At 63.8% G+C, this 54,769-nt stretch carries 58 protein-coding genes and 1 tRNA gene (2 of these 59 cut by a window edge); 18 read left to right on the top strand and 41 right to left on the bottom strand.

Features of this window, described 5'->3' with window-relative positions; all coding sequences use genetic code 11:
* A protein-coding gene (hisB, locus tag LQ954_RS07310; protein ID WP_227771028.1) for an imidazoleglycerol-phosphate dehydratase HisB crosses the window boundary here: on the bottom strand, positions 1 to 5 show its 5' end (the start). It extends 583 nt beyond the left edge of the window; the window shows 5 of its 588 coding nt (coding positions 1-5); its start codon is at positions 3 to 5; its stop codon lies off the left edge, out of view.
* Between the two features lie 72 nt (positions 6 to 77).
* Here hisB and LQ954_RS07305 point away from each other — a divergent pair, with 72 nt between their 5' ends.
* The 4 genes from LQ954_RS07305 (at position 78) to gmk (ending at position 3,128) form a co-directional block, all read left to right on the top strand.
* Positions 78 to 566 carry an SspB family protein gene (locus LQ954_RS07305; protein ID WP_227770106.1) on the top strand — a complete coding sequence of 163 codons (489 nt, stop codon included), beginning with the start codon at positions 78 to 80 and terminating at the stop codon, positions 564 to 566.
* A 95-nt stretch (positions 567 to 661) separates the two neighbouring features.
* Complete coding sequence (gene fumC, locus LQ954_RS07300) at positions 662 to 2,068, top strand: class II fumarate hydratase (protein WP_231022504.1); 1,407 nt, start codon at positions 662 to 664, stop codon at positions 2,066 to 2,068.
* Positions 2,069 to 2,094: 26 nt separating this feature from the next.
* The gene (locus LQ954_RS07295) at positions 2,095 to 2,310 is read left to right on the top strand and encodes a hypothetical protein (protein ID WP_227770108.1); all 216 of its coding nucleotides are present in this window, start codon (positions 2,095 to 2,097) and stop codon (positions 2,308 to 2,310) included.
* 143 nt (positions 2,311 to 2,453) lie between these two features.
* On the top strand, positions 2,454 to 3,128 hold the full coding sequence (gmk, locus tag LQ954_RS07290; RefSeq protein WP_227770109.1) for a guanylate kinase: 675 nt from the start codon (positions 2,454 to 2,456) through the stop codon (positions 3,126 to 3,128).
* A 4-nt stretch (positions 3,129 to 3,132) separates the two neighbouring features.
* On the opposite strand, the gene LQ954_RS07285 is transcribed toward gmk, so the two are convergent.
* From LQ954_RS07285 to LQ954_RS07265, 5 genes are all read right to left on the bottom strand, one after another.
* Positions 3,133 to 3,816, bottom strand: a complete 684-nt coding sequence (locus LQ954_RS07285) for an ATP12 family chaperone protein (protein WP_231022503.1) — start codon at positions 3,814 to 3,816, stop codon at positions 3,133 to 3,135.
* Positions 3,813 to 4,025 carry a hypothetical protein gene (locus LQ954_RS07280; RefSeq protein WP_227770111.1) on the bottom strand — a complete coding sequence of 71 codons (213 nt, stop codon included), beginning with the start codon at positions 4,023 to 4,025 and terminating at the stop codon, positions 3,813 to 3,815. The genes LQ954_RS07285 and LQ954_RS07280 overlap by 4 nt, the downstream gene beginning before the upstream one ends.
* 535 nt (positions 4,026 to 4,560) lie before the next feature.
* Entirely contained in the window at positions 4,561 to 5,649 is a 1,089-nt protein-coding gene (locus LQ954_RS07275) for an RluA family pseudouridine synthase (protein WP_227770113.1), read from the bottom strand.
* Positions 5,646 to 6,020, bottom strand: a complete 375-nt coding sequence (gene crcB, locus LQ954_RS07270; RefSeq protein WP_231022502.1) for a fluoride efflux transporter CrcB — start codon at positions 6,018 to 6,020, stop codon at positions 5,646 to 5,648. The genes LQ954_RS07275 and crcB overlap by 4 nt, the downstream gene beginning before the upstream one ends.
* Before the next feature lie 41 nt (positions 6,021 to 6,061).
* On the bottom strand, positions 6,062 to 6,847 hold the full coding sequence (locus tag LQ954_RS07265) for a hypothetical protein (protein WP_231022501.1): 786 nt from the start codon (positions 6,845 to 6,847) through the stop codon (positions 6,062 to 6,064).
* 93 nt (positions 6,848 to 6,940) lie between these two features.
* Here LQ954_RS07265 and LQ954_RS07260 point away from each other — a divergent pair, with 93 nt between their 5' ends.
* Complete coding sequence (locus LQ954_RS07260; RefSeq protein ID WP_227771029.1) at positions 6,941 to 7,162, top strand: hypothetical protein; 222 nt, start codon at positions 6,941 to 6,943, stop codon at positions 7,160 to 7,162.
* Positions 7,163 to 7,176: 14 nt separating this feature from the next.
* Here LQ954_RS07260 and LQ954_RS07255 read toward each other — a convergent pair whose 3' ends face one another.
* Positions 7,177 to 8,187, bottom strand: a complete 1,011-nt coding sequence (locus LQ954_RS07255) for an SPOR domain-containing protein (RefSeq protein ID WP_231022500.1) — start codon at positions 8,185 to 8,187, stop codon at positions 7,177 to 7,179.
* Between the two features lie 228 nt (positions 8,188 to 8,415).
* Here LQ954_RS07255 and LQ954_RS07250 point away from each other — a divergent pair, with 228 nt between their 5' ends.
* Positions 8,416 to 9,714 carry an SPOR domain-containing protein gene (locus tag LQ954_RS07250; protein ID WP_231022499.1) on the top strand — a complete coding sequence of 433 codons (1,299 nt, stop codon included), beginning with the start codon at positions 8,416 to 8,418 and terminating at the stop codon, positions 9,712 to 9,714.
* Between the two features lie 43 nt (positions 9,715 to 9,757).
* On the opposite strand, the gene LQ954_RS07245 is transcribed toward LQ954_RS07250, so the two are convergent.
* The 5 genes from LQ954_RS07245 to gatC form a co-directional block, all read right to left on the bottom strand.
* Entirely contained in the window at positions 9,758 to 10,969 is a 1,212-nt protein-coding gene (locus LQ954_RS07245; RefSeq protein WP_231022498.1) for a dihydroorotase, read from the bottom strand.
* Positions 10,966 to 11,955, bottom strand: coding sequence for an aspartate carbamoyltransferase catalytic subunit (locus tag LQ954_RS07240; RefSeq protein ID WP_227771030.1), 990 nt, complete (start codon positions 11,953 to 11,955; stop codon positions 10,966 to 10,968). The genes LQ954_RS07245 and LQ954_RS07240 overlap by 4 nt, the downstream gene beginning before the upstream one ends.
* A gap of 122 nt (positions 11,956 to 12,077) precedes the next feature.
* Positions 12,078 to 13,529 carry an Asp-tRNA(Asn)/Glu-tRNA(Gln) amidotransferase subunit GatB gene (gene gatB / locus LQ954_RS07235; protein WP_227770119.1) on the bottom strand — a complete coding sequence of 484 codons (1,452 nt, stop codon included), beginning with the start codon at positions 13,527 to 13,529 and terminating at the stop codon, positions 12,078 to 12,080.
* Between the two features lie 79 nt (positions 13,530 to 13,608).
* Entirely contained in the window at positions 13,609 to 15,093 is a 1,485-nt protein-coding gene (gene gatA / locus LQ954_RS07230) for an Asp-tRNA(Asn)/Glu-tRNA(Gln) amidotransferase subunit GatA (protein WP_227770120.1), read from the bottom strand.
* A 91-nt stretch (positions 15,094 to 15,184) separates the two neighbouring features.
* Complete coding sequence (gene gatC / locus LQ954_RS07225) at positions 15,185 to 15,487, bottom strand: Asp-tRNA(Asn)/Glu-tRNA(Gln) amidotransferase subunit GatC (RefSeq protein WP_231022497.1); 303 nt, start codon at positions 15,485 to 15,487, stop codon at positions 15,185 to 15,187.
* Positions 15,488 to 15,634: 147 nt separating this feature from the next.
* On the opposite strand from gatC, the gene LQ954_RS07220 reads away from it, so the two are divergent.
* Both LQ954_RS07220 and ruvX read left to right on the top strand, forming a co-directional pair.
* On the top strand, positions 15,635 to 16,735 hold the full coding sequence (locus tag LQ954_RS07220) for a DUF3089 domain-containing protein (protein ID WP_231022496.1): 1,101 nt from the start codon (positions 15,635 to 15,637) through the stop codon (positions 16,733 to 16,735).
* Positions 16,732 to 17,190, top strand: coding sequence for a Holliday junction resolvase RuvX (ruvX, locus tag LQ954_RS07215; protein ID WP_227770123.1), 459 nt, complete (start codon positions 16,732 to 16,734; stop codon positions 17,188 to 17,190). The genes LQ954_RS07220 and ruvX overlap by 4 nt, the downstream gene beginning before the upstream one ends.
* Here ruvX and LQ954_RS07210 read toward each other — a convergent pair whose 3' ends face one another.
* The 4 genes from LQ954_RS07210 to LQ954_RS07195 form a co-directional block, all read right to left on the bottom strand.
* A complete protein-coding gene (locus LQ954_RS07210) occupies positions 17,191 to 18,351 on the bottom strand; it encodes an epoxide hydrolase family protein (protein WP_231022495.1) in 1,161 nt (386 codons plus the stop codon). It lies immediately after the preceding gene.
* A gap of 9 nt (positions 18,352 to 18,360) precedes the next feature.
* A complete protein-coding gene (locus LQ954_RS07205) occupies positions 18,361 to 19,401 on the bottom strand; it encodes a phosphotransferase family protein (protein WP_231022494.1) in 1,041 nt (346 codons plus the stop codon).
* Between the two features lie 124 nt (positions 19,402 to 19,525).
* Positions 19,526 to 20,428 carry a hydrogen peroxide-inducible genes activator gene (locus LQ954_RS07200; protein WP_227770126.1) on the bottom strand — a complete coding sequence of 301 codons (903 nt, stop codon included), beginning with the start codon at positions 20,426 to 20,428 and terminating at the stop codon, positions 19,526 to 19,528.
* Positions 20,429 to 20,503: 75 nt separating this feature from the next.
* The gene (locus LQ954_RS07195) at positions 20,504 to 21,268 is read right to left on the bottom strand and encodes a sulfite exporter TauE/SafE family protein (RefSeq protein WP_231022493.1); all 765 of its coding nucleotides are present in this window, start codon (positions 21,266 to 21,268) and stop codon (positions 20,504 to 20,506) included.
* 159 nt (positions 21,269 to 21,427) lie between these two features.
* On the opposite strand from LQ954_RS07195, the gene epsC reads away from it, so the two are divergent.
* Together epsC and LQ954_RS07185 are read left to right on the top strand one after the other, a co-directional pair.
* Positions 21,428 to 22,117: a serine O-acetyltransferase EpsC gene (epsC, locus tag LQ954_RS07190; protein WP_227770128.1), complete on the top strand. Its 690-nt coding sequence runs from the start codon at positions 21,428 to 21,430 to the stop codon at positions 22,115 to 22,117.
* Positions 22,117 to 22,458 carry a DUF2794 domain-containing protein gene (locus tag LQ954_RS07185; protein WP_227770129.1) on the top strand — a complete coding sequence of 114 codons (342 nt, stop codon included), beginning with the start codon at positions 22,117 to 22,119 and terminating at the stop codon, positions 22,456 to 22,458. Before epsC ends, LQ954_RS07185 begins: the two co-directional genes overlap by 1 nt.
* 118 nt (positions 22,459 to 22,576) lie before the next feature.
* On the opposite strand, the gene LQ954_RS07180 is transcribed toward LQ954_RS07185, so the two are convergent.
* The 9 genes from LQ954_RS07180 to LQ954_RS07140 all read right to left on the bottom strand — a co-directional run bounded on the left by LQ954_RS07180 (position 22,577) and on the right by LQ954_RS07140 (position 31,304).
* Positions 22,577 to 23,476 (bottom strand): SDR family NAD(P)-dependent oxidoreductase, encoded by a 900-nt coding sequence (locus tag LQ954_RS07180; protein WP_231022492.1) that lies wholly within the window; start codon positions 23,474 to 23,476, stop codon positions 22,577 to 22,579.
* Between the two features lie 85 nt (positions 23,477 to 23,561).
* Positions 23,562 to 24,032, bottom strand: a complete 471-nt coding sequence (locus LQ954_RS07175; RefSeq protein ID WP_231022491.1) for a hypothetical protein — start codon at positions 24,030 to 24,032, stop codon at positions 23,562 to 23,564.
* 180 nt (positions 24,033 to 24,212) lie between these two features.
* Positions 24,213 to 24,905, bottom strand: coding sequence for a phosphate regulon transcriptional regulator PhoB (phoB, locus tag LQ954_RS07170; protein ID WP_227770132.1), 693 nt, complete (start codon positions 24,903 to 24,905; stop codon positions 24,213 to 24,215).
* Complete coding sequence (gene phoU / locus LQ954_RS07165; protein WP_227770133.1) at positions 24,905 to 25,579, bottom strand: phosphate signaling complex protein PhoU; 675 nt, start codon at positions 25,577 to 25,579, stop codon at positions 24,905 to 24,907. The genes phoB and phoU overlap by 1 nt, the downstream gene beginning before the upstream one ends.
* An 11-nt stretch (positions 25,580 to 25,590) precedes the next feature.
* Entirely contained in the window at positions 25,591 to 26,349 is a 759-nt protein-coding gene (gene pstB / locus LQ954_RS07160) for a phosphate ABC transporter ATP-binding protein PstB (protein WP_227770134.1), read from the bottom strand.
* Positions 26,346 to 27,596, bottom strand: coding sequence for a phosphate ABC transporter permease PstA (pstA, locus tag LQ954_RS07155; protein ID WP_231022490.1), 1,251 nt, complete (start codon positions 27,594 to 27,596; stop codon positions 26,346 to 26,348). Before pstA ends, pstB begins: the two co-directional genes overlap by 4 nt.
* Positions 27,589 to 28,965: a phosphate ABC transporter permease subunit PstC gene (pstC, locus tag LQ954_RS07150; protein WP_231022489.1), complete on the bottom strand. Its 1,377-nt coding sequence runs from the start codon at positions 28,963 to 28,965 to the stop codon at positions 27,589 to 27,591. The genes pstA and pstC overlap by 8 nt, the downstream gene beginning before the upstream one ends.
* The gene (locus tag LQ954_RS07145; protein WP_231022488.1) at positions 28,962 to 30,005 is read right to left on the bottom strand and encodes a substrate-binding domain-containing protein; all 1,044 of its coding nucleotides are present in this window, start codon (positions 30,003 to 30,005) and stop codon (positions 28,962 to 28,964) included. Before LQ954_RS07145 ends, pstC begins: the two co-directional genes overlap by 4 nt.
* 60 nt (positions 30,006 to 30,065) lie before the next feature.
* Positions 30,066 to 31,304, bottom strand: a complete 1,239-nt coding sequence (locus LQ954_RS07140) for an ATP-binding protein (RefSeq protein WP_231022487.1) — start codon at positions 31,302 to 31,304, stop codon at positions 30,066 to 30,068.
* Between the two features lie 180 nt (positions 31,305 to 31,484).
* Between LQ954_RS07140 and LQ954_RS07135 the strand changes: the two genes are divergently transcribed.
* Genes LQ954_RS07135 through LQ954_RS07120 form a run of 4 tightly spaced genes read left to right on the top strand, consistent with a single transcriptional unit; the run spans position 31,485 to position 34,047 of the window.
* Entirely contained in the window at positions 31,485 to 31,886 is a 402-nt protein-coding gene (locus LQ954_RS07135; protein WP_231022486.1) for a hypothetical protein, read from the top strand.
* A 3-nt stretch (positions 31,887 to 31,889) separates the two neighbouring features.
* On the top strand, positions 31,890 to 32,156 hold the full coding sequence (locus LQ954_RS07130; protein ID WP_231022485.1) for an HPr-rel-A system PqqD family peptide chaperone: 267 nt from the start codon (positions 31,890 to 31,892) through the stop codon (positions 32,154 to 32,156).
* Positions 32,153 to 33,001, top strand: coding sequence for an HprK-related kinase A (locus LQ954_RS07125; RefSeq protein WP_231022484.1), 849 nt, complete (start codon positions 32,153 to 32,155; stop codon positions 32,999 to 33,001). Before LQ954_RS07130 ends, LQ954_RS07125 begins: the two co-directional genes overlap by 4 nt.
* A gap of 53 nt (positions 33,002 to 33,054) precedes the next feature.
* Positions 33,055 to 34,047 carry a nucleotidyltransferase domain-containing protein gene (locus LQ954_RS07120; RefSeq protein ID WP_231022483.1) on the top strand — a complete coding sequence of 331 codons (993 nt, stop codon included), beginning with the start codon at positions 33,055 to 33,057 and terminating at the stop codon, positions 34,045 to 34,047.
* On the opposite strand, the gene LQ954_RS07115 is transcribed toward LQ954_RS07120, so the two are convergent.
* Together LQ954_RS07115 and LQ954_RS07110 are read right to left on the bottom strand one after the other, a co-directional pair.
* Entirely contained in the window at positions 33,992 to 34,324 is a 333-nt protein-coding gene (locus LQ954_RS07115; protein WP_231022482.1) for a hypothetical protein, read from the bottom strand. The two genes, LQ954_RS07120 and LQ954_RS07115, sit on opposite strands and share 56 nt — an antisense overlap.
* Positions 34,325 to 34,338: 14 nt before the next feature.
* A complete protein-coding gene (locus tag LQ954_RS07110; RefSeq protein ID WP_231022481.1) occupies positions 34,339 to 35,010 on the bottom strand; it encodes an HAD-IA family hydrolase in 672 nt (223 codons plus the stop codon).
* 60 nt (positions 35,011 to 35,070) lie between these two features.
* On the opposite strand from LQ954_RS07110, the gene glmU reads away from it, so the two are divergent.
* Both glmU and glmS read left to right on the top strand, forming a co-directional pair.
* Positions 35,071 to 36,426 carry a bifunctional UDP-N-acetylglucosamine diphosphorylase/glucosamine-1-phosphate N-acetyltransferase GlmU gene (gene glmU, locus LQ954_RS07105; protein WP_231022741.1) on the top strand — a complete coding sequence of 452 codons (1,356 nt, stop codon included), beginning with the start codon at positions 35,071 to 35,073 and terminating at the stop codon, positions 36,424 to 36,426.
* Positions 36,427 to 38,244, top strand: a complete 1,818-nt coding sequence (glmS, locus tag LQ954_RS07100; RefSeq protein ID WP_231022480.1) for a glutamine--fructose-6-phosphate transaminase (isomerizing) — start codon at positions 36,427 to 36,429, stop codon at positions 38,242 to 38,244.
* An 81-nt stretch (positions 38,245 to 38,325) separates the two neighbouring features.
* Here the strand turns inward: glmS and LQ954_RS07095 are convergent, their stop codons facing one another.
* The 14 genes from LQ954_RS07095 to LQ954_RS07030 form a co-directional block, all read right to left on the bottom strand.
* Positions 38,326 to 39,552 carry a M20 metallopeptidase family protein gene (locus LQ954_RS07095; RefSeq protein ID WP_231022479.1) on the bottom strand — a complete coding sequence of 409 codons (1,227 nt, stop codon included), beginning with the start codon at positions 39,550 to 39,552 and terminating at the stop codon, positions 38,326 to 38,328.
* Positions 39,553 to 39,707: 155 nt separating this feature from the next.
* Positions 39,708 to 40,715 carry a zinc-dependent alcohol dehydrogenase family protein gene (locus tag LQ954_RS07090; RefSeq protein ID WP_231022478.1) on the bottom strand — a complete coding sequence of 336 codons (1,008 nt, stop codon included), beginning with the start codon at positions 40,713 to 40,715 and terminating at the stop codon, positions 39,708 to 39,710.
* Positions 40,712 to 41,368 (bottom strand): peptidylprolyl isomerase, encoded by a 657-nt coding sequence (locus LQ954_RS07085; RefSeq protein WP_330999947.1) that lies wholly within the window; start codon positions 41,366 to 41,368, stop codon positions 40,712 to 40,714. The genes LQ954_RS07090 and LQ954_RS07085 overlap by 4 nt, the downstream gene beginning before the upstream one ends.
* Positions 41,368 to 41,871, bottom strand: coding sequence for a homogentisate 1,2-dioxygenase (locus LQ954_RS07080; protein ID WP_231022477.1), 504 nt, complete (start codon positions 41,869 to 41,871; stop codon positions 41,368 to 41,370). Before LQ954_RS07080 ends, LQ954_RS07085 begins: the two co-directional genes overlap by 1 nt.
* Positions 41,872 to 42,103: 232 nt before the next feature.
* On the bottom strand, positions 42,104 to 43,351 hold the full coding sequence (locus LQ954_RS07075) for an acyl-CoA dehydrogenase (RefSeq protein ID WP_231022476.1): 1,248 nt from the start codon (positions 43,349 to 43,351) through the stop codon (positions 42,104 to 42,106).
* 76 nt (positions 43,352 to 43,427) lie between these two features.
* A complete protein-coding gene (locus tag LQ954_RS07070; RefSeq protein WP_231022475.1) occupies positions 43,428 to 44,543 on the bottom strand; it encodes an acyl-CoA dehydrogenase family protein in 1,116 nt (371 codons plus the stop codon).
* Between the two features lie 11 nt (positions 44,544 to 44,554).
* The gene (locus LQ954_RS07065; RefSeq protein ID WP_231022474.1) at positions 44,555 to 44,902 is read right to left on the bottom strand and encodes a YybH family protein; all 348 of its coding nucleotides are present in this window, start codon (positions 44,900 to 44,902) and stop codon (positions 44,555 to 44,557) included.
* Positions 44,903 to 44,905: 3 nt separating this feature from the next.
* Positions 44,906 to 46,165 (bottom strand): FAD-dependent oxidoreductase, encoded by a 1,260-nt coding sequence (locus LQ954_RS07060; RefSeq protein WP_231022473.1) that lies wholly within the window; start codon positions 46,163 to 46,165, stop codon positions 44,906 to 44,908.
* A 343-nt stretch (positions 46,166 to 46,508) separates the two neighbouring features.
* A tRNA-Lys gene (locus LQ954_RS07055) sits at positions 46,509 to 46,584 on the bottom strand.
* A gap of 82 nt (positions 46,585 to 46,666) precedes the next feature.
* On the bottom strand, positions 46,667 to 47,728 hold the full coding sequence (gene rodA / locus LQ954_RS07050) for a rod shape-determining protein RodA (protein ID WP_265334012.1): 1,062 nt from the start codon (positions 47,726 to 47,728) through the stop codon (positions 46,667 to 46,669).
* Positions 47,729 to 47,775: 47 nt separating this feature from the next.
* Complete coding sequence (gene mrdA / locus LQ954_RS07045; RefSeq protein WP_231022472.1) at positions 47,776 to 49,869, bottom strand: penicillin-binding protein 2; 2,094 nt, start codon at positions 49,867 to 49,869, stop codon at positions 47,776 to 47,778.
* Positions 49,866 to 50,300, bottom strand: coding sequence for a rod shape-determining protein MreD (mreD, locus tag LQ954_RS07040; RefSeq protein ID WP_227770170.1), 435 nt, complete (start codon positions 50,298 to 50,300; stop codon positions 49,866 to 49,868). Before mreD ends, mrdA begins: the two co-directional genes overlap by 4 nt.
* 71 nt (positions 50,301 to 50,371) lie before the next feature.
* Complete coding sequence (mreC, locus tag LQ954_RS07035) at positions 50,372 to 51,223, bottom strand: rod shape-determining protein MreC (protein WP_330999946.1); 852 nt, start codon at positions 51,221 to 51,223, stop codon at positions 50,372 to 50,374.
* Positions 51,224 to 51,302: 79 nt separating this feature from the next.
* Positions 51,303 to 52,343, bottom strand: coding sequence for a rod shape-determining protein (locus LQ954_RS07030; RefSeq protein ID WP_066782297.1), 1,041 nt, complete (start codon positions 52,341 to 52,343; stop codon positions 51,303 to 51,305).
* A gap of 141 nt (positions 52,344 to 52,484) precedes the next feature.
* On the opposite strand from LQ954_RS07030, the gene mutL reads away from it, so the two are divergent.
* Together mutL and LQ954_RS07020 are read left to right on the top strand one after the other, a co-directional pair.
* Positions 52,485 to 54,275, top strand: coding sequence for a DNA mismatch repair endonuclease MutL (gene mutL, locus LQ954_RS07025; protein WP_231022739.1), 1,791 nt, complete (start codon positions 52,485 to 52,487; stop codon positions 54,273 to 54,275).
* A gap of 447 nt (positions 54,276 to 54,722) precedes the next feature.
* On the top strand, positions 54,723 to 54,769 hold the 5' end (the start) of the coding sequence (locus tag LQ954_RS07020; protein WP_227770172.1) for an organic hydroperoxide resistance protein. 379 nt of this gene lie beyond the right edge of the window; the window shows 47 of its 426 coding nt (coding positions 1-47); its start codon is at positions 54,723 to 54,725; the stop codon falls past the right edge of the window.

Here is a 54,769-nt window from a genome sequence, read left to right as displayed (position 1 = left end):
CGCATTGCGCGCACATAGCGGCGCCGGTGCGTCATGCAATCTTGACCAGCCGATTGCGACCGTTACCCATGACGAGAATGGACGACCAAGCACCAGATAGCCTGATTCCGTATGACGAGATCGTACAGGAAGCGCTGCGCGCCGTCGTTGCGCGTGTGCTCGGCTCAGTGGCCACGGGCGGCGGATTGCCGGGCGACCACCATTTCTACATCACCTTCAAGACTCAGGCTGCCGGGGTAGACATCCCCAAGCGGCTGATCGAGCGTTTCCCCGATGAAATGACCATCGTGCTTCAGAACCGCTTCTGGGACCTGATGGTGGATGGCGAACGCTTCTCGGTCGGGCTCAGCTTCAATCAGGTGCCGTCCAAGCTTGTGATTCCTTACTCGGCGATCACGGGTTTCCATGATCCGGCGGTCAACTTCGAGCTGCGCTTCCAGGCTCAGGAAGGCCCGGGAGATGGACCGGAGCCGCATGATCCGGCTGAGAACGACGGTCCTTCGTCACCCTCATCAAGCGAGGACGGCTCAAACGTCGTCAGCGTGGACTTCAAGCGCAAGAAGTAAGCCTCTGTCGCTTTAGCCTGAAAAGCACGCGCTTCCCGATGCAACCGAAGCGCGTGCTCGATGCTTGTTTCCCTGCCTTTCGCGGGGACACGCAAATGACCACTCGGACCGAAACCGACTCGATCGGCGCCATTGAGGTGCCGGCGGAAGCGTATTGGGGTGCCCAGACCCAGCGCTCGATGGAGAACTTTCCCTTTCCGTCAACCGAGCGGATGCCGCTTGCGATCGTTCACGCGCTAGCGTTGGTGAAGCAGGCTGCTGCGCGAGTTAACCGCAAGCACGGGCTCGATCCGCAGAAGGCGGACGCGATCGAGGCTGCCGCGGCGGAAGTGATTTCGGGGAAGCTGGACGACCAGTTTCCCCTTGTGATCTGGCAGACCGGCAGTGGTACCCAGAGCAACATGAACGTGAACGAGGTTATTGCCGGCCGAGCGAACGAGATCCTGACCGGTCAACGCGGGGGCAAATCACCCGTTCACCCGAATGATGATGTGAACCGTGGGCAATCGTCGAACGACTCCTTTCCTACAGCGCTCCATGTAGCGGCGGTACTTGCGACGAGCCGTCGGCTGCTCCCTGCGCTTGAGCGTCTCGAAGGGGCGCTCTTCGAGAAAGCTGAAGCCTGGCAGCGAATCGTCAAGATCGGCCGTACCCACATGCAGGATGCGACCCCGCTTACGCTCGGCGACGAATTCTCCGGCTATTCGATGCAGTTAAGGCTCGCGCGGAAAAGACTGCAGCCGCTTATCGAACATGGGCTTTCGCTTCTGGCGCAGGGCGGTACGGCGGTCGGAACCGGCCTGAACGCTCCTGCCGGTTTTGGCGAGGATGTGGCTGCCGAGCTCACTACGCTTACGGGCTTTTCTTTCGAGACGGCGCCAAACAAGTTCGAGGCTCTCGCCAGCAACGACACGCTAGTCGACCTGTCCGGACGGCTGAACTCCCTGGCCGTCGCGCTGACCAAGATCGCCAACGACATCCGATTGCTGGGCTCGGGCCCGCGGTGCGGAATTGGTGAACTTGTATTGCCTGCCAATGAGCCGGGCAGCTCAATCATGCCAGGGAAGGTCAATCCTACGCAGGTCGAGATGCTGACGATGGTGGCTGCGCAGGTAATTGGAAACCACACGGCGATCACGGTGGGCGGGATGCAGGGCCATCTGGAACTCAACGTTTTCAAGCCGTTGATCGGTTCTGCTGTGTTGCGTTCTATCGAGCTGCTGGCCGTGGGCATGGAGAGCTTTGCGGAACGATGTGTCGATGGATTGGAGGCGGATGAGCGCCGGATTGCCGATCTGCTTGACCGTTCGCTGATGCTGGTGACGGCGCTTGCGCCAGAGATCGGCTATGACAATGCAGCGAAGATCGCGAAACACGCCCATTCGGAAGGGCTTACGCTCCGGGAGGCAGGCCTGGACCTGGGCCTGGTAGATGAAGCGACGTTCGACAGGGTGGTGAAGCCGGAGGTAATGCTGGGAACCGGGCGGTCCTCGCAGGGTTGATCAAAGTACGTATCGAAAGGAAAGTCATGCTCCGCACCATCATCGGCGCGCTTGTTGGTAAGGAACTCGATCAGCGGGACGGGCGTGGTGGCCTGAAGGGCGCAGCGATCGGGATGCTCGCCGCGCGGGCGGTTACGCGGACCGGGCCATTGGGCCTGCTGCTGGGTGGCGGGTATGTCGCGAAAAAGATGTACGATCGCCGGAGGGCCGGCAAGGGAATGGCAGGTCGTGGGATGCGGTAACGGGCACGCGAACGCGGCCTTGCCGCGGCCGAAAAAGATGACTGTCCGGGTGTGCACCGGCGACGATCAGCCGCTTGCGGAGTATTTCGGCTGCATATGGCCGCGCCCTTGACGCTCCCGCCCCAGCCGCGGCAGTAGCGCGCATGGCCGCTTCCTCTCCCAACGATCCGCACGGCATGCGCCGGCGCGGTGTGCTGTTCGTTCTTTCTTCGCCGTCGGGCGCCGGCAAATCCACCATCGCGCGAAAGCTGCTCGAGGCCGAGCCCGAACTCTCAATGTCGGTGTCCTACACGACACGTCCGATCCGCCCTGGCGAGGTGGATGGTAAGGACTATAACTTCGTCTCGCTGGAAAAATTTCGCGAGATGGTCGCCAATCACGAATTCCTGGAGTGGGCGCACGTCTTCGACAATCGCTATGGCACGCCCAAGGCCGATGTCTTCCACACGCTGAGCGAAGGACATGACATCCTGTTCGACATCGATTGGCAGGGCGCGCAGCAGCTGCACCAGCTAGCCGGCGGAGACGTGGTCCGGGTCTTCATCCTGCCGCCGTCCATGGCGACGCTTCGCGATCGGTTGCAGAAGCGGGCGACCGACAGCCAGGACGTGATCGATGCGCGCATGTCGCGTGCCGCCAATGAGGTGAGCCACTGGGACGGCTATGACTACGTCCTGGTCAACGACGACCTCGAACATTGTTTCGAGTGCGTGCGCATGATCCTGGCGGCCGAGCGGCTGAAGCGATCGCGTCAGACCGGCATCATTGGCTTCATCCGCAGCCTGCTGAAGCACGGCGGCGTGAACGATCCGGTTTGAGTCGTTAGTCGACCAAGCCCAGGAAGCGGACGGCCGAATCGAAGTCCCGCCGGCGCGCGGCGCGTGCGTTGACCGCTTCGGGATCCTCTCCCCAAAGCTCCGCCTGCCAGACTTCGTCGACGATGGCGGCTGACCAGAGCGTGTCAGCGTCGATCGCTTTTTCCGCAAGGGCAAGAGCACCAACCAGCGTGCCGGTGATCGTGACGACAGGCTGAAGCGCGACCAGCACAAATGGCGGGCGACTCGCCACTGCCTCAGCGAGCCGGGCGATTGTGGCGGCAGGTTGGGGCTGATGCATCACCCCGCTGACCGTTTCGAAGTGGATGTCGTAACGCTTGCGCGCCCAGGCGAGCAGGGGATCCCACGCCGCTTCTTCACGAGCGACGAGTTCTGCCGGCGACTCCGCACGGTAATATAGCAGGTCGCTTTCCGCATAAGCAGCGAGGCCGGCGGCAAAGGCCTGCGGATCGGGTGCAACACGATCGATCGCAGCATTGGCAAGGCCGGTGAGCGGCATTGCGCGCGGATCGATGGTCTCCCCAACGGCACGCCATTCGTCGGCAATGGCAGCGGCAAGGGCAGGGGTCGGAAGCGCGAGCAGTGCGCGGCCAGGCGTGCGCACGGGCCGACCGTCCAGATTGATGCTCGCATCCGCATCGACGGCGACGTTGGTCCAGAAGCGCTTCACTGTGCGGGGCTCCGCCACCGACGGGCGAGCGCCGCCGGTACGACGGCCATGGCCCATAGTGCGACGAGCAGGAGCGCGCCCCCAAGGACTTTACCGGGTGCATCGGCCGCGCGGGCGAGCAGCACGATACCCAGTATCGCGGCCGCAGCGGTGGCGAGGCGAACGAGCACCAAAACGAACCAGCGCGATCGGGCGGGATCAGTTGCCATGCACGGCCTATGACGCAACCGGATCGTAGGCGCCAGTCACGACAGAATGACAGCGCAACGGGTTCAACAGGCCGTCAACCACTTGGTTACGGATGAACTTTATGGTGTATTGCAGGGTGTTACCGAGAGCGGGCCCGGGGGGGCGAGCCTCACAGATCTCTATCAGGAATGGTACGGCGATGGTCGGCGCGGCAGTATTCGTATATGGTTTGTTGGTAAGCTTCATCTTCTCGGGCGCGTCGCGAAACGCGAAGTTGCGTCGGCCGAATCCGCCTGCCGTGACCTATATCGGTTACGTGCTGGTGGGCATCACCACCGGCGCATCGCTGCTGCTGTTCGCTCACGCCATCGGCTTGTCGATCGGCCAGCCGCTGATTGCCCTGACGATCTGACGTCGCGGCAGGATCTCTGCCGCAGGCTGCTTCGAGAAGGAGCATCAGGTTCAACGATCGTGGTAGGATATTGCGGGTCGCCTGATCAGGGCGGCTCGCAAATCGCGTGAACGCACATGGCGCATGGCGCGCCAGCACGCCTGTTATTGAGCGGATCCGCGGCCGCGACGTTCTCCGCGGCGCGCCTTGCGCACCTGCTTGGCATGAGCGCGCGCTTTCGCCTTTCGCACTTCCCGCGTGATCGGCGGAGGCGCGTCCGACGGCATGGCATCGCCCTGCGACTCCTCAAAGCCGAGATTGGCGAGGCTCTCGGCGAAATGGTTGGGCAGTTCGGCCGTGACGTCAATCGCGCCGCCATCCGGATGATCCACGCGGATCCGCCGGGCGTGAAGGTGCATCTTGCGGCTGATCCCGCCGGTCAGAAAGGCTGCCGGGCCGCCATATTTCCCGTCACCGACGATGGGATGGCCGATCGCCGCCATGTGCACGCGTAGCTGATGCGTGCGTCCGGTGAACGGCTGCAATTCCACCCAGCAGGCACGATTGCCGGCACGTTCGATGACGCGGTAGCGGCTACGTGCCGGCTGTCCGTTCTCCTCATCCACGTGCATCTTTTCGCCGCCGGTGCCCGGCTGCTTGGCGATCGGGAGATCAACCGTGCCGTCGTCGATGGACGGAACGCCCACGACAAGCGCCCAATAGACCTTCTTGGCGGAGCGGCCGGAAAACGATTTGGCGAAAAAGGCTGCGGCGCGCGCCGAACGGGCGACGAGCAGGGCGCCGGATGTGTCCTTGTCCAAGCGGTGAACGAGCTTTGGCCGGCCCTCTGCCTCGAACTGCAAGGCGTCGAGGAGACCGTCGACGTGTGACGTCGTCTTGGTCCCCCCCTGAGTGGCAAGCCCTGGTGGCTTGTTCAGCACCAGTGCGGCCTGATCCTTGTGAATCACCATTTCACGCGCGAATGCTGCCTCATCTTCGCTGAGCGGCGGACGCTCGCGCTTGGGCTTGGTATCGACGCGGACCGGCTCGGGTGGCGGAAGGCGCAGAACCTGACCGGCGGCAACGCGATCGCCGGGCCCGACACGGGCTCCGTCCAGCCGAAGCTGGCCAGTGCGGGCCCATTTCGCGACGGTGGTGAAGCTGGTGTCGGGCAAGTGCCGCTTGCACCAGCGATCAACGCGAATGCCGTCGTCATCAGGCGCGACGGTAAATTGGCGAACTGCGTCGCTCATGCTGCGGACCTCGCCACGCCGAAGCCGAACGCCAGTGCTGCGATGGAACCCAGCACGGAGAGGGCGACATAAGCGAACATCTGCGCCCAGGCGCCGCGTTCCATCATCATAACTGTATCAAGCGAAAAGGCCGAAAAGGTGGTGAAGCCGCCGAGCACGCCGACCCCCAGGAACAGGCGCCATGGCTCTCCGTTCGCCAGCCGCGACGAGGCGGCGGTGAGAACACCCATCGCCAAGCCACCGGCGATGTTGACGAAGAGCGTGCCCCAGGGCCAACCAGCCCCGAGCGCAGACAAGGCCGCGCGGCCAACCAGATGGCGCAGGCCCGCGCCCAACGCGCCGCCCGCCATCACCAGAACCAATGCATTCATTTGATCGCCCTAGACCCAAGGAGGGCATGGCGGAAGGGCGGTCAGCGGGCAGCGTCCACCATCAGATCGACATTCGTACCCCCGCCGGCACGTGGACGGAGCCTCAGCATGAACGCGGCCGATTGCCGGGTGCCGGCGAGAACATGCTCGTCGGCGTCAGTGCCGTGACCGGCGCGGTAGCCGGCGTCGGCGGTGCGCGTGTAATACCAGTCCAGCAGCCGCTGCATCGGCGCCGCGCTGACGAAACTCACGACGCGAAGTGCGCAGCCTTGCCCGTCGGCCCCGGCGGCCTCCAGCACGCGGGCGTCCGGATATAGCGGCACCTCTGCCGGAAGGCGGTTCGCCCAGCCGGCCGAATAGGCGATCTGCTGAACGCAATCCGCCGATGTGCCCTGGCTTGCAGCGAGAGCGCCGAGGGTTAGCGCACGCCGCGCCGCCGCGCATTGCGGGCATTGGGGGGAGGCGGCGGGCGCCGAGCGGAGCTGGCCAGCGACTGACTGGTGAGCGGCATCCGCGATGGTTTCGGGGGGCAAAGCGAGCGATTCGGGCTGGGCTGGCGGGCGCAGCGTGTCGGCATTGGCCTGCTGCACCAGCTTTGGATCGACCATGATTTGATCGCGCAAGGCGGCTTCAATCGCGGGATCCCGATCTGCGCTGTTGGCCGTGCCAGTGCCGTTTGCCAGTTCCTGCTGGCTGGCGCTGGCCGCGGCCGACGTTGGCTCATTTGACGCAGGGCCACAGGAGACGGCGAGCAGCGCGATGGCGATCGCCGCGGCCGTATGGCGCTTGGTCCCCGCCCGTGGCTGTCCCCGTTTCAAGGTCGTCATGCGGCTTCCGTCATGAAACGGCGGGGAGGGCGCAGCATGAGCTTCCATGTGTCTCGCCCTTGTAACACACTGAAGGTCCCCCATGTTGATCTCATGCTCAACATCGTTTCGGTCCTGATCGGCCTCGTCACCCTGGTTCTGGGCCTTGTCGCGTTCATGCCCTTGCTCGGCTGGCTGAACTGGTTCGTGATCCCGATCGGCATCGTCGGTGCGGCGGTTGGTGCGCTTTCGTCCAGCAATGGCGGGCGAAACCTCAACATCGTGCTGATCATCATCTTCGCGCTTCGGCTGATGCTGGGCGGCGGGATCATCTGAGCCGCGCTTCGGCGTCAGGGTGCGACCACCACGCAGCTTACCCCGGACTTTGTGCAAGCGGCTTGAGCGGCGGCGCGTGACGCGAAGCCGGTGGCTTGCAACCGGGTGACGCCGCCCGCCTGGACATAGCTGGGGTTGCCGCCGGTGCGGCTGCCGACCTTTGCCCAGAGGTTGCGGGCGTTGTCCCCATCGCGGAAGGCGCCGAGTTGGATGCGCCACCGTCCGTTCGAAGCGGGCGCGGGTGCGGGTGCTGCTGTCGTGGGCGGTGCTACGGCTGCTGCGCGGGCCGATGCCGGGGGGGCGGCCGGGCGGACTGCCGTGGCAGGCGCGGCGGTCGTTCCCGGCGCTGGCGAGGGCGGCGGCGTGCTGGCGATGCGGGCAGGGCTGGTGGTAGCCGGGCGCGGTGTGGCGGTGGAGACCGTTGTACCCGCCGTCACGGGGGGAAGACGGGTCGCCAGCGCCCGGGCATCAGCCTCGTACTTGCGGGCGAGGGTCAGCCCCTCCTGCCGCTGAGCCTCGGGGATATATTGGTCCATCTGGGCCAGCGTCTGGGACGCTTGGGGCAGGCCCTGCTGCGATGAGCGGGTGACCAGGGCGTAAGCGCGTACCCAATCGCGCGCCACGCCGTCCGCGTTGAACAACATGGTACCGAGTACGAGCTGGGTCCGGCGTTCGCCGCGTGCGGCCGACTTCTCCAGCCAGGGCAGTGCTTCCGCCTTCTTGCCGTCCTGGAAAAGCGCCAGGCCGTAATTGTCGATCGCCTGATTATGCCCCTGAGCCGCTGCCTTGCGGAACCATTCGATTGCGGTCGGGAGGCTCGCCGGCAAGCCACGGCCGAGCTTATATGCCTGGCCAAGATTGAACTGGGCGTCGGCATCACCCCCAGCTGCAAGCGGCCGCCACACGTCCACCGCGGCCTTGTAATCACCGCGCGCCCACGCATCCACGCCCTGTTTGACATCGGCCCCCGCGGTCCCCGCAACGAAGGCCGTGGCGATCATCCCAGCAAGATAGGCATTCTTCATCCGACTTTCCCTGACTTACCCGCGAGCATTCTGCCGATGGCGCATGATGTGGACGCGCGAAGTTACTCCATCGCTAACCCCCGATCACGAGGGCGCTGGGGTGTTTACCATTCCTTATGATCGGATTGGCACCAATCGCCGGAGAGGTGGAAGCCCCACGATACCAGCGGATTCCCGCATTGGGACGTGGCGGGGCTTCAACCGAGATGATGGTTCGGGGATCCGACGATGAACAAGCGTGCAGTTGCCGGCTTCGGCCTTTCGGCCCTGATCTTGGGCGGCGCGATGGTGGGCTGCGCACAGGGCGGCATTTCGACGGCAAGCACCCGGAGCGATGCGGTGTTGGCCAAGAACGCCGCGCGCAATGCCGAAAGAGCTGCCGAAGCGCTTCAGAAGGGCGATCCTGCCAAGGCCATTGGCTTCGCAGAGGCGGCGGTCGCGGGGCAGCCGGGCAATGCCGATTACCGCGTGCTGCTGGGTTCGGCTTATCTCAAGGCCGGGCGCTTTACCTCTGCCCATGCCGCTTACGCCGATGTTTTGACCCTCTCGCCCCAGAACGGAAAAGCAGCGCTGAACCTGGCGCTCGCCATGATCGCGGAAGGCCAGTGGGACGAGGCCCGGCAGATGCTGGACGCCAATGCAGCAATCGTACCGGCGAGTGACAGGGGCCTTGCCATCGCGCTTGCCGGCGATCCGGCAGCGGGGGTGGAGGTGCTGACCGCAGCGGCGCGCGAGCCGTCAGCGGACGCCAAGACGCGGCAGAACTTGGCGCTTGCGCTTGCGCTCGCAGGGCGCTGGGCGGAGGCGCGTCAGATCGCAGGGATCGACATGGGACCGGCAGAAGCGGACGCCCGCGTCGTGCAATGGGCCGCCTTCGCTAAGCCGGTTGGTGCTGCGGACCAAGTGTCGGCCCTGTTGGGGGTGACGCCGGTGAAGGATCCGGGACAGCCGGTCGCGCTGGCGCTGAACAAAGTCGTACCGACGAACACTGCGCCGGCGGCAGAGCTGCTGGCGGCGGCGCCAGTCGCACCGATGGCAGCCCCGGTGTCCGCCCCGGAGGCGGCGCAACTCGCGTCGGCCACCCAGGAGGCGCGGGCGGGATCGCGAGTCGTCTTCGCGGAACGCCGAGAGGTGGTGCAGGCGATCCCTGGGAATGATCCTGCTGTTCGTACGGCATCAACGGCGGCGCCCAAGCGCCTCGCTGCGGTGGAGAGCGATGGCGTCGGCAAGCCGAAAGCGCCGGGCAAGTGGTTCGTTCAGCTGGGCGCCTATGATTCGGCAGCGGTGGCCAAGGACGCCTGGGATCGCGCGCAGCGTCGCTATCCTGCCTTTGCCGGGGAGACACCCACCGGCATGGCGTTCAAATCCTTTTACCGCCTGTCCGTCGGCGGCTTCTCACGCGGGGAGGCGAATACGCTTTGTCGCGGGTATCGCGCCAACGGGGGCTCCTGCTTCGTGCGTACCGGCGCAGGCGACCAGACGGCAGCTTGGGTGAAGCCCAGCAAGGTGCAGTTCGCGGGCCGGTAAAGCCAGCGGGGCCGGCGGCGCCGGGTGGCCGGGTAGCCGCCGATCAGGCGAGTTCGCGACCGCCCTTGAACAGGCGAAGTACCCGGCCCTGCACCGGCAAACCATCGAACGGTGTATTGCCGGCGGTGCCGGGCAGCGTGTCTGCAGAAATCTGCCACGGCACTTCAGGATCGACGAGCATGAGATCCGCTTCGGCACCTGCCTGAAGCGATCCGGCTTCGATGCCGAGGATCGCCGCAGGATTGCGGGAGAGCAGGGCAGCGAGCCGCTCGAGACTGACATGGCCATCGCGCGCGAGCCCGAGCGCCAGCGGCAACAGGGTCGCCGCACCGGCGGCTCCTGCACTCGCATCCGCAAAAGGCAGGCGCTTTTCTTCGGGCCCGCGAGGATCGTGTCCCGAGCACAGCACGTCGATGGTGCCGTCCGCGAGCGCAGCCAGCGCTGCACGCCGATCCTCTTCCGCACGAAGCGGCGGCGACAAATGCGCAAAGGTGCGAAAATCGCTCATCGCATTGTCGGAGAGTAGCAAGTGCGCGGGTGTAATCCCGCAAGTTACGCGCACGCCGCGCCGCTTCGCTGCCCGCACCATGTCGAAGCCTGCGGCAGTGGTCACCTGACGCAGGTGGAGGCGTGCACCGGCTGCCTCTGCAAGCATCAGGTCGCGGGCGATCGCCAGCGGCTCCGCCAGGGCGGGAGCGGCGGGGAGACCCAGCCGCGTCGACGTTTCGCCCTCGGTGGCCACCGCGTCGCCGACCAGCCCGGCATCTTCGGCATGGGTCACGACCGTGAGGTTGAGGTCGCGGGCATAAGCGAGCACACGCGCCATGACGCCCGAATCGCCGATCCAGCGTCGGCCCGTTCCAACGGCGCGCGCGCCGGCCGAGGCGCAGATGGCCATTTCGGCAAGATCCGTCCCGGCAAGCCCGCGAGTCGCCGCAGCGATCGGGTGGATCCACAGATCCGGACGCCCGATCAATGCGGACCGTTGAACGATACCCGGCTCATCAAGAACCGGCTTCTGATCCGGCATCAGGCCGACTCGAACGATGCCGCCGGCGCGGAACGCCGCGCGATCGATGGTCGCCACCCCCAGATCGACGATCGCCGGCGCAAGCACCGCCCCGCGACAATCGATGATGGTCGCCCCGTCAGCAGTGTCGACAATCCGTCCGTCGGCGACAAACAGGTCGCCGCGCCGCTCTCCTGCGACAGGACAGATGATCCGGGCGTCTCGAAAGTGCAGGGGGCCGCTCATGCCCAACCCTCCACGCCGCGCGATCGGCGCGTCAGCACGTCAAGACAGGCCATGCGCACGGCGACACCCATTTCCACCTGTTCCGTGATCGCGGAGCGCTCCGCATGGTCAGCGACGCTGGAGTCGATCTCAACCCCGCGGTTCATCGGACCGGGGTGCATCACCAGCGCGTCCGGCTTTGCCCGGCCCAGTCGGTCGAGCGTCAGCCCGTAACGGAGATGATATTCGCGGGTGGATGGGACATAGCCGCCCGCCATTCGTTCCGTCTGAAGGCGAAGCATCATCACGACATCGGCCCCGTCGAGCGCTGCGTCGAAATCAGTGAACGGCGTGACGCCCATTCGCTCGATCGCGGGCGGCATCAATGTGGATGGCGCGCAGACCCGGACCTCCGCAGCCAGTGCGGTCAGCGCCAGGATGTTCGATCGGGCAACCCGGCTATGCAGTACATCGCCGCAGATCACGACGCGCTGGTTATGGATCGTGCCACGCCGGCGGCGGATCGTCAGCGCGTCGAGCAACGCCTGAGTTGGATGTTCGTGGCGGCCATCACCGGCGTTGAGCACGGGGCAATCGACCTTGTCCGCAATCAGCCGAACCGCGCCTGACGACATGTGACGAATAACGATCACGTCGGCGCGCATCGCATTCAGCGTCATCGCCGTATCGATCAGCGTCTCACCCTTTTTCACGCTCGACTGCGCGGCGTGCATGTTGACGACATCCGCCCCCAGCCGCTTGCCGGCGATTTCGAAGCTGAGCAGCGTACGGGTGGAGTTTTCAAAAAAGGCGTTGATCTGAGTAAGCCCGGCAAGCCGCTTGTCAGGCACACCCCGCTGACGATTGGCGGCGATCCAGCCCTCCGCTTCGTCCAGCAGAAAGGAGATTTCGTGCGGTTGGAGCCCCTCAATCCCGGTGAGATGGCGGTGCGGAAAAACAGCACCGCCGGAGATCAGGGAGGCGGGGCGGTGGTCCGAGGAAGGCATCGGGGCAGGCGGATAGTCGGCGCAGACGAGGGTGGCAAGCCGGGCAGCGGTCCGGGCCGTCATCCAGCGCGCAGTGGATGACGACCGGAAGCTCGCACCGGCGGCAGTGCGCCGAAGCCCGTTTAGCCCAGTGCCTTCTTCAGCAGATCGTTGACGACCTGCGGGTTTGCCTTGCCGCCCATCGCCTTCATCGTCTGGCCAACGAAGAAGCCGAACAGCGCCTGTTTGCCGCCGCGATACTGCTCCAGCTGATTCGGGTTCTTCGCCAGAACGTCAGCGATGACGGCTTCGATCGCGCCCGTGTCGCTTGTCTGCTTAAGGCCGCGTTCCTCGACGATCTTGCCAGGTGCATCGCCGGTTTCGAGCATCACCTCGAAGACCTGCTTGGCGAGGCTGCCTGAAAGCGTACCGTCGGCGACCAGCGCCAGCAGCTCTGCCGCCTGGCCGGGCGTGACCGGCGACTCCTCGATGCCCTTGCCAATGCGATTGAGGGCGCCGAATAACTCGCCCGTCACCCAGTTTGAGGCCGCGACGGGGGCTGCGCCGGCATCCAGCAGGGTGTCGAACCAGCGTGCGGTCTCGACCTCCGCGGTCAGCACCTCGGCATTATAGGCCGTGATCCCGAGCGATTCGTAGCGCTTGCGCTTGACGTCCGGCAGCTCTGGCAGGGAGGCCCGGCACTCCTCCAGAAAGGCGTCGTCCAGCTCCAGCGGCAGCAGATCGGGATCGGGGAAGTAACGGTAATCGTGCGCATCTTCCTTCGAGCGCATCGACCGGGTGGTCCCGGTGTCGGGATTGAACAGGCGGGTTTCCTGGACGATCTTGCCGCCCGACTCGAGCACGTCGACCTGGCGATTGGCCTCATGCTCGATTGCGGCCATCACGAAGCGGACGGAGTTGACGTTCTTCGTCTCGGTCCGGGTACCGAATTCTTCACCGGGGCGGCGGACGCTGACGTTGACGTCGGCGCGCATCGAGCCTTCTTCCATGTTGCCGTCGCACGAGCCAACATAGCGCAGGATCGCGCGCAGTTTGCGCAAATACGCTCCGGCCTCTGCCGGCGAGCGCATGTCTGGGCGGCTGACGATCTCCATCAGCGCCACGCCCGACCGGTTAAGGTCGACATACGAACGGGTGGGGTGCTGATCGTGCATCAGCTTGCCGGCATCCTGTTCAACGTGAATGCGTTCCACGCCGATCGTCTTGACGGTGTCGCCATCCTCGATCTCGACTGAGCCTTCCCCGACAAGCGGATGATAAAGCTGCGAGATCTGATAGCCCTGCGGCAGATCGGCGTAGAAATAGTTCTTGCGATCGAAGCGTGACCATTTGTTGATTTGCGCATCAATTGCCATGCCGGTGCGCACCGCCTGCCGAATGCATTCGCGGTTCGGCACGGGCAGCATGCCCGGCATCGCCGCGTCGATCAGGCTGACCTGCGAATTGGGTTCGGCACCGAACGCCGTTGCCGCACCAGAAAACAGCTTCGCGTTCGACGTCACCTGCGCATGTACTTCGAGGCCGATCACGACCTCCCAATCGCCCGTGGCGCCCTTGATGCGATAGTCAGTCATAGCCCTAAACACCCGTTCGGGCAGGGACAGTGAAAGCCCCGCCCATTCTCATGGGAAATGATGAAGTGCGCCGGACGGCTCACCACCACGCCTGCGGCCGTGCGACGAAGCCGGCGCGCTCCTCGATCGCGAGCGCGGCGTTGAGAACGCCCTGTTCGTCGAGCGCCTTGCCGATCACCTGCAGCCCGAGGGGCAAGCCTTGCTTATCGAGGCCGCCGGGAACGCTCATCGCCGGCAAACCGGCGAGGGACGATGGCACGGTGAACACGTCGTTGAGGTACATGGCGAGAGGATCGTCGCTTTTCTCGCCAAGGCCAAAGGCTGCAGACGGCGCGGTTGGGGTGAGCAGCACGTCGCAGCTTTCCCACGCGCGCTCGAAATCGCGAGCGATCAGCGTGCGCACCTTCGAGGCTTGGGTGAAATAGGCGTCGTAGAAGCCGGCCGAGAGCACATAGGTACCGATCAGGATACGGCGCTTCACCTCTTCGCCGAAGCCGGCCGCGCGAGTCGCGGCGTACATCGCCTGAAGGTTCGCGCCGTCCGGCAGATCGCGCTGGCCGTAGCGTACGCCATCATAGCGCGCGAGGTTGGACGAGGCCTCCGCCGGCGCAATGATGTAATAAGCGGGCAGGGCATATTTGGTGTGCGGCAGCGATACCTCGACCACTTCCGCTCCGGCATCCTTCACCCATTCAATGCCCTGCTGCCAAAGCGCCTCAATTTCCTCCGGCATGTTGTCCACGCGATACTCGCGCGGGATGCCGACGCGCTTGCCGGCGAGGCTGGCGTTCAGACCCTGCTCCCACTGCGGAACGGGAATGTCGAGTGAGGTGGAGTCCTTTGCATCGAAGCCGCTCATCGCCTCCAGCATGATCGCGCAATCGCGCACGTCGCGGGCCATCGGCCCGGCCTGGTCCAGCGAGGATGCGAATGCGATGACGCCCCACCGCGAGCAGCGGCCGTAGGTCGGCTTGATGCCCGAAATGCCAGTGAAGGCAGCAGGCTGACGAATCGAGCCGCCGGTGTCCGTTCCCGTCGCCGCCGGGCACAGGCGAGCGGAAACTGCCGCCGACGAGCCGCCGGACGAGCCGCCAGGGGCGAGCGGCGCGTTCCCGCCATCATTGCGGCGCCATGGTGAAATCACGTTGCCGAATGCGCTCGTCTCGTTGGACGAGCCCATGGCAAACTGGTCCATGTTGAGCTTGCCGAGCATGCCTGCCCCCGCATCCCAGAGCCGCTGGGACACGGTGGACTCATACTGCGGCGTGAAGCCTTCAAGGATATGGCTGGCAGCGGTCGAAGGCACACCCTTGGTGCAGAACAGGTCCTTCATGCCAATCGGCACGCCGGCGAGCGGCTTCAACGTGTCGCCAGCGGCACGTGCAGCATCGGCCGCGTCAGCGGCGGCAAGGGCGTGGTCGGGCGTTTCGACCAGGAATGCATTGAGTTGCCCCGCGTTGCTGACGGCGGTGTTGAACGCTTCTGCCACCTCGCGTGCGGAAAAGGTGCCTTCGCGCACGCCATCGCGGATCTCGCGGATGCCAAGGTCGGTAAGGTCAGTCATCAGAACACCGTCACCCCAGCGAGCGCCGGAGTCTCAAGAGAAGAAGGGACGCGGTCGAATGCCGCTGCCGGCAAGGCCGACAAAAGGCGGCTCACTCGATTACCTTCGGCACGGTGAAGAACCCGTGCTCAGCGGCCGGTGCATTCGCCAGCACCGCTTCGCGAATGCCGCCGCCGGTCAGCGGATCGGCATTCACCACGTCATCGCGCAGGCGCTGCTTGTTCGGAATAACCGCGGTCATAGGGGCCACGCCGTTCGTGTCCACTTCGCCCAGTTGCTCGACCCATCCCAGGATGTTGTTGAGCTCAGGCACGAGCCGCTCGGCATGGGCATCGTCGATCGCAATGCGGGCGAGGCTCGCGACCTTTTTCACGGTGGCAATATCTACGGACATGGCCCGCGCGCTATCACTGCCGCAGGTGCGAAAGCAACAGCGCTGCGGATGGCGGGCGAAGGTTGACGCGGCAGCCGGTCACCGCGGGGCGGGGCGCGGCCTGTAGCACGGTTGCGCGCGCCTCGCCGCTGGGGCAGGCGGGCTGGCATGGCACGCAAGTTCCTTTACGTCATCGCCTTCCTGATCGCGCTCGTGATCGCAGGAGCGGTCGTGTATCGCATCTGGGGCAACGACCTGATCCGTTGGCGGTTCGTGCCGGCGCGCGCGTTCGAGCCGCAGAGCAATGTTCGCGAGGACGTCTACGATCGGCCCGACATGTGGCTGGCGCGACCCGACATCCAGCGGAACCCCGCGCTGTGGACGCCTGCCGGGTACCAGCCGCGCAACGCCGCCGGGGGCGCCGCCATCTTCTTCATTCACCCGACATCCTATCTGAGCGATGACCATTGGAACGCGCCGCTCGACAACAAGGAAGCGAATGATCGCGCGGCGTTGTTTCTGCGTGGCCAGGCCAGCGTGTTCAACGAAGCAGGCGACATCTGGGCGCCGCGCTATCGGCAGGCGACCTTCGGCTCGTTCCTGACCGACGCGGCTGATGCGACGCGTGCGCTGAACCTTGCCTATGGGGACATTCAGGTCGCGTTTGCTTCCTTCCTGCGCCAGATCGGCAATGATCGACCGATCGTCCTGGCGGGGCACAGCCAGGGCGCCCTTCACCTAACCCATTTGTTGAAGGACAAGGTGGCCGGCACACCGCTCGCCCGGCGGGTTGTCGCGGCTTATGTCGTTGGGTGGCCGGTGAGCCGCGACAATGACCTGCAGGCGATGGGTTTCCCCGAATGTGTCCGGGCCAACCAGCGGGGTTGCCTGCTTTCGTGGGAGACGTTCGCGGAGCCGGCAGATCCATCGCTGGTCCTCGACATCTATGATCGCTCGACCGGTTTCGACGGAAAGCCTCGCCGCGGATCGCGCCTGGTCTGCACCAATCCTCTTACGGGTACGGCGAACGCGGCAGCGCCAGCCAGTGCGAACAAGGGAGCGCTGTTCCCCGCGGCGGATCTCGGCAGTGCCGAGATCAAGGCGGGGCGGGTACCGGCCCGGTGTGATGAGCGCGGGTTGCTTCTGATCGGCGAGGGACCGGACGTTGGCCCTTATGTGCTGCCCGGAAACAACTATCACGTTTATGACTACAGCTTGTTCTGGGCGAATGTTCGCGATGACGTTGCCCGGAGGCTGGGTGCGCGATGATCACGCTATCGGCAGAGGATTTTCGCGGCGCGCTGCCAAACGGAGGGCGGCTGATCGGGCTAGATCTTGGCACCAAGACGATCGGGACAGCGCTTTGCGACGCAGGCTGGAGTTTTGCGAGTCCGGCGACGCTGATCCGACGACGCAAGTTCACGCAGGACAAGGCGGCGCTGGTCGAGTTGATGACGGCGCAACAAGTGAGGGGGGTGGTGCTGGGCCTGCCACTCAACCTGGACGGTACTGAAAGTCCGCGGAGCCAATCCACACGCGCGTTCGCCCGCAATATCGCCGATCTCGCGCCCATTTTGTTGTGGGATGAACGCTGGTCCACCGTGGCGGTGGAACGGGTGATGATCGAGCAGGACATGAGCCGCGCAAAGCGCGCCGAGAGGGTCGACAACCTTGCCGCAGCCCATATCCTTCAGGCGGCCATCGACGCGCTGGTGCGGCAATAGTCAGCTGGTGCGGAGGGTGCGGAAAGCGGTGCGAACCTCTTCGACGAACAACTCCGGCTGTTCGAAGGCGGCGAAATGGCCGCCCCGCTCCAGTTCGTTCCAGTGGATGATGTTGGGATATTGCCGCTCTGCCCACCGGCGCGAGGCGCGAAAGATCTCCTTCGGGAACATGCTGTACCCGGTCGGCACCATGACCTTGTCTGACCCGAACGCTCGGAAGCTCTCCCAGTATAATCGCCCTGACGAAGCCCCGGTGCCGGTAAGCCAATAGAGCATGATGTCGTCCAGCATCTCGTCCCGGCTAAGCGCGTTCTCAGGCTCACCGCCGCAGTCCGACCATTCGCGGAACTTCTCGTAGATCCACATCGCTTGACCAACAGGCGAATCGACCAGGCCGTAGCCGAGTGTCTGCGGGCGCGTGGCTTGCTGCTGCGAATAGCCGTTGCCGTCCTGCATGTAGCGTTGCAGGCTTTCGAGAGACGCCTTCTCCTGGTCGGTCGCATCCGCCAGGTCCTCCGCCGTCGGCCGAACCACCAACATGTTGAGGTGGATGCCGGCGACGGCCGGGTCGCCGCTTGCACCGATCGCCGTGGTTACAGCAGAGCCCCAGTCGCCGCCCTGCGCAACGAAGCGCGCATAGCCGAGACGCTTCATGAGCGCGATCCAGGCGCTGGCGATTCGTGGCACAGGCCAACCCTCTTTGGGACGCTGGGAGAAGCCGTAGCCGGGCAAGGACGGGCAAACGACGTGAAAAGCGTCTTCCGCCTTGCCGCCATGCGCCACGGGATCGGTCAGCGGGCCGATCACCTTCATGAACTCGACGACCGAACCCGGCCAGCCATGGGTGATGACGATCGGGAGGGCGTCGGGTTCGGGGGAGCGACGGTGGAGGAAGTGGAGGTTCAGTCCGTCGATAGTCGTGGTGAATTGACCGATGCCGTTCAGGGCCGCTTCGCACCGGCGCCAATCATAGCCGTCCTCCCAGTAAGCGACCAGCGCCCTCGCGCGATCCAGCGGGACGCCCTGTTTCCACCCCGAAACAGTTTCACGTTCCGGCCAGCGCGTGCGCGACAGGCGATCGCGTAAGTCGTCCAGTTCCTCTTCCGGTACATTCAGGTGAAATGGCGTGACGGCATCGCTTGAACGATCTGGACTCGGCATATCAGTTCCTCAGCCGTCGCGGCGCAACAGCGCCAGCGCTTGTTCCGCCAGGGCAGGGCAGCCGTTGATTGCTTCCCCCGCGTTGGGCGTCGTTCCCGCGAGGGCACGGGCGTAAACGCCCTGACTGATCGAAGCCAGGCGGAACACGGCGAAGCCGAGGTAGAAGCTCCAGTCGTCAATCCCGCTGCGGCCCGTGCGCCGGCAATAGGCGGAGACATATTCCTCTTCGGAGGGGATGCCGCTGGTGGCGAAATCGACGCCAGTGAGGGTGCCCCAAGAGGGCGAGGTCGAGTGCCACATGAACCCGTTGTAGCCGAGATCGGCGAGCGGGTGGCCGATGGTCGAGAGTTCCCAGTCCAGCACGGCGATCAGACGCGGCTCGGTCGGATGGAACATCACATTCTCGAGCCGGTAATCCCCGTGCGCGATTGCCACCGCCTCATCAGCGGGGATGCGGGCGGGCAGTTCCGCAATCAGCGCCTCCATCGCCGGAACATGCTCCGTTTCAGCGCCGCGATACTGCTTGGTCCAGCGCGCGATCTGGCGTTCGAAATAGCCAGTCGGCCGCCCATAATCCTCAAGACCCACAGCACGGTGATCGACCGAGTGCAGCGCCGCAAGTGTTGCGTTCAGCTGGTCGTACACGGCGCTGCGCTCCGACGGGGTCAGATCCGGAAGCGTGGCATCGCGGAAAATGCGACCCTCCAGATAATCCATCACGTAGAAGGCCGTACCGATCACCTCCGGATCGTCGCACAGGGCGCGCATGACCGGCACCGGAACGCCGGTGTCGCGGAGCGCGGCCATGACGCGATATTCGCGGTCGACCTGATGGGCGCTGGCGAGGAGCTGCCCCGGCGGCTTCTTGCGCAGGACGTAGTCACCCGCGTCGGTCGAGAGCATGAAAGTCGGATTGGAAGCGCCCCCGACGAATTGGCGAACCCGCATGTCCCGCCCGAACCCTTCCACATGGCGGTTCAGCCACTCGCCGAGACGGGCCTCATCGAAGCGGTGGCGCGCCGATACGTCGGTAAGGCGTGCACCGCTCACGCGCGCACGTCCGTGTCGTTGGCAGACGGTTCTACCGCCATGATCCTCTCCCTCTCATGCGACTTTGTGTCGCTTGTCGCCACCTTGCGGAATTGACGGCGGATTGGAAGAGGGTTCCGCGCGATTACCGAACAGTCGAAAGGATTTGAGCGAGCAGGCGGAAGTCCCGCTCTCGCGGGCTGGCGCGGCGCCATGCAAGGGCGATGGTGCGCCGCGGATTGTCGCCGCCCAACGGACGCGCCGTAATGTTCGTGTGGTCCAATATACCGGCGTTCAGCGCGATTTCGGGCAGCATGGTGACGCCCAGTCCATTGTCGACCATCTGCACGATGGTGTGCAGCGACGTACCCATCATGGTTGCCTCGGCGCGAAGCTCCGGCCGGTTGCAGGCGGCAAGGGCGTGATCCTTGAGGCAGTGGCCATCCTCCAGCAGGAGCAGGCGAGTCTCGTCGATGTCATTGGGCGATACGGGCTGAACCGCCTCCGGTAACTCCCCCGCAGGGAAGGCGAGAAACAGACGATCGTCAAACAGCGCCTCGGTGGTCACCTCTCCGCAGGAATAGGGCAGGGCAAGGAGGACGCAGTCGGCGCGCCCGTTCTGCAGCGATTCGCACGCCGCCCCGCTTGGCTCCTCACGCAGGAACAACTTGAGGTCCGGATATTCTGTGCGCAGCTTGGGCAGGACACGGGGGAGGAGGAACGGCGCGATCGTCGGAATGACGCTCATCCGCATTTCCCCCGATAGTGGGCGCCCCGCAGCCCGCGCCATGTCGCCGAGTTCCTCGGCCTCACGAAGGACGCGGCGCGCCTTGGCGACGATCTGCTCGCCCAGTGGCGTGAAGCGGACGACGCGGCGGGTGCGCTCCACCAGCGTGACGCCGATCAGTGTCTCAAGCTCGCGGATCCCGGCGGAAAGCGTCGACTGAGTCACGAAGCAGCTGTCCGCCGCCCGCCCGAAATGCCCATGATCACGAAGCGCAATCAGATATTGCAGCTGCTTGAGCGTGGGCAGGTAGGTATTCGCCATTAATCGTCCCGTTCGATCACGGAACGTCACATAGCGGGCATCAGTCGATGATGCGAGCAGTTGCGGACCTGCGCGCTACAGTACGGCGCGGATAAAGCCGTAGGTGCTGGTGATCATCAGAACGATACCCACGAGGATCAGCATCGTCTTGGTCGGGATACGCTTCGCCATCACCGCGCCAAGCGGTGCGGCAAGCACGCCGCCGATCAGCAGGCCGATGGTGGCAGTGGCAAAATCCTTGACGCCAAGATGCGCGATGAAGGTCGCAGACACTGTCAGCGTTAGGAAAAACTCAACCGAGTTTACGGTGCCCACCACCCGGCGCGGCTCCACGCCCTGGACCAGAAGGTTGGAGGTGACGATGGGGCCCCAGCCGCCGCCACCCGCCGCATCGAGAAAGCCGCCGATGAGGCCGAGCGGCTCCACCACCTTTGGCTTTTGCGAGGTCGGCGGGAACAGCAGGCCGCGGATGAGCAGATACACGCCAACGGCAACAAGGTATCCAAGCACGAACGGCTTCACCGTCTCGCCATCGATGTTGGTTAGAAGATAGGCGCCGCTGACGCCGCCCAGCATCCCGGGAATGAGCAGCCGGAAAAACAGGCGGCGATCGACGTTGCCGTGCAGCAGGTGGCTGATGCCCGAGACGGCCGTGGTGAAGGTTTCCACGATGTGGACGTTCGCCGAAGCGCGCGCTGGCGAGAGCCCCATAACTGCGACCAGCAACGTGTTGCAGATCACCCCAAATGCCATGCCCAGCGCGCCGTCCACGATTTGCGCACCGAACCCTACAAGAATGAACGGCAGCAATGCTTCAACGGAAAGCAGCGAAAGGTCCACGCACTTGCCCCTGATCCCTGGTGACCGGGGTTGCATGGCGCATGAATGTAAAACCTACAAGTTTGCTATGCTTTGCACCAAGATGCTTTGGCTTTGTGGACGCTGGAAAAGGGTGAACGGACGCCCTAGATCGCGTCATCACGGAAAAGGGGACGCGTGATGGCGCGATTGGCCAGTTACCTTGATTCGATTCGGGCACGCGATCCGGCCCCGCATTCGCGGCTCGAGATCCTGACTTATCCCGGTGTCTGGGCACTTGGCTGCCATCGTATCGCCCATCGGCTATACCGGTCTCGGTTCTTCCTGCTCGCGCGAACCGTGAATCATTTCGCCCGGTTCATGACCGCCATTGACATTCATCCCGGCGCAAAGATCGGTCGTAACTTCTTCATTGATCACGGCTTTGTCGTGATTGGGGAAACTGCGGAGATCGGGGACGACGTGACGATCTACCAGTGCGTTACGCTGGGCGGGACGAGCCCAGACAACGGCGTTGGCGGGAAGCGCCATCCGACCATCAGTGACGGCGCCATCATCGGTTCAGGCGCGCAGGTTCTGGGGCCGATCACCGTGGGCCGGCGCGCGCGCGTGGGCGCGAATGCTGTCGTGACTCGCGATGTGCCGGAAGGCGCTGTCATGGTCGGCATCCCGGCACGGCCCACCATGGTGGAGGGCGGGCAGGCTCCCGAACGCAAATTCATGGCCTATGGTACGCCCTGCAGCGAGATGTTCGATCCGGCCACGCAGAAGGTTGAGATCTTGCGTTGTGAATTGGAGGCAATGAAGAAGCGCCTCGATACCCTGCTGGCGGAGCAGGAAGGCGAAGAACGGGCACGCGACCGCGCCTGATGGGAGTAGTCACACCGTTTCCTCTGGCGAGCCAGCCTAGCCAGATCGGGTTCGATCGGATCGAGTTGAACCGGATTCTGGATCTTTATGGCCGTATGGTCGCGGCCGGGCATTGGCGGGATTACGCGATCGAGCTCGGCCGGGAGGCGGCCATCTTCGCCGCGTTCCGCCGATCGGCGGAAAGGCCCGAGTTCCGGATCGAGAAGCGCCCCTCGCTTCGTAACAGACAAGGCATGTGGGCGCTGGTCGGGGAAGCCGGGCAGATCGTGAAGCGGGGGCATGAGCTGGGCCCGGTGCTGGCACCTGTCGAAAGACGCCTGATGAAACTGGTTGAGGATTGACGTCGATTCCGGTCGCGGCAGCGAAGCTGCTGGGCGACTGATCTGCGGAAGGCTCCGTAACGATACGGCCGGGTACTTCGGGACCGGCAGGCCGGCCCCGAAGCATCGGAGTTGGTGGTCAGGCGCCCTGGAGCTTCTTGCCGATCATCATCGACTGACCGGCGCCGGACTCCGGCACGATCTCGCCAGTGCGATCCGTGATTTCGGACCAATGCTTGGCAATGCCCTCCGGCGAGAGTTCATCGCCGCTGAGGGCAACGCCTGGCGTCAGCGTGACATAGGCGGCCTGGAACACGCCTGCGCCTGCGCCGACGATCTGGTTGGTCGGTGCTTCCTCGCTGACGAGATACAGAGCCGCCGGTACCACCTTCTCGGGCGAGAAGGCCTGGAAGAGCTGCTCCGGGAAGAGGTCCTCGGTCATGCGCGTGCCAGCCACGGGGGCGAGCGTGTTGACCTTGATGTTGTTCTTCGCGCCTTCGAGGTAGAGCGACTTGGTGAAGCCGGCGAGACCAAGCTTCGCAGCACCATAGTTGGTCTGGCCGAAATTGCCGTAGAGACCCGTCGACGATGCGGTCATCAGGATGCGCCCGTAGTTCTGCTCGCGCATCGTGTCCCAGACGGCCTTGGTCGCATAAGCGGAGCCGAGCAGATGGACCTGCACGACGAACGCAAAATCGGCCGGCTCCATCTTTGCGAAGGACTTGTCGCGAAGAACGCCCGCGTTGTTGATGAGAACGTGAACGCCGCCCCAGGCTTCCTTCGCCTTGGCAACCATTTCCACCATCTGGTCATATTCGGTGACGCTGGCGCCGTTTGCCATCGCCTGGCCGCCGGCAGCCTTGATTTCTTCAACCACCTTGTGCGCTGCGTCGGAGGCGCCGGAGCCGGTACGGTCACCGCCGAGATCGTTCACCACGACCTTGGCGCCGCGGCGGGCCAGCTCAAGCGCATATTCGCGACCCAGGCCGCCGCCAGCGCCAGTGACAATGGCTACCTTGTCGTCGAAACGGATGGACATGGAAAAGGCGCTCCCCTCACGTGAAATGGAGCGCCTTCCCATACTGGACATTCAAACGGGCGCAACCGCCCGCATGGTCACACGATCACTTGCCGCCGCGCTGAATGCAATTGTCGTACTGACCCTTCTTGCACACCGGGTACTTCTGCATCGGCGGCGGGGGCGGAAACGCGGTGTTCGGATCCGGCGCGGGTTGGAAGCGTACGGTGGCGCCCGGAGCAGGCGAGCCCTGGATCGGCGGTGCGCTCGGTTGATAGCCGCCGGCCGGATCGGCTGCGGCGGGATCACCCGAGCCGGTCATGGCGCCGCCCGACGAGGTTCCGCCCGCGGTGCCGCCCATGGATCCGGACGTCGTGTCCATGCCGCCGCTGGAGCCCGCGGTCGTGTTGCCACCGGTGCTAGGCGTCTGGGTCGCCGGATCGCCGGTGGTGCTCATCGTTCCGGATCCCTGCGTAGCAGTACCCGGAGCGGTCTGATCAGCCGTTCCCGCCGGCTGTTCCTGCGCAATGGCCGGCACAGCGATCATCGCCGCGGCCGCAAGAAAGATCGATTTCATCTGCCAATCTCCTGTCAGGATACGCTCGAATGCGTGCAAGAACGCCCCGGACGAACGCGCTTGTTGTTCAAAGTATCCTTCGTTTCGCAGGCGATTCGACAGGTTCGTTGACGGCCTCTTGCTTTCACGCCGTTCAACGAGATCATTTTCGGACGGTCAAAAGAGAGTGTTCGACACGAGTTAATTACCGGCATCCAGTGCGTAGCCAGCAGATCGGACCGTTCGAATGATGTCCGGACGGCCACCTTCGTTGATCGCTTTGCGCAAGCGCCGGATATGAACATCGACGGTTCGACTCTCGATGTCGCTGTCGTGCCCCCAGACACTGTCGAGCAGGCGTTCGCGCGAGAATACGTGACCGGGATGTTCCAGGAAGTGCTTGAGCAGTCTGAACTCGGTCGGGCCCAGCGGGATCACCTCGCCGCCCCGCCGCACCTTGTGACCAACAGTGTCCATTTCAAGGTCGGCATAGGTCAGCGCTTCGCCGGCGAGTGCCGGACGGACGCGGCGAAGAACGGCAGAGACGCGAGCCACCAGTTCCCGCGGACTGAACGGTTTCGTCACGTAATCGTCGGCGCCAGTTTCCAGCCCCCGGATGCGGTCGGCTTCTTCCCCGCGCGCCGTCAGCATGATGATCGGGACGTTTGCCGTTTCGGCAGTGCGCCGCAAACGGCGGCACACCTCGATGCCGGACAGACCCTCAACCATCCAGTCGAGCAAGACGATATCGGGCACCTTCTCGCGGGCGAGCAGCAGCGCTTCTTCACCGTCGATCGTGTGAATGACCTCAAAGTCCTCACGCTTGAAGTGCCAGACGAGAAGCTCCGCGAGAGCGGCATCATCCTCTACCAGGAGCATCCGAGCGCGCGCCATCATTCCCCCTTTTCGCGGTCGGCCAGCTGCGTGCCGGTTGCCGCAAAATAAACCATTTCCGCCACGTTGGTCGCGTGATCGCCGATGCGTTCGAGGTTCTTGGCCACGAACAGGAGATGCGCGACTTCACTGATCGTTTTCGGATTTTCGACCATGTGGGTTACGAGCGTTCGGAAAATGGCGTCGTAAAAGTCGTCCAGCGCCGTATCGCGCTCGCAGATCTCGACCGCTGCCTCAGCGTTGCGAGCGGCAAACGCATCGAGCACGTCATGGACCATTTCCGCCGCCATTCGACCCATGGCCTGAATGACGGATATGGGTTCGATCCGATGTTCCCCTTCGATCAGCGGGACGCGCTTGGCGATGTTCTTGGCATAGTCACCGATGCGCTCGACCACCGCTGCGATCTTCAGCGCGGCAACCACTTCGCGCAGGTCGTTGGCCATGGGGGCACGAAGGGCGATGATCCGGACGACCAGACGCTCGACCTCCGCCTCGATGGCGTCGATCTGCTTGTCTCCAGCGCGAACATCGCGCGCCAAGTCGACGTCGCCACGCTGGAGCGAGCGCATCGCCCGCTCGATCGCCTGTTCGGCGAGCCCGCCCATTTGACTGATGAGGCCACGCAGCCGACCAATGTCTTCGTCAAAAGCCTTGACGGTATGTTCCGCCATGTCCTGTCCCCTCAGCCGTACCGCCCGGTGATGTAGTCGGTCGTGCGCTGCTCGCGCGGGTTGGTGAAAATGTTGTTGGTGTCGCCGTATTCGACGAGTTCACCGAGGTGAAAGAAGGCGGTCTTCTGACTGACGCGCGCTGCTTGCTGCATATTGTGAGTGACAATCACGATGGCGTAGCGGCCCCGCAAATCGTGTATAAGTTCCTCGATACGGGCAGTGGCGATCGGGTCCAGCGCGCTGCATGGTTCGTCCATGAGGATCACTTCGGGATCGACCGCAATCGCTCTGGCGATGCACAGTCGCTGCTGTTGTCCGCCCGACAGGGCGGTGCCGCTGTCGGACAGCCGGTCCTTCACCTCGGTCCAGAGGCCGGCGCGGGTCAGTGACCGCTCGACGATCCCGTCGAGTTCCGATTTGCCATTCGCCAGACCGTGGATGCGGGGGCCATAAGCCACATTCTCGTAGATCGACTTCGGAAACGGGTTCGGCTTCTGGAATACCATGCCCACGCGAGCGCGGAGCTGCACCACGTCCATGTCCCTGGAGTAGATGTTCTCGCCGTCCAGCCGGATCTCGCCCTCGACGCGCGCCGAGGCAACCGTGTCATTCATGCGATTGAGCGTGCGCAGAAAGGTGGACTTCCCGCAGCCGGAGGGGCCGATGAAGGCGGTCACATCCTCCTGATCCACGTCGATCGAGACGTTTCGGATCGCCTGTTTGTCTCCATAGAAGACATTGACGTTACGGGCAGTGATCTTCTGGGTCACCAGCGGGTCTCGAAGCGGTTGCGGAGGTAGATGGCGAGGCCGTTCATCGCGAGCAGGAAGACGAGCAGAACGATGATCGCCGCCGAAGTCTTTTCAACGAAGCCGCGGGCGACCTCGTCCGACCACAGGAAGATCTGGACGGGTAGCACGGTGGCGGGGTCCGCCAGCCCCTCTGGCGGTGCGGCGATGAACGCGCGCATTCCGATCATCAGCAGCGGAGCCGTTTCGCCCAGCGCGCGGGCCATACCGATGATCGTTCCCGTCAGGATACCGGGCAGGGCGAGCGGCAGCACGTGGTGGAAGACGACCTGCACCGGGCTGGCGCCGATGCCGAGCGCGGCGTCGCGGATCGACGGCGGGACCGCTTTGATCGCATTGCGACCCGCGATGACGATGACCGGCATAGTCATCAAGGCGAGTGTCAGTCCACCGACAATCGGCGCCGAACGTGGGAGGCCGAGGGTGTTCAGGAACACGGCGAGGCCAAGCAGGCCGAAAATGATCGAAGGTACTGCCGCCAGATTGTTGATCGACACTTCGATCAGGTCGGTCCAGCGGTTCCGCGGTGCATATTCCTCAAGGTAAAGCGCTGAGAGCACGCCGATCGGAAACGCGATCACGAGGGTGACGAGCATCGTCAGCAACGATCCCTTCAGCGCGCCCCAAATGCCGACACGCGTGGGATCCGAGGAGTCGGCACCGCCGAAAAAATCGCGGTTAAGGCCGCGGGAGAGCTTGTCTCCAAGAGCGGTGACGATCCGTTCGGCTACGGGCGTTCCCTCGCCTTTAAAAGCCATATCCAGATCGGTGGCGACGGGCACGTCGACGACAGCGCTGCGCCGGAGCAGTGACGGATCGGCCTTCACCGCGTCGCGTACACGGAGCCAGGCGCCGTCCGACAGCAGCTCCGCGCCGCCGAGCGTCGAAAAGGCAGTACCGGCCGCCCCATCGACGACATTCTCGAGCCCGGCCCCGGCGAGGGCGAGATCCGCACGGTCACCGCGCAGTTGTTCGGGCGTGACGTTGAGCTCCGCCGCCTGAAAGTCGATCGGCAGTGCCACCCGCGTCTCGGCGAAGCCGGCCGCCCCCTGCATCACCATGGTGATGATCAGAAAGGCGAGAAAGGCGGCGGACAGAATGATCGCGCCGAGCCCCAGCATCCGGAAGCGACGTTCGGACGCGTAACGGCGGGCGATGCGGCGGCGCATCGCATCCGTGCGCCAGTCAGTAGGGGCGCGATCAGTCATAAGCCTCGCGGTACCTTTTCACGACGACGAGAGCGACGATGTTGAGGAGCAAGGTCACGACGAACAGCGTCAGACCCAAGGCGAAGGCGGCTAGGGTCTTGGCGCTGTCGAACTCGGCCTCACCGGTGAGCAGGTCAACGATCTGCTTCGTCACGGTAGTCGTGCTGGCGAAGGGATTGAGGGTCAGCGTGGCGACGCCGGACGCCGCCATGACAACGATCATGGTTTCGCCGATGGCTCGGCTGACGGCGAGCAGCACCCCGCCCACGATGCCGGGCAGCGCGGCCGGGACGAGCACCTTTCTGATCGTCTCGGAGGGGGTGGCGCCCATCGCGAGGCTGCCATCACGCATCGAACTGGGCACGGCCGCCAGTGAATCGTCAGCCATCGAAGAGACGAAGGGGATGATCATCACCCCCATCACCAGACCTGCGGCGAGCGCGCTTTCGCTGCTTGCCCAACGGATGCCGACCGAAACGGCCAGGTCTCGGATCGCGGGCGCGACTGTAAGAGCGGCGAAATAGCCATAGACGACGGTGGGGACGCCGGCGAGCACCTCCAGCAACGGCTTCATCCAGCGGCGCGTCGAGGAACGCGCATATTGGGTGAGATAGATCGCGCTCATCAGGCCAAAGGGAATCGCGACAAGCATGGCGATGACCGCGCCGATAAAGAAGGTGCCCCAGAACAGCGGCACCGCGCCCAAGCTCGCACCCGGATCGCGCGGGTCGATGACCTGCGGGGACCAGTGGGTTCCGAATAGGAAATCGGTGAGTGGCACGATCGAGAAGAACCTGGCGCTCTCGAACAGCAGGCTCGCCACGATGCCAAAGGTGGTGAGTATCGCGATTAGCGAGGCAGCGAGCAGCATTACCATCACGATCCGCTCAACCTGCGTTCGTGCGGCGAAGTGCGGGCGCACGCGAACGTAGGAGAACGCGAAACCAGCGAAGGCTAGCAGGGCAGCGAGACTTGTCGCCATCCAGTCATACCGGCGCTGCGCGGCAGCATAGGCGGGGGCGAGCGTTTCCGAGAGGTCATGGAAAGCACCGAACGCTTCACCCCGCGCAAGATTGCGAGCTTCGGAAAGGATGGCCGACCGCTCAAACCCAACCGGCGGCAAGCCCGCGGCCACCGGGGTTGCGATTACCGCATTGGTGACCATCGCGGGCGACACGAAGAACCAGACGGTCAGAAACAGCAGCGGCGGGATCGCGGTCCAAAGCGCCACGAACCACCCGTGGTGAGCCGGAAGTGCGCTGAATCGCCCGGTACCGCCGCCGCGCAGCGCGATGGCCCGAGCGCGGGCGACGAACCAGCCAATCAGCCCAAGGGCGACGACGAGGAAGAAGAGCGGGCCGATGCTCATTTGAGTGCCGCCCCATCCAGCGTCTTTTCGGTGCGCACGACATCCGCGGCCTGGATCTGAATCGTTGTGGGTGCGGCTATCAGCCCGCGGCGCGCCAGCGGGCCGTTCGCGCCCCAAAGCTTCGTATATTGAAGGATGAACCGGCTGAGGCCCGGAACGGCTTTCAGGTGCGCCTTCTTTACATAGATATAAAGGGGGCGGGCGCCGGGGTATTTGCCGTCGGCGATGCTGGCCTCGCTCGGCGCGACCCCGGCAATCGGCACGCCATCCACGGATCCGGCGTTTTCCTCCAGATAGGAGTAGCCGAACACCCCAATGGCGTTCGGGTTCGCTGTCAGCTTCTGCACGATCAGATTGTCGTTTTCGCCCGCATCCACATAGGCGCCGTCTTCGCGAACCCGTTGGCACCGCGCCTTGAAGGCATCGGCATCATCTGCCTCCAGTGTCTTGGCGGCCGGATCGGTTTCGATGCAGCCGCGCGCCATGATGAGTTCTGCAAGGGCGTCACGGGTGCCACTCGTGGAGGGCGGTCCATATACCTGGATCGGGATCGGCGGGAGCGTAGCGTTCACGTCTCGCCAAGTGCGCGCAGTGTTCGGCTTACCCTTGGGCGCAGCGGCAAGAGCGAGGTAGATCTCGCCAGGCGTAAGCGCCATCTTCGGGCCATTCTTTGCCTCGGCGAAAGCCACGCCATCGATGCCGACCTGCACCTCAAGAATTTCGCTGGCGCCGTTGCGGACGCAAGCGTCGAACTCACTCCGCTTCATCCGGCGCGATGCGTTCACGATGTCCGGGTGAGCGGCACCAATGCCGGCACAGAAGAGGCGCATCCCCGCTCCAGTCCCCGTAGACTCAATCACGGGAGGACGAGCACCGGGGCTGTTTGCCAAATATTGCTCTGCTACAATCGTGGTGAACGGATAAACGGTTGAGGAGCCGACAGCCTTGATCTGGGCACGGGCGCCTGCGCCACCACTTGCCTGATCATGGCAAGCCGAGCAAAGCGCGATCAGCGCAATTGATAAAGCGGCGCGAATCATTTGGGTTCCGAAAGGTGTTTGCCCTCGACGCGCCGCCTCTGTGACACCCGCGTTACTGCTTCATGACAGCGGTTGCCCGGCATTGATGGCGGGCGCGCGGAGGGTGACGGTGACGCGCGTACCCTCGCCAACGCGGCTAGCGATGTCGAGGCGACCGCGGTGGCGTTCGACGATATGCTTCACGATAGCCAGGCCAAGACCGGTTCCGCCGACCGAACGGCTGCGACCAGGATCCACCCGGTAGAAGCGCTCGGTGAGGCGAGGCAGATGCTCCGGGGAAATGCCGTCTCCCTGATCGGCGACGATCAGGCGGACGGCGTCCCCATCCCGGCTAATCGACACGCGGACGGGCGTACCCGGGTGACCATATTTCATCGCGTTGCCGATGAGGTTGTGAAGCAGCTGAGACAGCTGCGTTCTGTCCCCGAGCACCGGAATGCTGCCGGATTCATGCTCCAGAATGATGTCTCGCCCACGCCCGTCATGCGCTTCTGCAAGCTCAGCATGCGTGTCATCGACTAGGGTCCCAAGATCAACGATGTTCGAAGGAGCGCGGAATTTCTCTGCTTCGATGCGCGAAAGGCTCATCAAATCATCGACCAAACGCTGCATCCGCCTAGCTTCATCGAAAACGATCTTGAGAAAGCGCGCACGTACGACCGGATCATCCCCGGCAGCATCTGAGAGGGTTTCGACATAGCCCAAGATCGAAGCAAGCGGCGTGCGGAGTTCATGGCTAGCATTCGCCACGAAATCGACACGCATGCGCTCTGCCGCATGACTACCGCTGCGATCGGTGAGATGAACAAGGCGACGACCGTCACCGATGGGCGCGATTTGCATCTCCCACCGCTGCGCCACCGAGCCAAGCCCGGTAAGCGCAACCGGGCCAGCGCTTTCCTCACTTGCGAGGAGCCCGGAAGCAGCCGGGTGTCGGATCGCCGTCCGCGCGTCTTCACCGACCACATGGGAGCCAAGCAGCGCGCGAGCGGCACGGTTTGCGCTGACGATCCGCGATCCCAGCAGGATCAGCACCGGCTCACCGAGCGCATCGAGCACCGGCTCGCCGAGCGCATCGAGCACCGGCTCCATCATTGGTGAGTTCGCCGGGAGAGCGGAAGGGGCGAGCCGATCTTCGTCCGAGGAACGTCCGCCAGCACCGGTCAGAGCAGCGGCGATCGCCCCCGCGACGCTGATGATAACCGCATCAGGTCCGACCCCGATCACGGCCATAATCGCGGCGGTTGCCGCAACAATTCCGAGCGCGGCCCACCCGCGCGGAGAAATAATCTGGCTCATGTCCTTGGCCTGGCGCCGCTGTCCGCAAGGATCCGGTGGGTAGGGCGCGGCAGGGGTGATTGTCCATCCCGGGGCGCAGGCGACGCCGTTTACCCGGGCGTCCCATGGCGGCACGGGTTCGCCGCGGTTCTTGTGCGCGAGTTAGGATTATGGAAGGGCTTTGGGGAAGAAAGAGGCCAGATGAGCGATCCCATCGATCATGATCAGCCGGCGCAGCCGCAGCGTCGCCGCGCCCTGCGCATCGGTGCCGCGGGCGCAGTGGCCGTGGTATCGATCCGGCCGGCGATGGCCCAAGCCTACGGCTCCGTGCTGACGTGTGAGGTTCCGGTGCCTGATCCCGGAAGAGCAGGTAGTTATATCGATCCCTCGGGGAAGGTCGTGCCGGCCGGTACGCGCGGCGCTTATGCTCCACCTGGCCGCCCGTTGAAGGGTGAGGATATCCGACGTGCCCTCGCGACCGGCGGGAACTTGCCTGGGGTCGACTACGAGCGGAGCCGCGCCTATCTGAAATATGTGCAGAACCTGCGTAGCGGGACGACTGGCTTCACCTGCTTCGCCTCCCTGCAGATGCCGCGGCGCTAAGTGATGGGCGCGACGCGCTATCGCGCGCCGCAGGCTTCGGACCTGTTGATGGTTCACCTCGATGAGTTGGTCGCGGTTTTCCACCGCGCGGCGGGCATCACGCATCTCGTCGCCTCGCCTGTGCCGGAGTTGCTGACGGCGCTGTCGGGGCGGTGGTTGACGCTGGACCGCATCGAGGAGGAGTTTGAGCTTGTCGACGGAGATCGTACCGGTCTCGCGGCGATCATGGATGAACTCGCCGCCGCCGGACTGATCGAGCGACGAGCATGAAGCACGTGTTTGGCGTTCGGGTTGGGCCGGTGACGTTCCGGATAGGCAGCGTCTGGCGAGAGCCGATCACGCAGTTGCAGATACTGTATCGTGACTACCCGCAGGATAACCGCGTGCCGGATTTCACCGTGCGTTTGGCGCCGCTCAGGGCCTGGCGTCGCTGGATACGTCCTGCCGTCACCATCGAGGGCGACTTTGCCATTCCCGATGCAGCGCCCTTACCGCTGGACCAAGGCCTGCTGGCCGCGGAAATGGGAATGAATCTGCAAATGGCGCTGGGGCAGCGACGGTTTCTGCTGCTCCACGCCGCGGCAGTAGAGCGGGACGGCCGCGCAATCGTGCTGACCGGGGAGTCCGGTGCAGGGAAGTCGACGCTGGCAGCACTTCTGCAAGGCCGTGGATGGCGCCTAATGGCGGATGAGTTCGTGCTGCTCGACCTGGCGTCTGGCATGATCCAGCCATTTCCACGGCCAGTGAGCCTGAAGAATGACGCGATCGAGGTGGTCGCGAAGTCACTGCGCCATTCGCAATGGGGGCCGCTTATCAGCGGCACCCCCAAGGGAACCATCCGGCATCTGGTGCCGCAAGCGAACGCCTTAGCCGGTGCCGAGCAACCCGCCCGGCCGATATTGCTGCTATTCCCGCGCTTTGGTGCTGCGCCAGATCAACGGGTTGTGGGCGCCGGTGAAGCCTTTGTCAGGTTGACGCAGGCGTCGACGAACTACGTAGGTTTGGGAGAGCGCGGCTTTCTTGCCCTGACCGGCTTGGTAAGTGACGTGACGCGGGTGGCGATCGACTATCCAGATGCTGACACCGCGGCGGCGATGATCGAGGCGCTGTGGTAGCCCCCGCTCTTACCTTGACCAGGCTTCTCGCTGATCCGACGATCGCATCGTCGATGGATCTGGACGCGTGGACGGCCGTGCTGGCGGTGGCGCGCGCCGAGCAGTTAACCGGCACATTGGCGATGCGGCTCGACGGTCTTGTGCTCCCGCACCGCGTATCTGCGGTGCTCGAAGATGCGAAGGCGACCGCATTGGAGGGACGCCGGCAAGCGCTCTGGGAAGCGGAAATGGCACGGCGCGCGTTAAGCGGAGTGATCGAGCCGCTAATCCTGTTGAAAGGAACCGCGTTCGCGGCGGCCGGGCTTGATGCGGGGCAGGGGCGATCGATCGGCGACCTCGATATTCTCGTTCCGCGCGCAAAACTGGCCGAGGTGGAGGCGGCTCTGCTGGCTCACGGATGGGTGTGGGTGAAACCGGACCCCTATGACGATGCCTATTATCGGCAGTGGATGCACGAGCTGCCCCCGCTCATTCACCCCGACCGCGACCGGATGATCGATGTTCACCACACCATTTTACCGTTAACCGCCCGCCGAACACCGAACGCGGACCAGCTGATTGCCAACGCAGTGCCGCTTGGCAGTGGTTTTGCCGTCCTCGAAAGCTCGGAGATGGTCGTACATGCGGCTATCCACTTGTTTGGCGATGGCGATCTCAGTGGTGGATTGCGCAACTTGTGGGACATTGATCGCCTGTTGCGCGAGTTCGGCGAAGAGGATGGGCACTTCTGGACCAAGCTCGGCAGCTTTGCAGCCCAGCATGGCGCGGTGGACGTGGTGGCGCGGGCCGTTCGCCTATCACACGCACTTTTTGGTACCCCGGTGCCGGCTGAATGGGCGGGCATGAAGCCGATGGATCGCATGTTCTTGAGGCGCTTGCTGGCGCGCGATGGCTGGGGCCAGGAAGCGCGTCCCGCCACGCGGCTCGCCTTCTACATCCGGTCACACCTGCTGCGTATGCCGCCGGCCATGTTGGCTCGGCATCTCTGGGTCAAATGGCGGAAGAGCGCCGGCGGTAAAGGGCGACCGCAGCAAGCACGAATATGATAACGGCAGTGTCGGCTGCCCAGTCCATGATGTCGCAGGTACGGTGCAGGGCAGGGATCGACTGAACCACTTCGATCATCGCCCCGAGGAATGAAAGCCGCTCGCCAATGCGGATCAGCGGCGTCTCGGGATAAGCCGCTACCGAAAGAACGGTCAGGGTCAGGAAGGCGAGCATATGCTGATACTTGTCGCCCTCGATCGGGATGCTCGGCGGATGCGGAAGCAGCGCCATGACCACCACGAACACACCGACCGCGCCGAGAAGCAGGCGCCACATGGGACGGGATAACGTCATCCAAGCCGCTCCAGAACAGGCACCAATTCGTCAAAGTGATCGATGATTGCCTCCGCGCCAAGCTCCTCGACGGGCTGCATCAGGAACCCAAAACGGCACGCGACCGCTGGGACGTTCGCCGCGTGGGCGGCAGCCACGTCATAGATCGAGTCGCCCACGAATGCTGCGCGGCCGCCGCCGGATCGTTCAATCATCGCGCGAATGGGGGCTGGCGATGGCTTGCTGTTGCCTGGTCCAAGCGTGTCGCCGCCGATCATACAGGAAAGCCGATCAAGAAGGCCAACGTCACGCAACACCTCTCGCGCAAATCCCTCCAGCTTGTTTGTAACAACGGCCACCTTCACGCCGAGGTCTTCCAAGGCGTCGAGGGCGGCAAGGGCGCCCGGAAACGGTGCCGTGTGGATCGACAAATTGCGGGCGTAGTGATCAAGAAGAATGCGGTGTAGCCGTTCGAGCAGCTGCTCATCCGAGCCGCCGGTTGCCTCAAGCCCTTGCGCCAGCATGTGTCGCGCGCCGCCGCCGATCATAGGCTTGATGACGGCAACCTCGAGCGGTGGCCGATCCGCTTGGGCGAGTGCGTGATTCACGGCGGCGGCGAGATCGCCACTCGTGTCGAGAAGCGTGCCGTCGAGATCGAAGCCGACTATGTCGAAAGGAAAGCGCTGCATCGTGCGGCGGCGTGGCCGCTCACTATGGAAATGGCAAGCGTGTGGTGGCACAGGCGCGCCATGACGAGCCGTTCTCTCGCTGTAATCGTTCTTGCTGCCGGCAAGGGCACGCGCATGAAATCCGCCACCCACAAGGTGCTGCACCCGATTGCGGGCAAGCCCATGTTGATTCATCTTCTGGACAGCGCCGCAGATCTTCAGCCTGTGCACACGGTCGTTGTTGTAGGTGCAGGGCGGGAGCAGGTGGAAGCCGCAGTCACCCACCTTGGGGTAAGCGTCGTTCACCAGGCAGAGCAACTGGGCACCGGACATGCGGTGTTGCAGGCAGCCGCAGCATTGCAGGGCTTCGACGGCGACGTCCTGATTCTCTATGGCGACGTTCCCTTGGTGGCGGCGCAAACGATGCGTCGAATGGTTGACCGCTTGCATGAAAGTGATGCGCCAGCCGCGGTGGTCCTTGGGTTCCGACACGAAACTCCTGGCGCCTACGGACGGGTGATTGCAGAGGCGAATGGCCGCATCCAGAAGATGGTCGAGTTCAAGGACGCGTCTACTGAGGAGCGCGCGGTAAATCTTTGTAATTCGGGGCTGATGGCTGTTGCCAGCGCAGACCTTTTCACACTTCTCAGTCGCGTTCGGAACGACAACGCGGCGGGCGAATACTACCTGCCCGATATCGTGATGCTCGCTGCCGCCGACGGCCGAGCCTCAGCGGTGATCGAAACGTCGGCTGAGGAAGTCGCCGGGGTGAACAGCCGGGAGGAGCTGGCCGCATTGGAAGACGCTTGGCAGTGCGCGCGTCGGAAGCAGGTGATGGGCGAGGGTGCCAGCCTGATTGCTCCGGATACCGTTTGGTTCAGTTACGACACGAGGATTGGCAAAGACGTTGTGATCGAGCCTAACGTGATCTTTGGTCCGGGTGTCAGCATCGGTGATAACGTGACTGTTCACGCCTTCAGTCACCTTGAAGGCGCGCGGGTGGAAGAAGGAGCTTCTGTCGGCCCCTACGCCCGTCTGCGTCCGGGCGCAGTGATGGAGCGTGGCTCTCGTGTCGGCAACTTCGTCGAGATGAAGAAAGCTGTGCTAGGCCCCGGCGCAAAAGCCAATCACCTGACCTATCTTGGGGACGCGGAGATCGGCGCCGGCGCAAACATTGGCGCCGGCACCATCACCTGCAACTACGATGGGTTCTTCAAGTACAAGACGGTAATTGGGGCGGGCGCGTTTATCGGGTCGAACTCGGCCCTGGTTGCGCCTGTCTCGATCGGCGATGGCGCGATCGTGGGGGCGGGTTCCACGATCACCGCGGACGTTCCGGGCGACGCTCTGGCGCTTGTCCGTCCTCCTCAGACCAATAAGGCAGGGTGGGCGGAGCGATTTCGAACCCTGATGCGTACGCGGAAGGAAGAAAAGTAAATGTGTGGAATCGTTGGTATTCTGGGCAGCGAACCGGTGGCCGACCGGTTGCTCGACGGCCTCAAGCGGCTTGAGTACCGAGGCTATGACTCGGCTGGGATCTGCACCATCCACGATGACCAGTTCGATCGTCGTCGCGCACCGGGCAAGCTGAAGAACCTGGCGCAGCGATTAATGGAGGATCCGCTGCCGGGCTTCGCGGGGGTTGCGCACACCCGTTGGGCGACCCACGGAGCGCCCACGGAGGACAACGCCCATCCGCATATCGTGGGTGACGTGGTGATCGTCCACAACGGAATAATCGAGAACTTCAAGCCGTTACGGGACGAACTTATCGCGCAAGGTCGAGAGTTTCGTAGTCAGACCGATACGGAGGTCGTCGCTCATCTGATTGCGCGCGAGATCGAGGGCGGCGCGGAGCCGCGCGCGGCGCTCGCGGCGGTTCTGCCGATGTTACACGGTGCGTTTGCGCTTGGCGTTATGGTGCGCACTCATCCCGATCTGTTGCTTGGTGCGCGCCTTGGAGCGCCGCTGACCGTTGGGTACGGCGATGGCGAGAACTACCTCGGGTCGGACGCACTCGCGCTCGCGCCGCTGACGCAGCGAATTGCGTACCTTGAAGAAGGGGACTGGGTCGCGATCACGCGTGAGGGCGTTGAGGTCTATGATCGCGACAACAATCGAGTTGAGCGTCCGATCGTCAATTCCGGCGCTTCCGGGCAGTTGATCGACAAAGGCAATCATCGCCATTTCATGCAGAAGGAGATCTACGAGCAACCGGTCGTCGTTGCGCAGACGCTGCGCTCCTACCTTCGGCCGTTGGAGGCTCAGGTGGCACTGCCGGACATGGACTTCGATCTCTCCAGCATCGAACGGGTGGCGATCGTCGCGTGCGGTACGGCAAGCTATGTCGGCATGATCGGGAAATATTGGATCGAGCAGCTCGCGCGTGTTCCGGTCGAGGTCGATGTGGCGAGCGAGTATCGGTATCGTGACCCTGTGCTGCTGCCGAATACGTTGGGCATCGTGATCTCCCAGTCTGGCGAGACGGCGGATACGTTGGCTGCCCTACGCCACATGCGATCCGCAGGCGTGACGACTGCCGGCATCATCAATGTGCCGACCAGTTCAATGGCTCGCGAGGTTGACCTGCTGTTGTCGACCCATGCGGGGCCCGAGATCGGTGTTGCGTCCACGAAGGCGTTCACGTGCCAGCTCGCCGTCATGGCTGCGCTCGCTACCAATCTGGCCCGTGCCAAGGGACGCTTGGAGGACGAGGCGGAGATCGTTCGGCAACTCCAGCAGGTGCCGGAGGCAATGAGCCAGGCCTTGTCCCACGATGCCGAGATCGAGACGATGGCGCCGAAGATCGCCGTGGCACGAGACGTCCTCTATCTGGGTCGCGGCCCCGAGTTTCCGCTTGCGCTTGAGGGTGCTCTCAAGCTGAAGGAGATCAGCTACATACACGCCGAAGGTTACGCGTCGGGTGAAATGAAGCACGGTCCGATCGCGCTTATTGATGATCAGGTTCCCCTGATCGTGATTGCGCCGTCTGGTCCGTTGTTCGACAAGACGGTCAGCAACATGCAGGAAGCGCAAGCGCGCGGTGCGCAAGTGGTGCTGATTTCTGATGCTGACGGTATCGCTCAAGCGGGCGAGAACACCATCGCCACGATTGAGATGCCAAAGGTGCATCCGCTGATCGCGCCGCTGGTTTACGCGGTGCCGATCCAGCTTCTGGCGTATCATGTTGCGGTGGCCAAGGGTACGGATGTCGACCAGCCCCGCAATCTCGCGAAGTCCGTGACCGTCGAATAAGCCTTCTTTACAGCGGGAGTGAAGTTCTGGCCGTTCCTGTTCCGGACCGGCCCTTCAATCCCGCTGTAGCAGCCGTGGGACTTAGTCGAAGCCGCGTTCCAGAAAGCGTTCGGCGAGGGCGCAATGCATTGCGATACCCTTCGCCATGACGCTTTCGTCGATGGTCATCCGTGTGTTGTGAAGCGGCGGGTTGGTCTTGGGATCGCTGTCCGGAGCGGCCACCCCGACGAATGCCATGGCGCCGGGAACTTCCCGCAAGACGTACGAGAAATCCTCTCCGCCCATCATCGGAGCGGGCATGGGCGACCAGCCCTTTTCTCCTGAAATTGATGTGGCGAGTTCACGCATCAACGCTGTGGCCCGTGGGTCGCAGAAGGTCACGGGATAGCCTTCGTCAATATTGATCTCGGCGGTGCAACCGTGCGCCGCCGAGATGTCGTTGGCGATCTGGCGGAACGCCGCGCGCGCCTTTTCGCGTGTGCTATCCGAAAGGGTGCGCAACGTGCCCATGAGGCGAACGGAGTCCGGGATGATGTTGTGGCTGCTGCCAGCATGGATCTGTGTAATCGTCAGCACCGCCGGATCGGCCACCGGGATCCGGCGTGCGACGAAGCTCTGCAATGCCGTCACGATTTCGCAGGCCACGGGGATCGGGTCGATGCAATCGTGGGGCATGGCTGCATGCCCGCCCTTACCCTTGATGTTGGCGATCAGCGTGTCGGTGGAAGCAAGCAATGGCCCTTCACGACCGACGAAGACCCCCCCCGGCGCATTGGGCGAAATGTGCAGCGCAAATGCCGCGTCGGGACGCGCAACCTCCAACAGCCCGTCCTCGATCATCCAACGAGCGCCGTGGTGACCTTCCTCGCCAGGCTGGAACATGAACACAATTGTGCCGGGGAGTTGATCTTTACGCGAACATAAAGCCCGCGCTGCACCTGCCAGCATGGCGGAGTGGGCATCATGCCCACAGGCGTGCATCGCGCCCGGGATCGTGGAGGCGAAATCCAGATCCGTTTCTTCTGTCATCGGCAGGGCGTCCATGTCGCCGCGCAACAGGACGGTGCGCCCGTTATCGCCAGCCTGCGCTTGTCCACCGCGAAGGATGGCGATGAAGCCGGTCGTAGATTGACTGTCATGAATCTCGAGTGGCAACCCGGCGAGGGAAGCCTTCAACTTAGCCGTGGTTTTCGGACAATGAAGACCAACCTCGGGCTCGGCATGGATGGCACGTCGGAGCGCGATCGTATCCGGAAGCACGTTCTCGCCGAGTTTTGGCCAATCCTGAAGCGCGGAGGGAGCGTTCATGAGCATTCCTTTCGATGCTCAAGCTTAGTCCGATCCGCCGCCGACGCAAACTATGAGGCTATTGGCCAGAGGCGGAAAACGCTGTCGCCGTCGTTGCACGGGCGCTGCCGACCGCTCGGCCTGGCACGGGCCCACAGCGATCTCCGGTCTCTCCATCACCAGCTAACCACGATCTTCCCGAAGTGGCTGCCACTTTCCTGATGACGAAAGGCGTCCGCGAGGTTTTCAAACGCGAAGGTTCGATCAATGACCGGCCGCACGCCATTGGCATCAAGCGCACGAACAAAATCCTCCTGCTCTTGCCTGCTGCCGACAATTAGTCCTTGTAGTCGCGCCTGTTTGGCCATCAGCAGAGCGGTTGGCACTTCGCCGCTCACACCTGTCAGTACACCGATCAGGGCGACGTGGCCGCCGATGCGCACGGCCTGCAACGACTGCCCCAGGGTTCCCGGCCCTCCAACCTCAACGACCACATCCACACCTCGGCCGCCGGTCAGTTCCATTACCTTCTGGCCCCACTTGGGCTCACTGCGATAGTTGATCGTGTGGGTTGCGCCGATGTCCTTGGCGCGTGCCAGCTTTTCGTCCGAAGAAGAAGTAACAATGACCTGAGCGCCCATCGCGCGTGCGATCTGGAGGGCGTAGATCGAAACGCCGCCGGTGCCGAGCGCGAGAACGGTGTCGCCAGCCTTCAGTCCGGCGTCCACGACAAGCGCTCGCCACGCCGTAAGGCCGGCCGTCGTAATCGTCGCGGCCTCCTTGTGGCTCCAGCCGGCGGGCGCCTTGGTGAAGGCGGTGGGAGGGAGGACAACAGCATCCCGCGCGAAGCCATCAATTCCGTCGCCCGGCACTCTGCGAAAGTCCCCGACCGTGGGTGGTCCCGCCTGCCAATCCGGAAAGAAGCAAGACACAACGTGGTCGCCGACCTGAAAATCGGTAACGCCTTCCCCGATCGCTTCAACGACGCCGGCGCCGTCCGCCATCGGAATGCGTCCGTCCGCCGTCGGTGACTTGCCGGAGCAGACCAGGTAATCATGGAAGTTCAGCGAGGTAGCATGAAGCGCTACCCGGACTTCTCCGGCCTTTGGCTGGCCAGGATCGGCCTGTTCGGATACGGTCAGGCGATCCAGACCGCCAGGCGCGGCAAGTTTGATCGCCCTCACGATGCAGGGCCCCCTGCCGAGGTGGCGGTGCGCCGGGCAGTTTTCACCGGAATCGTCGGCTCCAGCATCTGACCTTTCATGATCCCTTCTCCCTTGGTCGGTGATGTGGGCATGTCCATGATCCGATGCACCACATCCATGCCCTGGATCACGCGTCCAAACACCGCATAGCCGGGGTTCGCACCGTCTGCATCCATAGCTGGCGTGTTGCCGACAATGATGAAGAAGTCGCCGCGCGCGCTTCCAGGTGCCGCCATCGCCATCGAGATCGCTCCATCGACGTGGCTTAGCCCGGTCTTGCTGGTCGGTTCATGGGCGATCGGGGACAGGGTGCGTTTTGGATCATTCTGGGTGCCGAACTGAATGAAGCCATAGCGTGGTTCCGCCTGGACCTTCACCGTGCGATAGAATGACGTTCCGTCCAAGCGCCTGCCATCCACATATTTCAAGAAGTTAGCAGCCGTTGTCGGTGCTTTCTCCGTTTCGATAGCAAGTACGATCGGTCCAGCGTCGGTAATCAGCGTGACCTGCGTAGTCGCTGCAGGTGTCGGAGCTGGCGATGCGCTTGGCTGACCTGGGGGCGGGGGCGCCTGGGTCTGAGCAACAGCGGGCGCGGCTGATAGCAAGCCGATGATCAAGGCTAACGTGCGCATCAGGCAACCTTTACCGCCAGAAGGGTGACGCTTTCGGCCTGGCTACCGGAAAGCTGCACGGTGTAGTTGCCGGCGGGCAGAACAAAATCGATCATCTTGCGGATCCCTGTGCATTTAGGCCCATTGCTGTGAGCTGAAGACTGCACGAGCTTGCCGTCGCGGATCAAGTCGATCCACGTGGGTTCCCCAAGAGCCAGCCGGTACGTGCCGGGCGCTGCAATGACCAGCGTCAGGGTGCCGCCATTTGGACCGACGGTCTTAGGTGCGGGGCTTAGCTTCAAGTGTCTTGCCGGGTGCAGAGACGCACGTACCGCTTGGCCCGGGCGAATGGTCGCGCCGCCTCCCGGCTCCGTGCCAGCAGCTACCGGCACTTGCTCTGCCCAGCCGACGAGATCCGCTGGCAGGGCCACCCGCACGTTCGCGCAGGCGGGGTCAAAGGCAGGGTCTTGCCCTTGAGCCGGAACGGCGGCCACGAGCAGGGCGGTTGCAGTAACGAGACGCATCGAAGCTCCTTCGGGAACCGGAGAACTCCTGAACGCGTGAAGTGACGTTTTGGCACATCTTTGACAGCGATGCTCGCGTGCGAGCGGGTCGCCAATGTCGGGCAAGTTGCTCTCGTGGCGATATAATCGCCGGCCCACCCGTTCCGGCTGCAGGTCGGGTGATCGCGGTCGATTGAACCGCAAAGAACAGCCCGGTGAGCCGGTCGGCTAGCTCACCGGGCGCTCAGAGCAGTCAGGCCCTGGTGGGGATCTTTTCGAAAGGAACGTCCTTGTCGACGCGGACGTCGCCCGGCAGGCCGAGAACGCGCTCGGCGATGATATTGCGCAGGATCTCGTCCGTTCCGCCCTCGATGCGGGTCGCTGGGCTGCGCATCAGGGTAGCCTGGAAACGAGCCGCGTGCGCGGCCTGTGCTGGGTCTGTGAGTACGCCAGTCTCTCCTTGCAGATCGATCGCGAACGTCGCGATCTCCTGGCTGGTAGCACCGGCGACGAGCTTGCCGATCGAATTCTCTGGTCCGGGCTCCTGCCCCTTGGAGAGAGCCGTCAAGGCACGCATCGAAGTGTACTTCAAGCCGCTTGCTTTGGTTGCCCAGTCCGCGAGCCTCGACCGGATGGCGGGATCGTCGACCAGACGGCCGCCATCACGGCCGGGCGCGCGAACCGCGTAATCCAGCAAGGTTTCAAAGCCGGTGGACATGCCGGACCCGATCGACAGCCGCTCGTTCATCAGCGTCGTCAACGAGACCGTCCAACCCTGGCCAACGCCGCCGAGGCGCTGACTGTCTGGAATGCGCAGGTCAGTGAAGAATACTTCGTTGAAGCCCGATTGGCCGTGAGCCTGAAGAATCGGTCGCACCTCGATACCGGGCGAGCGCATATCGACCCAGAACATCGTCAGCCCCTTATGCTTGGCGACGCTGGGATCGGTGCGGGTGAGCAGAATGCCATATTGCGAAATATGAGCGCCGGACGTCCAGATCTTGGAGCCGTTGATCACCCACTCATCGCCATCCTTGACAGCGCGGGTGCGGAGACCGGCGAGGTCGGAGCCGGCGGACGGTTCGGAAAACATCTGGCACCAAATGTCTTCACCCGCGGCAAGCGGCGGAAGGAGGGCCTGCTTGTCCTGTTCGCTGCCCCACGCCATCACCGTCGGACCGCACATGCCCTGACCGATGATGAAGGTGAACGAAAGCTGCGCATATACGCCTTCCTCCTGGTTCCAGATGACCCGCTGCATCGGTGTGGCGCCGCGGCCGCCATATTCCTTTGGCCAGTGGAGGCAGGCCCAGCCAGCGTCATACTTCTTCTTCTGCCACGCCTTGCTCTCCGCGAGCATGTCCACGTCGGCGATATCACCGGCTGTACCATGGCCTGAGCCCGAGAGGATTGGGTGGAGGTGCTTGGGTGCGTTGGCGTCAATCCAGGAGCGCGCTTCGGCGCGGAAGGCGGCTTCTTCGGGAGTGTCATCGAAGTTCATGAGCGTGGATCCTCTGTCCTTTGCCCGGCCGATCCCCGCGGTGAGACGGAGAAGGGCGGCGTACTTCCGGCCTTGATCAGGCGGCGAGCGGCTCGTTTGCGGCCGCGAGCCGGTTGACCAATTTCTCTTCCCAATCCGGCAGACTGCCGAGCGCGAGCGCAAGCTGATTGGCGCGGCGATAGAAGAGGTGGCAGTCCATCTGCCAGGTGAAGCCCATGCCTCCGTGCACCTGGATATTGTTCTTGGCGCAGTGGCGGAAGGCGTTGGTTGCAGAGACGCGAGCCGTAGCAGCGGCGCGTGGCAGCTCCGCTGCGCCCGTGGATAGTGCCCATGCGCCATAATAGGCATTGGAGCGGGCCAAGGTCGCCGATACGTACATGTCGGCGAGCATGTGCTTGATCGCCTGGAAGCTGCCGATCTGCCGTCCGAACGCCATGCGTTCGAGAGCGTAATCGCGGCCCATCTCCAGTGCGCGATCGGCGCCGCCAATTTGCTCAAACGCGACCAGTACTGCCGCGCGATCCAGCAACGTCTGGAGATTGGCCCAGCCCTCACCGCGCTCACCAAGCCGCTCACCAGCGGCATTGTCGAACGTCAGCGTCGCCTGCCCGCGGGTGGGATCGATCGTGTCCAGCGATTGCCGAGTTACGCCTTCCTGTGAAAGGTCGACCAGCACGAGGCTGAGGGCATCGCCTTCCTTCGCGAGAACAATTGCCACATCGGCGATGTCGCCGTCGAGCACTGGCGCCTTGGTGCCGCTTAGTGCGCCGTTGTTGAAGGTCGCCCGCACGTTCCTTTCCGTCAGGCGCTCGCCTTCGCTGCTGGCGAGGCAGCCGATAGCGGCGCCGGCAGCAATCTTGGGCAACCATTCGGACTGCTGTTCGGCGGTCCCGAACGACTTGATCGCTTCGGCGGCCAGGTAAACGGAGGAGAGGATCGGCAGCGGGGCGATCGCCCGGCCGAACTCTTCAGCAACGGCGCAAAGCTCCAGGTATCCGAGACCGAGCCCGCCATGCTCCTCGGGAATGGCAATGCCCAGAAAGCCCATTTCGGCGACACCTTGCCACAGCGAGCGATCGAAGCCGCCGCCTTCCAGCGCCTTGCGGACCCGATCAGTGGAACACTCGGCGGTCAGGAAGCGTCGCGCCTCCTGCCGAAATTCATTCTGTTGCTCGTTGAAATCGAACTGCATCGATCCCTCCCCTAATCCTGTGGAAGCTGGTGTACGTAGACTTCGTTGTGAGTGATCTGCTCGCCATCGAGCAGCACCATGTCGAACCCGCGCAGGCGGCCGCCCCCGGCAACATCGCAATACCAGCGGCCACAAAAGCCGCCGGGGATCGGCCAAGTCTCGTCGGGCGTGTAGGTCATTTCCGGAGTGGCCGCGAAAAGCCCGGTGAGATAGGCGCGAAGGGCTTCATGGCCGCGAATGCCAGCGGCTGTTTGCGGATCAAAATAGGTGCAGTCCGCGCCGTAGAAGCCTAGCAGCGCGTCGACGTCCTTGGCCGTCCACGCGGCCAGCCAGTCGGCGTTGTAGCGTGCGATATCCATCAGCTAGACTCCCACCACTCGCGCAACATGGGCGGCGTCGAAAACTTCGGCCGGCACAGCTTCCGGGCCGGCGAGGGTCGCCACGCCGTGCATTCCGAGCATCGGATCAACGGCACTTGCCTCGTGGTACCGGCGCCGGCGGGCACGAGCCTCCTCGCCGAACTCCATGTCGAGCTTTGCCTGCAGTTCGGACGCGATGCGCAGTCGGCGCATGCGCTCCTTGCGTTCCTCCGCATAAGGGCGGAAATCCGGCTCCCGGCCGTGGGGAGTTTCCTTCAGAATGTCGCTGACCAGTCGCACATCGCGATAGGTGATCGACAGACCTAGCCCAAGGATGGGATCGTTCCAGCCGGCTGCGTCACCGACCAGCACGGCTCCCGGTGCGAACGGACGCTCGGCGGCGCTGCAATTGTTGTAATAGGCGAGGAGAGGGCTTGCCGGCGTGCCCTGGGCGATCGCTTCATTATGCGGCGCCGACTTCATGCGGAAGGCGTCCAGGAAACGCCTTGGGCCCTCCTGACCAGCAAAGCGGGTCTTGGCCGCGAGATCCCAGCCACCATAGACCCGCATGCGTCCGTTTCCCTGCGGAAATGCGAGAAAGGCGAAATCCTCTTCGGTGCCGATCGCCTGCCGTGTGTCGTCCCACGCCTGGACGCCATCGACCAGCAACCCGGCAAACCAATGGTGCGGCTTGTCCTGATGAAGCGTCAGCCCAGCCGCGCGCCTAACAACGGATTGTCGTCCCTCGGCCCCGACGACGAGCGGCGCATGCTCCGTATGTTGTTGGCCGTCATGCACGTAAGTGACGCTGGACGTGTCGCCGAGTTCGACCTGCTTGACGTCTACGCCCCGCAGCGCGGTGGCGCCGGCCGCGGAAGCCGCATCAAAGAGCGCCTGACAATGAACCGGATGGCGGATGCACAAGGGACCAGGCACGTCCGGCGCGAACATGCCGAGCGGCAGCGCGCGCGCCTCCGCTTCGGCCGGGTCACGCGTCTCATCATAGGTTACATGGCTGGAGAGGTGGTGTCCGCCGGCGCTCAGCAGCGTGTCATAAAGGGCGAGACGCTTGGTCTCGGTAACGCCCCATGGCGCAATCCACTCGCCGCGCACCTTGTCTTCGTAGACGAGGCTCTTTTCCAGGAGGAGCACCGAACGCCCGGCGCGCGCCATAACCGTGGCAAGGGCCGATCCGCCAATCCCACCACCAACTACGATGATGTCGTACGCCATTCCCGCTCTCCCGCCGTCGACCGCCGTCATGGGCAGTCGATCGGACAATTAAGTCAGTTGACCTAATTGCTTCACACGTACGAGCGGGGTTGTGGGCAAGTCAATGGGCGTTCGTCGAACCTGACGCCACGCCGCACGGTGCAAACGTCGGGCGGCAAAAGGTGATCCCAGCGCGAGGCGAGTCAGGCTGCGCGTGGTCGAGTGTTCCCGCATGCTAGGCGACGAGTGTTGACGCAGCGCCGCACCATAAATGGCGATGAGCGACAATCGAGACGAGCTCGAGAAGCTCGCCGTTCAAGGCCGAAGCCTGCCATTGAGTAGTGGATTTCCCGATCGCGGCGGCGCCAACGTTGTCACCTAAGTGACTGAGAAGTGGTGGACGCACTTGGGCTCGAACCAAGGACCCGCTGATTAAGAGTCAGCTGCTCTACCAACTGAGCTATGCGTCCGTGATCGTGTTGGGCGGCTGCCCCGATCGGGAGGCGCGCCATTAGCACCGCTTTTGTGCAGCGCAAACCCTTTTTCGCGGATTCACCAATTTTTTTCGCCGCGATTGCTCCGGTCGATCGACATGAGGATGCCCAGACACAGGAAGACCGTCATCTGAGCGGATCCACCGAAGCTGACCAGCGGCAAGGGAATGCCTACCACGGGGGCGAGCCCCATCACCATCGCGAGGTTGATCGCCACGTAGAAGAAGATCGTGGTGGCAAGGCCGGCGGCCGTCAGCTTGGCAAACCGGCTCTGCGCCTGCAGGCCGACATTCACGCCCCAGCGGATCACCATCAGATAAGCCACGATGATGAAGAGGCCGCCAAGGACGCCCCATTCCTCAGCCATGGTGGCAAAGACGAAATCGGTGTGCCCTTCCGGGAGATAATCGAGATGGCTTTGGGTGCCGTTCAGGAAGCCCTTGCCAGTGATGCCTCCTGACCCAATGGCGATCTTCGACTGGCTGATGTGATAGCCGGTGCCGAGCGGGTCGCTTTCCGGATCCATGAAGATCAGCACGCGATTGCGTTGATACTCATGCAAGAGGAAGTTGACGGCCAGCGGAGCCGCGACCGCGAAGGCGAGTGCACCCCCGACGAACAGACGCAATGGTACGCCCGCCAGGAACATGACTGTGAGGCCGCCGGCCACGATCATCAGCGCGGTTCCCAGATCGGGTTGAAGCATCACCAGAGCCGCCGGTAAGCCAATAAGCATCGCTGCCGGCCAGATGCCTCCGAATCGGCGAGTCTCGTTGGGCGGCAGCATCTCGTAGAAGCGCGCGCAGGCCAGCACGATCGCCGGCTTCATCAGTTCAGAGGGTTGCAGACGGATGAAGCCCAGGTCGAGCCATCTCTGGCTACCACCGCGTACGGCGCCTAGAAGCTCCACCGCAACAAGCAGGACGACGATCAACACATATCCGGGCAGCGCCGCCTGTCGCCAGACATCTTCCCGGACCCGCGCGATGATCAGCGCCCCAAACAGGAAGACGACGAACCGAATACCTTGTGCCATTGCCCAGGGACGAAGGCTCCCGCCTGCCGCGGAATACAGCACAACAAGACCAAAGACGGCGATGCCGATGACAAGAAACAGCATCCGCCACGGCAGACGCGCGACGGGCGCGGGGACGATGGAGGAGCCGATCACTGCGGGTCTGATGGTTCAGTAGTGCCGACGCTGGCGGGACCTGCGCCATTGGCAATGTCGCTTACGGTCGCCTCTTGCGCGGCGTTGGACGCGTCCGTGGCCTGCTCGACGGCGGGGGCGCGGGTGGGCGCCGGAACATCCGTTTCAGTCGCCACGGCCTGTGCTGGAGCTGGCGCGACCGAGGTGGCGCGGTACGCGGCTTCCTGTGCCGCCATTCGGGTGCGGATATCTCCGCCCCAGGTCGGTTCCACTTCCGCCAGGGCCTTGAGCGCCTTTTCCTTGTCGAACAGGTACGTCATGATGTCACGGCCGATCATCGGCGTGTCCAAGTTGCGCACGGTATGGCCATTGTGTTCCAACACGATACCGGCAGCGTAGCGCGGATTGTCCGCGGGCGCGAAGCAGATGAACAGGGCATGGTCGCGCAGCTTGAACGGCAGTTGCGCGTTGCTGAGCACACCCGAGCGTCGTTCTGCCATGGTGATACGCCGCACCTGGGCCGTGCCGGTCTTTGCCGCCAGATCAATGCCGGGGATGTACAGGCGCGAAGCGCCGCCGGTGCCGCCGCCATTCACCACTTGCCACATGCCTTCTCGAACGATGCGCAGGTTTTCCGCGCTGAACGGAAGGGCGGGGGCGTCGCGGCGGACCTGGTCCATCAACAGGCTGGGCTGAAGCATACGGCCGGAGCCAATCCGCATCGCCATCACGGCTAACTGCATCGGATTGGCCAGCACGTAGCCTTGGCCGATGGAGGCATTCAACGAATCCGCCACGGTCCACTTCGTCTTGTACTTGCGCTCTTTCCACGCGCTATCGGGTACAGTGCCGTAGCGCTGAGTGGCGAAGGGCAGGTCGTATTTTTCTCCCAGCCCGACTGCGCGAGCGACTGGGGCCACGCGATCATAGCCGAGGCGGCGGACCATCTCGTAGAAGTAGATGTCGCAGCTCTGGGCGATGGCGCCGCGCAGGTCGGTGGCACCGTGGCCGCGGCGCTTGTGACAATGGAACAGCCCGCTGCCGACACGGAGCGCGCCACCGCAGAACACCCGCTCGTTCGGGTCTACGCCCGCCTCAAGCAGCGCAAGGCCGTTCATCGGCTTCACGGTCGAGCCGGGCGGGTAGAGCCCTTGGGTCACCTTGTTCATCAAAGGAACGTGATCGTCGGCCGAAAGCATCTTCCACTCTAGGTGGCTGATACCGTCGGAAAAGCTGTTCGGATCATAGGCTGGCATGGAGACCATGCACAGCATCTCGCCCGTGAGACAGTCGAACACCACGGCCGAGCCGGAGTTGGTGCCGAGCCGGCGGGCGGCATATTCCTGCAGCCCGGCGTCAATTGTCAGCCGCTGGGTCTTGCCCGGGGTGTCGGGGCGAGTCGCCAGTTCGGCGACCAGCTTGCCGCGGGCCGTCACCTCGATACGCTTCGCACCTGGCTTTCCGCGCAGATCGGTTTCCAGTGTCTTTTCAAGACCATCCTTGCCGAGTTTGAAGCCCGGAGTGACGAGCAGCGGATCGCGGGTTTGCTTGTACTGTTCCGCCGACGCGCTGCCGACATAGCCGGTCAGGTGGGCTACCGCCGCGCCAGCGGGATAGTTTCGTGCAAAGCCGCGGGTCGGCGCGACGCCCGGGAGCTCGGGCTGACGCACCTGAACGGCCGCGAACCGCTCCCAGCCGACATTCTCCGCCACCTTCACCGGTTGAAATCCAGCGGCCCGCTTCAGGTCCGTCCTGATCCGCAGCATGTCCTCGTCCGTAAGAGCGAGGAGGTCGCGCAATGCGGCCAGAGTCCGCTCTTCATCAACGATGCGATCGGGAATCAGATCGACGCGAAAATCGGTGCGATTGTCCGCAATTGGATGCCCATGACGATCCACGAGCCAGCCCCGCCGTGGCGGGATCAGCGTCATGTTTACCCGGTTACTCTCACTCAGGAGATTGTAGCGTTCGTTCTCCGCAATCGCGAGCCAACCCATGCGGCCGGCGAGCAAGGTGCCGACGCCGACCTGTGCGGCGCCGAGCAGCCAGGCACGACGGGAGAAGGTGTAGCCTTGCTGTGCTTCCGTAGCGATCCGGGTTGAACGGTTCATTCAACGACGCGCCGGCGATCAACCCACGCGACAATCCGCGCGGCGAAGGGGAAGAGGAGAATGGACACTGCGATCTGCGCGACTAGCACGGAATCCACGTGCCCGCCGAGAGGCGTTGCAAACAATCGCCCGCCGACCAGGCAAATTGCGATTGCGGCCGAGGCGATAAGCCAGTCCTGCGCGAAGGCACGGAAGATGGTGCGCTGATCAAAGAGATCGATCATGAAGAAGGACAGGGTCCACAGGAGCGTGGCGCTTCCCAACGGCTGGCCGCTCAGACAATCGTCGAACAGGCCAAGTAACGCAGGCGCCCAGCGACGCAACGCCAGCGGAGCCAGCAAGCGCCACGCCAGCAGCATCAGGAGGCCAAACGGCGGAAGCAGCGGCAACGTCGCCGCGACGGGAAAGATGGTGACCAGTGACCCTCCCATGACGGTGATCCACGGCAGTGCGCGGGCCCGCGTATGCGGTAGGGCCGGCCCGAAGGGTTTGGAGCTCGGCGTCACCGCTTTGCGCCTGCAGCAGGCGGCGTGGTGCCGGGCACCGGCGGCGGAACGGGTGATGGCGGAGGCGGCGGAAGAAAAGGTGCGCTGACGATGACGAAATCGAAGGTGTCAGGGTGGGCGAACGGCAGGGCCAAAGCACTGTCGGAACCCGGCTTCAGGACACGCCCGACGAGAACTCCGGGCGTATAAAGTCCACCTGTCCCGGAAGTGACGAAGCGGTCACCTGGTTGCAGGCGGGCATTGGTGGTTCCCACGGAGCGAATGTCCATCAGCCCGTCACCGCGCCCCGCCGCGAGCGCCGGAAGCCCGTCCCCGATGCGGCGAACCGGCACCACGCTTTCGGGATCAGTGGTGAGCAGCACGCGTGCCGTGTTGGGACCGGTTTCGACGACCCGCCCGATCAACCCATCTGGACCGCGTACCGGCATACCGGGACGCACGCCCTGCCAGCGCCCCGCGTTGAGGATGCCGAAGCGCCGGGTGCTCGTGGCGCTCGAACTCACGATGCGGGCAGTTACGATCGGGTTCGGCGTTACGTCTCGCAACCGCAGCAGAGCGCGCAGGCGCCGATTATCCCGTACGATGATGCGCGCTTGCATCAGGGCATCGCGCGTGCGGGCGACCTCCGCCCGCAGAGCTTCATTCTCGCCGTGAACGCGGAAGTATGTTGAGATCGTTTGCGGAACGGCGGCGACGCTGCGGATCACGCCGGACAGCCCGGAGGAGACCGGCGCGGTGAGTTCCGTGGCAGTAGAGCGCAGCGCAGCAAAGGCGGGCGGATTGAACTGCGACAGAACAAGCAGAACCGCCCCGATCAGCGCCCCCGCGACTGCCAGGATGTAGCTCAAGAAGAGCGAATATTGCGCCCGCCGCGAGAATCCCGGGCGTCGGTCCCGCGACGCCACCATGCGCTAAGCCCTTCTTCGATCAGCCGTTCTGAAGCACGCCGCGGTACATGGGATCTTCCAGCGCTCGGCCGGTTCCCAGCGCCACGCAGGTCAGCGGCTCCTCAGCGACGGTAACGGGAAGGCCCGTTTCATCGCGGAGAACCTCGTCCAGCCCCTGCAACAGGGCGCCGCCGCCAGTCAGCACGATACCCTGATCGACGATATCGGCGGCCAGTTCTGGAGCCGTATTCTCCAGTGCCACACGAACGCCTTCGACGATCGTCGCCACTGGTTCACTCAATGCTTCGGCGATCTGGCCCTGATTGATCTGGATCTCCTTGGGCACGCCATTCACCAGATCACGTCCCTTGATGTGGATCGTCACGCCCACCCCATCGACTGGCGGCTTGGCGATGCCGACCTCCTGCTTGATCCGCTCGGCCGTTGCTTCACCAATCAGCAGATTGTGGTTGCGGCGAACGTAGCTGACGATCGCCTCGTCCATCTTGTCGCCACCGACGCGGACGCTGGTGGTATAGGCGAGGCCACGCAGCGACAGCACCGCAACTTCCGTAGTGCCGCCGCCTATGTCCACGACCATGCTGCCGATCGGCTCCGTCACGGGCATGTCGGCGCCGATCGCGGCGGCCATGGTTTCCTCGATCAGCCACACGCGGCTGGCCCCGGCGTTCGAGGCCGCGTCGCGGATCGCGCGGCGCTCCACCTTGGTCGAACCCGAGGGAACGCAGATCACGATCTCCGGCCAGCGCATGAACTTGCGCTGTCCGTGCACCTTGTAGATGAAGCTCTTGATCATCTGCTCGGCGACGTCGATGTCGGCAATCACGCCATCCCTGAGCGGGCGGATCGCCTCGATATTGCCAGGCGTCTTGCCCATCATCAGCTTGGCGTCTTCGCCGACCGCCTTCACCTTCTTGATACCGTTGATCGTCTCCACGGCGACCACGGATGGCTCGTTCAGTACGATCCCACGGCCGCGCAGATAGACCACGGTGTTCGCGGTCCCGAGGTCGATGGCCATGTCATGCGACATGAATTTGAAGAAACGCGAGAAGGCCATGTTGAGCTAGATTCCGTCCCCGAGTCGCAAACGCGACTTGCACCATTCATCCCGCGGCCACGGCCGCAAGCCGCTTCTTGGGCGCTGATTGCTGTTATCTCGGGGTCGCGGGAGGGCGTCGATTGGGCTAGGGGCGTGGCTGTGTCAATACGCCGCCTGCCCGAACATCTCATCAATCGTATCGCTGCCGGTGAAGTGGTGGAAAGACCAGCCAGCGCGTTGAAGGAACTGGTTGAGAACGCCATCGACGCCGGTGCGACGCGTGTCGCCGTGCGCCTTTCGGACGGCGGAATCGGCCGCGTGGAAGTCGCGGATGACGGCTGTGGAATGACCCCGCAGGACATGGCGCTCGCCCTGGAGCGCCATGCCACGTCGAAGCTGCCCAGCGATGACATCGATCGCGTTGCCACCATGGGATTTCGCGGTGAAGCGCTTCCCTCCATCGCCAGCGTCGCCAGGCTGACGCTGGAGAGCCGGGTAAGAGGCGCGGACGGCTGGTGCCGTGTCGTCGACAATGGTGCCCTTGTTTCAGAGGGGCCTGCTGCCTTGCCGCCCGGGACGCGCGTGGTTGTCGAAGGCTTGTTCGAACGGGTTCCTGCGCGACGCAAATTCCTGCGATCTGGACGCAGCGAATATGCGGCGTGCCTCGACGTGGTGCGACGGCTGGCGATGTCGCGCCCGGACGTGATCTTTACCGTGGAGCATGATGGTCGCCGAGTGCTGGCGGCGCTTCAGCCCGAGGACCGGCCGGGACGCGTGGCGGCGCTGACCGACCGAGCGCTGAAAGAGAATAGCGTCGCGATCGACATGACGCGGGAGGCCGTGGTGCTCGGCGGGGTGGCTGGATTGCCGACCTTTCACCGCGGCGTTGCGGACCACCAATATCTTTTCGTGAACGGCCGACCGGTCAAGGATCGATTGCTAATCGGCGCCATCCGTGGCGCCTATGCCGAGATGATGCCGCGCGATCGACATGCGGTTGTGGCGCTGTTCATTGATCTGCCCTCGGATCAGGTTGATGTGAACGTCCATCCCGCGAAAACAGAGGTGCGTTTTCGTGACCCGGCCATGGTGCGCGGGCTGATCGTTTCTGGCTTACGGCGCGCCCTGGATGAGGCGGGCCACCGGGTGGCGCACCGTGCGCCTGATGAGGTCCTGGCGGCGTTCCGTCCGGACGCGCCAGCCTACAGCGAAGTCGCGCCGTTGGTGCAAGATCAGATCGCGAGGGGGGCGCAGGCAGTTGACTACATCTCCCGCGCCAGCCTGCTGCGCGACCAGCGGCCGACCTTCTTTGCGCCACCGCCGCAAGCACGGGGAGAGGCAGCTGTCGCGTCCCCGCCGGAATCGCGTGTTCATCCGCTTGGCGTGGCTCGGGGGCAGGTCGCCAAGACCTACATTGTCGCTGAAGCGGAAGACGGTCTCGTCATCGTCGATCAGCACGCCGCACATGAGCGGTTGGTGCTGGAACGCATGCGGGCAGCGCTGGCAGGCGGCAAGGTGGCGGCGCAGGCATTGCTGATCCCCGAGGTCGTGGAACTGGACGAGCCGAATTGCGATCGGCTGGAAACCAGGATCGAGGAATTGGCGGAGCTCGGGCTCGAGCTGGAGCGATTTGGCCCTCGCGCCATGCTGGTTCGCGCCACACCTGCATTGCTCGGCAGCGGTGATCCGAGCGGACTGGTTCGCGATCTTGCCGATGAGCTGACCGCCTACGACGAAACCTTGTCTCTGCGTGAGCGTCTGGACGCGGTGGCAGGAACCATGGCCTGTCACGGTTCAGTCAGGGCAGGGCGTGTTCTGTCGGTCACCGAGATGAATGCTTTGCTCCGGGAGATGGAAGTGACGCCGCACTCCGGTCAATGCAATCACGGGCGGCCCACCTGGGTGAAAATGCCGCTGGAGCAAATCGAAAAGCTGTTCGGCCGGAAATAACGAATGCTCCACGTCGCCTGTGCAGATCCGCTGCCGCACTGGTTCGAATAAGCCGCCGGCCCTGTGAGAGGTCCGCAGTGTTGGGACATCGCGGCGTCGCAGCCGCGGCGCGTTTTGGTCGATTTCCGAACGCATGGTTGTGGTGGGGCGCTTGGCGTTGATCGATACCCTCGAAAGTCGCGGCGCTGCTCGGTCGGAAACTTTCGTCGGCGCTCAGCATTCTTTGCTCGAATATGTCTCCAGGATTTCAATCATGAAGCAGATTGTGCCTCTCGTCCTCGCGCTCATACCCCTTGCCGCGGTTGTGGGCGCCTGCGTCGCAGTGCCTTGAGGCCGCAATCGGTCCTCGCAGGCAGTCAGTAGGCTCAGCATCTTACTTCCCTCCCGTGTCTTGCAATAGTGTTGCGCGCAATCTAACTCTGGTTTTGCAGAAATCGGAGATTGAAGATGGGTACGCTCTATTCCACCAAGGTGACCGCAGTGGGGGGCCGCAG

It is taken from the genome of Sphingomonas sp. IC-11, assembly GCF_021043365.1.
Lineage (GTDB): Bacteria > Pseudomonadota > Alphaproteobacteria > Sphingomonadales > Sphingomonadaceae > Sphingomonas.
This window is presented reverse-complemented; position numbering and strand designations above follow the sequence as displayed.

What these genes read in the sequence shown, in the direction of transcription:
- glmU (WP_231022741.1), top strand. Translation starts at nt 35,071, where the DNA reads ATGACGAGCCGTTCTCTCGCTGTAATCGTTCTTGCTGCCGGCAAGGGC.
- LQ954_RS07180 (WP_231022492.1), bottom strand. Translation starts at nt 23,476, where the DNA reads ATGTCCATCCGTTTCGACGACAAGGTAGCCATTGTCACTGGCGCTGGC.
- LQ954_RS07095 (WP_231022479.1), bottom strand. Translation starts at nt 39,552, where the DNA reads ATGAACGCTCCCTCCGCGCTTCAGGATTGGCCAAAACTCGGCGAGAAC.
- glmS (WP_231022480.1), top strand. Translation starts at nt 36,427, where the DNA reads ATGTGTGGAATCGTTGGTATTCTGGGCAGCGAACCGGTGGCCGACCGG.
- LQ954_RS07305 (WP_227770106.1), top strand. Translation starts at nt 78, where the DNA reads ATGGACGACCAAGCACCAGATAGCCTGATTCCGTATGACGAGATCGTA.
- LQ954_RS07115 (WP_231022482.1), bottom strand. Translation starts at nt 34,324, where the DNA reads ATGTGGCGCCTGCTTCTCGGCGCGGTCGGTGTGTTCGTGGTGGTCATG.
- LQ954_RS07065 (WP_231022474.1), bottom strand. Translation starts at nt 44,902, where the DNA reads ATGGATATCGCACGCTACAACGCCGACTGGCTGGCCGCGTGGACGGCC.
- LQ954_RS07110 (WP_231022481.1), bottom strand. Translation starts at nt 35,010, where the DNA reads ATGCAGCGCTTTCCTTTCGACATAGTCGGCTTCGATCTCGACGGCACG.
- LQ954_RS07200 (WP_227770126.1), bottom strand. Translation starts at nt 20,428, where the DNA reads ATGGCGAATACCTACCTGCCCACGCTCAAGCAGCTGCAATATCTGATT.
- ruvX (WP_227770123.1), top strand. Translation starts at nt 16,732, where the DNA reads ATGATCACGCTATCGGCAGAGGATTTTCGCGGCGCGCTGCCAAACGGA.
- LQ954_RS07085 (WP_330999947.1), bottom strand. Translation starts at nt 41,368, where the DNA reads ATGCGCACGTTAGCCTTGATCATCGGCTTGCTATCAGCCGCGCCCGCT.
- gatC (WP_231022497.1), bottom strand. Translation starts at nt 15,487, where the DNA reads ATGTCCGTAGATATTGCCACCGTGAAAAAGGTCGCGAGCCTCGCCCGC.
- LQ954_RS07030 (WP_066782297.1), bottom strand. Translation starts at nt 52,343, where the DNA reads ATGGCCTTCTCGCGTTTCTTCAAATTCATGTCGCATGACATGGCCATC.
- phoU (WP_227770133.1), bottom strand. Translation starts at nt 25,579, where the DNA reads ATGGCGGAACATACCGTCAAGGCTTTTGACGAAGACATTGGTCGGCTG.
- fumC (WP_231022504.1), top strand. Translation starts at nt 662, where the DNA reads ATGACCACTCGGACCGAAACCGACTCGATCGGCGCCATTGAGGTGCCG.
- LQ954_RS07075 (WP_231022476.1), bottom strand. Translation starts at nt 43,351, where the DNA reads ATGAACTTCGATGACACTCCCGAAGAAGCCGCCTTCCGCGCCGAAGCG.
- LQ954_RS07275 (WP_227770113.1), bottom strand. Translation starts at nt 5,649, where the DNA reads ATGAGCGACGCAGTTCGCCAATTTACCGTCGCGCCTGATGACGACGGC.
- LQ954_RS07185 (WP_227770129.1), top strand. Translation starts at nt 22,117, where the DNA reads ATGGGAGTAGTCACACCGTTTCCTCTGGCGAGCCAGCCTAGCCAGATC.
- LQ954_RS07265 (WP_231022501.1), bottom strand. Translation starts at nt 6,847, where the DNA reads ATGACGACCTTGAAACGGGGACAGCCACGGGCGGGGACCAAGCGCCAT.
- epsC (WP_227770128.1), top strand. Translation starts at nt 21,428, where the DNA reads ATGGCGCGATTGGCCAGTTACCTTGATTCGATTCGGGCACGCGATCCG.
- phoB (WP_227770132.1), bottom strand. Translation starts at nt 24,905, where the DNA reads ATGGCGCGCGCTCGGATGCTCCTGGTAGAGGATGATGCCGCTCTCGCG.
- LQ954_RS07140 (WP_231022487.1), bottom strand. Translation starts at nt 31,304, where the DNA reads ATGAGCCAGATTATTTCTCCGCGCGGGTGGGCCGCGCTCGGAATTGTT.
- LQ954_RS07130 (WP_231022485.1), top strand. Translation starts at nt 31,890, where the DNA reads ATGGGCGCGACGCGCTATCGCGCGCCGCAGGCTTCGGACCTGTTGATG.
- LQ954_RS07120 (WP_231022483.1), top strand. Translation starts at nt 33,055, where the DNA reads ATGGATCTGGACGCGTGGACGGCCGTGCTGGCGGTGGCGCGCGCCGAG.
- pstC (WP_231022489.1), bottom strand. Translation starts at nt 28,965, where the DNA reads ATGAGCATCGGCCCGCTCTTCTTCCTCGTCGTCGCCCTTGGGCTGATT.
- LQ954_RS07260 (WP_227771029.1), top strand. Translation starts at nt 6,941, where the DNA reads ATGCTCAACATCGTTTCGGTCCTGATCGGCCTCGTCACCCTGGTTCTG.
- LQ954_RS07135 (WP_231022486.1), top strand. Translation starts at nt 31,485, where the DNA reads ATGAGCGATCCCATCGATCATGATCAGCCGGCGCAGCCGCAGCGTCGC.
- LQ954_RS07070 (WP_231022475.1), bottom strand. Translation starts at nt 44,543, where the DNA reads ATGCAGTTCGATTTCAACGAGCAACAGAATGAATTTCGGCAGGAGGCG.
- LQ954_RS07060 (WP_231022473.1), bottom strand. Translation starts at nt 46,165, where the DNA reads ATGACGGCGGTCGACGGCGGGAGAGCGGGAATGGCGTACGACATCATC.
- LQ954_RS07145 (WP_231022488.1), bottom strand. Translation starts at nt 30,005, where the DNA reads ATGATTCGCGCCGCTTTATCAATTGCGCTGATCGCGCTTTGCTCGGCT.
- gatA (WP_227770120.1), bottom strand. Translation starts at nt 15,093, where the DNA reads ATGACTGACCTTACCGACCTTGGCATCCGCGAGATCCGCGATGGCGTG.
- LQ954_RS07080 (WP_231022477.1), bottom strand. Translation starts at nt 41,871, where the DNA reads ATGCGTCTCGTTACTGCAACCGCCCTGCTCGTGGCCGCCGTTCCGGCT.
- rodA (WP_265334012.1), bottom strand. Translation starts at nt 47,728, where the DNA reads ATGCTGTTTCTTGTCATCGGCATCGCCGTCTTTGGTCTTGTTGTGCTG.
- mrdA (WP_231022472.1), bottom strand. Translation starts at nt 49,869, where the DNA reads ATGAACCGTTCAACCCGGATCGCTACGGAAGCACAGCAAGGCTACACC.
- LQ954_RS07210 (WP_231022495.1), bottom strand. Translation starts at nt 18,351, where the DNA reads ATGCCGAGTCCAGATCGTTCAAGCGATGCCGTCACGCCATTTCACCTG.
- LQ954_RS07175 (WP_231022491.1), bottom strand. Translation starts at nt 24,032, where the DNA reads ATGAAATCGATCTTTCTTGCGGCCGCGGCGATGATCGCTGTGCCGGCC.
- LQ954_RS07245 (WP_231022498.1), bottom strand. Translation starts at nt 10,969, where the DNA reads ATGAGCGGCCCCCTGCACTTTCGAGACGCCCGGATCATCTGTCCTGTC.
- LQ954_RS07280 (WP_227770111.1), bottom strand. Translation starts at nt 4,025, where the DNA reads ATGGCAACTGATCCCGCCCGATCGCGCTGGTTCGTTTTGGTGCTCGTT.
- LQ954_RS07240 (WP_227771030.1), bottom strand. Translation starts at nt 11,955, where the DNA reads ATGCCTTCCTCGGACCACCGCCCCGCCTCCCTGATCTCCGGCGGTGCT.
- crcB (WP_231022502.1), bottom strand. Translation starts at nt 6,020, where the DNA reads ATGAATGCATTGGTTCTGGTGATGGCGGGCGGCGCGTTGGGCGCGGGC.
- gatB (WP_227770119.1), bottom strand. Translation starts at nt 13,529, where the DNA reads ATGACTGACTATCGCATCAAGGGCGCCACGGGCGATTGGGAGGTCGTG.
- LQ954_RS07220 (WP_231022496.1), top strand. Translation starts at nt 15,635, where the DNA reads ATGGCACGCAAGTTCCTTTACGTCATCGCCTTCCTGATCGCGCTCGTG.
- pstA (WP_231022490.1), bottom strand. Translation starts at nt 27,596, where the DNA reads ATGACTGATCGCGCCCCTACTGACTGGCGCACGGATGCGATGCGCCGC.
- gmk (WP_227770109.1), top strand. Translation starts at nt 2,454, where the DNA reads ATGGCCGCTTCCTCTCCCAACGATCCGCACGGCATGCGCCGGCGCGGT.
- mreD (WP_227770170.1), bottom strand. Translation starts at nt 50,300, where the DNA reads ATGGGAGGGTCACTGGTCACCATCTTTCCCGTCGCGGCGACGTTGCCG.
- LQ954_RS07250 (WP_231022499.1), top strand. Translation starts at nt 8,416, where the DNA reads ATGAACAAGCGTGCAGTTGCCGGCTTCGGCCTTTCGGCCCTGATCTTG.
- LQ954_RS07255 (WP_231022500.1), bottom strand. Translation starts at nt 8,187, where the DNA reads ATGAAGAATGCCTATCTTGCTGGGATGATCGCCACGGCCTTCGTTGCG.
- LQ954_RS07125 (WP_231022484.1), top strand. Translation starts at nt 32,153, where the DNA reads ATGAAGCACGTGTTTGGCGTTCGGGTTGGGCCGGTGACGTTCCGGATA.
- LQ954_RS07295 (WP_227770108.1), top strand. Translation starts at nt 2,095, where the DNA reads ATGCTCCGCACCATCATCGGCGCGCTTGTTGGTAAGGAACTCGATCAG.